Source organism: Thiothrix lacustris DSM 21227, assembly GCF_000621325.1.
In the GTDB taxonomy this organism is placed as follows: domain Bacteria; phylum Pseudomonadota; class Gammaproteobacteria; order Thiotrichales; family Thiotrichaceae; genus Thiothrix; species Thiothrix lacustris.
The window spans coordinates 1-55,850 of record NZ_JHYQ01000002.1 but is presented as its reverse complement, the minus strand read 5'-3'; the positions used below and the strand labels follow the sequence as shown (position 1 = coordinate 55,850).

At 51.1% G+C, this 55,850-nt stretch carries 65 protein-coding genes (1 of these 65 running past the window's edge); 26 read left to right on the top strand and 39 right to left on the bottom strand.

The window, feature by feature from the left end; all coding sequences use genetic code 11:
- The 3 genes in view from Q394_RS0101705 to gph are tightly spaced (at most 54 nt apart) and all read right to left on the bottom strand, a layout consistent with a single transcriptional unit that may run on beyond the window.
- Window positions 1-413, bottom strand: partial view of a hypothetical protein gene (locus tag Q394_RS0101705; RefSeq protein WP_028487758.1) — the 5' portion only. It extends 493 nt beyond the left edge of the window; only the first 413 of its 906 coding nucleotides appear in the window; it begins with the start codon at window positions 411-413; the stop codon falls past the left edge of the window.
- Between the two features lie 3 nt (window positions 414-416).
- Window positions 417-1,346: a hypothetical protein gene (locus Q394_RS0101700; protein WP_028487757.1), complete on the bottom strand. Its 930-nt coding sequence runs from the start codon at window positions 1,344-1,346 to the stop codon at window positions 417-419.
- Window positions 1,347-1,400: 54 nt separating this feature from the next.
- Window positions 1,401-2,072 carry a phosphoglycolate phosphatase gene (gene gph / locus Q394_RS0101695; RefSeq protein WP_038140144.1) on the bottom strand — a complete coding sequence of 224 codons (672 nt, stop codon included), beginning with the start codon at window positions 2,070-2,072 and terminating at the stop codon, window positions 1,401-1,403.
- A 73-nt stretch (window positions 2,073-2,145) separates the two neighbouring features.
- On the opposite strand from gph, the gene Q394_RS0101690 reads away from it, so the two are divergent.
- Complete coding sequence (locus Q394_RS0101690; RefSeq protein WP_028487755.1) at window positions 2,146-2,649, top strand: TlpA family protein disulfide reductase; 504 nt, start codon at window positions 2,146-2,148, stop codon at window positions 2,647-2,649.
- Window positions 2,650-2,705: 56 nt separating this feature from the next.
- Here the strand turns inward: Q394_RS0101690 and minE are convergent, their stop codons facing one another.
- The 3 genes from minE to minC all read right to left on the bottom strand — a co-directional run bounded on the left by minE (window position 2,706) and on the right by minC (window position 4,574).
- Entirely contained in the window at window positions 2,706-2,963 is a 258-nt protein-coding gene (gene minE, locus Q394_RS0101685; RefSeq protein WP_028487754.1) for a cell division topological specificity factor MinE, read from the bottom strand.
- A gap of 3 nt (window positions 2,964-2,966) precedes the next feature.
- Window positions 2,967-3,773 carry a septum site-determining protein MinD gene (minD, locus tag Q394_RS0101680; protein ID WP_028487753.1) on the bottom strand — a complete coding sequence of 269 codons (807 nt, stop codon included), beginning with the start codon at window positions 3,771-3,773 and terminating at the stop codon, window positions 2,967-2,969.
- A gap of 78 nt (window positions 3,774-3,851) precedes the next feature.
- On the bottom strand, window positions 3,852-4,574 hold the full coding sequence (gene minC, locus Q394_RS0101675; RefSeq protein ID WP_038140143.1) for a septum site-determining protein MinC: 723 nt from the start codon (window positions 4,572-4,574) through the stop codon (window positions 3,852-3,854).
- A 175-nt stretch (window positions 4,575-4,749) separates the two neighbouring features.
- On the opposite strand from minC, the gene Q394_RS18700 reads away from it, so the two are divergent.
- The 3 genes from Q394_RS18700 to Q394_RS0101660 all read left to right on the top strand — a co-directional run bounded on the left by Q394_RS18700 (window position 4,750) and on the right by Q394_RS0101660 (window position 10,490).
- Window positions 4,750-6,111, top strand: coding sequence for an SEL1-like repeat protein (locus Q394_RS18700; RefSeq protein WP_051542598.1), 1,362 nt, complete (start codon window positions 4,750-4,752; stop codon window positions 6,109-6,111).
- A gap of 33 nt (window positions 6,112-6,144) precedes the next feature.
- The gene (gene mfd, locus Q394_RS0101665; RefSeq protein ID WP_028487751.1) at window positions 6,145-9,576 is read left to right on the top strand and encodes a transcription-repair coupling factor; all 3,432 of its coding nucleotides are present in this window, start codon (window positions 6,145-6,147) and stop codon (window positions 9,574-9,576) included.
- A 65-nt stretch (window positions 9,577-9,641) separates the two neighbouring features.
- A complete protein-coding gene (locus tag Q394_RS0101660) occupies window positions 9,642-10,490 on the top strand; it encodes a hypothetical protein (RefSeq protein WP_028487750.1) in 849 nt (282 codons plus the stop codon).
- A gap of 37 nt (window positions 10,491-10,527) precedes the next feature.
- Here Q394_RS0101660 and Q394_RS18695 read toward each other — a convergent pair whose 3' ends face one another.
- Both Q394_RS18695 and Q394_RS0101650 read right to left on the bottom strand, forming a co-directional pair.
- Window positions 10,528-10,764, bottom strand: coding sequence for a hypothetical protein (locus Q394_RS18695; RefSeq protein WP_038140138.1), 237 nt, complete (start codon window positions 10,762-10,764; stop codon window positions 10,528-10,530).
- Between the two features lie 44 nt (window positions 10,765-10,808).
- Entirely contained in the window at window positions 10,809-11,093 is a 285-nt protein-coding gene (locus Q394_RS0101650; protein ID WP_245606713.1) for a UPF0175 family protein, read from the bottom strand.
- Window positions 11,094-11,197: 104 nt separating this feature from the next.
- Between Q394_RS0101650 and Q394_RS0101645 the strand changes: the two genes are divergently transcribed.
- Window positions 11,198-11,530 carry a type II toxin-antitoxin system RelE/ParE family toxin gene (locus Q394_RS0101645; protein ID WP_028487748.1) on the top strand — a complete coding sequence of 111 codons (333 nt, stop codon included), beginning with the start codon at window positions 11,198-11,200 and terminating at the stop codon, window positions 11,528-11,530.
- Window positions 11,517-11,831: a helix-turn-helix domain-containing protein gene (locus Q394_RS0101640; protein ID WP_028487747.1), complete on the top strand. Its 315-nt coding sequence runs from the start codon at window positions 11,517-11,519 to the stop codon at window positions 11,829-11,831. The genes Q394_RS0101645 and Q394_RS0101640 overlap by 14 nt, the downstream gene beginning before the upstream one ends.
- 22 nt (window positions 11,832-11,853) lie before the next feature.
- On the opposite strand, the gene Q394_RS22225 is transcribed toward Q394_RS0101640, so the two are convergent.
- A complete protein-coding gene (locus tag Q394_RS22225) occupies window positions 11,854-12,021 on the bottom strand; it encodes a hypothetical protein (protein ID WP_156946714.1) in 168 nt (55 codons plus the stop codon).
- A 135-nt stretch (window positions 12,022-12,156) separates the two neighbouring features.
- Between Q394_RS22225 and Q394_RS18690 the strand changes: the two genes are divergently transcribed.
- Window positions 12,157-12,435 carry a type II toxin-antitoxin system Phd/YefM family antitoxin gene (locus tag Q394_RS18690; RefSeq protein ID WP_038140137.1) on the top strand — a complete coding sequence of 93 codons (279 nt, stop codon included), beginning with the start codon at window positions 12,157-12,159 and terminating at the stop codon, window positions 12,433-12,435.
- Window positions 12,432-12,875: a type II toxin-antitoxin system VapC family toxin gene (locus Q394_RS0101630; RefSeq protein WP_028487746.1), complete on the top strand. Its 444-nt coding sequence runs from the start codon at window positions 12,432-12,434 to the stop codon at window positions 12,873-12,875. The genes Q394_RS18690 and Q394_RS0101630 overlap by 4 nt, the downstream gene beginning before the upstream one ends.
- A gap of 48 nt (window positions 12,876-12,923) precedes the next feature.
- On the opposite strand, the gene Q394_RS18685 is transcribed toward Q394_RS0101630, so the two are convergent.
- Genes Q394_RS18685 through Q394_RS0101615 form a run of 3 tightly spaced genes read right to left on the bottom strand, consistent with a single transcriptional unit; the run spans window position 12,924 to window position 17,388 of the window.
- The gene (locus Q394_RS18685) at window positions 12,924-14,180 is read right to left on the bottom strand and encodes a replication-associated recombination protein A (protein WP_038140134.1); all 1,257 of its coding nucleotides are present in this window, start codon (window positions 14,178-14,180) and stop codon (window positions 12,924-12,926) included.
- 17 nt (window positions 14,181-14,197) lie between these two features.
- Window positions 14,198-14,833 (bottom strand): outer membrane lipoprotein periplasmic chaperone LolA, encoded by a 636-nt coding sequence (gene lolA / locus Q394_RS0101620; RefSeq protein WP_028487745.1) that lies wholly within the window; start codon window positions 14,831-14,833, stop codon window positions 14,198-14,200.
- 17 nt (window positions 14,834-14,850) lie between these two features.
- Window positions 14,851-17,388: an FtsK/SpoIIIE family DNA translocase gene (locus Q394_RS0101615; protein WP_028487744.1), complete on the bottom strand. Its 2,538-nt coding sequence runs from the start codon at window positions 17,386-17,388 to the stop codon at window positions 14,851-14,853.
- A gap of 142 nt (window positions 17,389-17,530) precedes the next feature.
- On the opposite strand from Q394_RS0101615, the gene trxB reads away from it, so the two are divergent.
- The 3 genes from trxB to Q394_RS0101600 are packed head-to-tail and all read left to right on the top strand — an operon-like array spanning window position 17,531 to window position 19,929.
- Entirely contained in the window at window positions 17,531-18,493 is a 963-nt protein-coding gene (gene trxB, locus Q394_RS0101610; RefSeq protein ID WP_028487743.1) for a thioredoxin-disulfide reductase, read from the top strand.
- A 30-nt stretch (window positions 18,494-18,523) separates the two neighbouring features.
- Window positions 18,524-19,252, top strand: a complete 729-nt coding sequence (aat, locus tag Q394_RS0101605; RefSeq protein ID WP_245606712.1) for a leucyl/phenylalanyl-tRNA--protein transferase — start codon at window positions 18,524-18,526, stop codon at window positions 19,250-19,252.
- Window positions 19,253-19,275: 23 nt separating this feature from the next.
- Window positions 19,276-19,929, top strand: a complete 654-nt coding sequence (locus Q394_RS0101600) for a YceH family protein (RefSeq protein ID WP_028487741.1) — start codon at window positions 19,276-19,278, stop codon at window positions 19,927-19,929.
- Between the two features lie 134 nt (window positions 19,930-20,063).
- Here Q394_RS0101600 and Q394_RS22960 read toward each other — a convergent pair whose 3' ends face one another.
- Entirely contained in the window at window positions 20,064-20,189 is a 126-nt protein-coding gene (locus Q394_RS22960; protein ID WP_281169625.1) for a hypothetical protein, read from the bottom strand.
- Window positions 20,190-20,585: 396 nt separating this feature from the next.
- Here Q394_RS22960 and Q394_RS0101590 point away from each other — a divergent pair, with 396 nt between their 5' ends.
- The 3 genes from Q394_RS0101590 to Q394_RS0101580 are packed head-to-tail and all read left to right on the top strand — an operon-like array spanning window position 20,586 to window position 24,088.
- Window positions 20,586-22,214 carry a hypothetical protein gene (locus Q394_RS0101590; RefSeq protein WP_028487740.1) on the top strand — a complete coding sequence of 543 codons (1,629 nt, stop codon included), beginning with the start codon at window positions 20,586-20,588 and terminating at the stop codon, window positions 22,212-22,214.
- A 12-nt stretch (window positions 22,215-22,226) separates the two neighbouring features.
- Complete coding sequence (locus Q394_RS0101585) at window positions 22,227-23,033, top strand: OmpA/MotB family protein (RefSeq protein WP_038140132.1); 807 nt, start codon at window positions 22,227-22,229, stop codon at window positions 23,031-23,033.
- Window positions 23,033-24,088 (top strand): HNH endonuclease signature motif containing protein, encoded by a 1,056-nt coding sequence (locus Q394_RS0101580; RefSeq protein ID WP_028487738.1) that lies wholly within the window; start codon window positions 23,033-23,035, stop codon window positions 24,086-24,088. The genes Q394_RS0101585 and Q394_RS0101580 overlap by 1 nt, the downstream gene beginning before the upstream one ends.
- 106 nt (window positions 24,089-24,194) lie before the next feature.
- On the opposite strand, the gene Q394_RS0101575 is transcribed toward Q394_RS0101580, so the two are convergent.
- From Q394_RS0101575 to queF, 5 genes are all read right to left on the bottom strand, one after another.
- Window positions 24,195-27,554 carry a transglutaminase family protein gene (locus tag Q394_RS0101575; protein WP_028487737.1) on the bottom strand — a complete coding sequence of 1,120 codons (3,360 nt, stop codon included), beginning with the start codon at window positions 27,552-27,554 and terminating at the stop codon, window positions 24,195-24,197.
- Window positions 27,555-27,563: 9 nt separating this feature from the next.
- Entirely contained in the window at window positions 27,564-28,535 is a 972-nt protein-coding gene (locus Q394_RS0101570; RefSeq protein WP_028487736.1) for an alpha-E domain-containing protein, read from the bottom strand.
- Window positions 28,532-30,013 carry a circularly permuted type 2 ATP-grasp protein gene (locus Q394_RS0101565; protein WP_028487735.1) on the bottom strand — a complete coding sequence of 494 codons (1,482 nt, stop codon included), beginning with the start codon at window positions 30,011-30,013 and terminating at the stop codon, window positions 28,532-28,534. Before Q394_RS0101565 ends, Q394_RS0101570 begins: the two co-directional genes overlap by 4 nt.
- A 198-nt stretch (window positions 30,014-30,211) precedes the next feature.
- Complete coding sequence (locus Q394_RS0101560) at window positions 30,212-30,715, bottom strand: peptidylprolyl isomerase (RefSeq protein WP_028487734.1); 504 nt, start codon at window positions 30,713-30,715, stop codon at window positions 30,212-30,214.
- A gap of 195 nt (window positions 30,716-30,910) precedes the next feature.
- Complete coding sequence (gene queF / locus Q394_RS0101555; RefSeq protein ID WP_028487733.1) at window positions 30,911-31,300, bottom strand: preQ(1) synthase; 390 nt, start codon at window positions 31,298-31,300, stop codon at window positions 30,911-30,913.
- 179 nt (window positions 31,301-31,479) lie between these two features.
- Here queF and corA point away from each other — a divergent pair, with 179 nt between their 5' ends.
- On the top strand, window positions 31,480-32,433 hold the full coding sequence (gene corA, locus Q394_RS0101550) for a magnesium/cobalt transporter CorA (protein ID WP_028487732.1): 954 nt from the start codon (window positions 31,480-31,482) through the stop codon (window positions 32,431-32,433).
- Window positions 32,434-32,474: 41 nt separating this feature from the next.
- Here corA and mltB read toward each other — a convergent pair whose 3' ends face one another.
- Both mltB and Q394_RS0101540 read right to left on the bottom strand, forming a co-directional pair.
- Window positions 32,475-33,620, bottom strand: coding sequence for a lytic murein transglycosylase B (gene mltB, locus Q394_RS0101545; protein ID WP_028487731.1), 1,146 nt, complete (start codon window positions 33,618-33,620; stop codon window positions 32,475-32,477).
- Between the two features lie 72 nt (window positions 33,621-33,692).
- Window positions 33,693-34,340: a hypothetical protein gene (locus Q394_RS0101540; RefSeq protein WP_156946713.1), complete on the bottom strand. Its 648-nt coding sequence runs from the start codon at window positions 34,338-34,340 to the stop codon at window positions 33,693-33,695.
- A 106-nt stretch (window positions 34,341-34,446) separates the two neighbouring features.
- Here Q394_RS0101540 and Q394_RS0101535 point away from each other — a divergent pair, with 106 nt between their 5' ends.
- On the top strand, window positions 34,447-35,628 hold the full coding sequence (locus tag Q394_RS0101535; RefSeq protein ID WP_051542594.1) for a M20 aminoacylase family protein: 1,182 nt from the start codon (window positions 34,447-34,449) through the stop codon (window positions 35,626-35,628).
- Between the two features lie 2 nt (window positions 35,629-35,630).
- On the opposite strand, the gene Q394_RS0101530 is transcribed toward Q394_RS0101535, so the two are convergent.
- Window positions 35,631-36,935 carry a glycoside hydrolase family 18 protein gene (locus Q394_RS0101530; RefSeq protein ID WP_028487728.1) on the bottom strand — a complete coding sequence of 435 codons (1,305 nt, stop codon included), beginning with the start codon at window positions 36,933-36,935 and terminating at the stop codon, window positions 35,631-35,633.
- Between the two features lie 244 nt (window positions 36,936-37,179).
- On the opposite strand from Q394_RS0101530, the gene Q394_RS0101525 reads away from it, so the two are divergent.
- The 4 genes from Q394_RS0101525 (at window position 37,180) to folK (ending at window position 38,909) form a co-directional block, all read left to right on the top strand.
- Window positions 37,180-37,455, top strand: coding sequence for a glycine zipper 2TM domain-containing protein (locus tag Q394_RS0101525; RefSeq protein ID WP_028487727.1), 276 nt, complete (start codon window positions 37,180-37,182; stop codon window positions 37,453-37,455).
- Between the two features lie 78 nt (window positions 37,456-37,533).
- Window positions 37,534-38,010, top strand: a complete 477-nt coding sequence (locus Q394_RS0101520) for a glycine zipper 2TM domain-containing protein (protein ID WP_028487726.1) — start codon at window positions 37,534-37,536, stop codon at window positions 38,008-38,010.
- Window positions 38,011-38,052: 42 nt separating this feature from the next.
- Window positions 38,053-38,424 carry a dihydroneopterin aldolase gene (gene folB / locus Q394_RS0101515; protein ID WP_028487725.1) on the top strand — a complete coding sequence of 124 codons (372 nt, stop codon included), beginning with the start codon at window positions 38,053-38,055 and terminating at the stop codon, window positions 38,422-38,424.
- A complete protein-coding gene (gene folK, locus Q394_RS0101510; RefSeq protein WP_028487724.1) occupies window positions 38,406-38,909 on the top strand; it encodes a 2-amino-4-hydroxy-6-hydroxymethyldihydropteridine diphosphokinase in 504 nt (167 codons plus the stop codon). Before folB ends, folK begins: the two co-directional genes overlap by 19 nt.
- A 2-nt stretch (window positions 38,910-38,911) precedes the next feature.
- On the opposite strand, the gene Q394_RS0101505 is transcribed toward folK, so the two are convergent.
- The 5 genes from Q394_RS0101505 to cls all read right to left on the bottom strand — a co-directional run bounded on the left by Q394_RS0101505 (window position 38,912) and on the right by cls (window position 42,327).
- On the bottom strand, window positions 38,912-39,397 hold the full coding sequence (locus tag Q394_RS0101505; RefSeq protein ID WP_051542592.1) for an SRPBCC family protein: 486 nt from the start codon (window positions 39,395-39,397) through the stop codon (window positions 38,912-38,914).
- 83 nt (window positions 39,398-39,480) lie between these two features.
- The gene (gene rpmG, locus Q394_RS0101500) at window positions 39,481-39,651 is read right to left on the bottom strand and encodes a 50S ribosomal protein L33 (RefSeq protein ID WP_028487722.1); all 171 of its coding nucleotides are present in this window, start codon (window positions 39,649-39,651) and stop codon (window positions 39,481-39,483) included.
- Between the two features lie 20 nt (window positions 39,652-39,671).
- Window positions 39,672-39,908 carry a 50S ribosomal protein L28 gene (gene rpmB, locus Q394_RS0101495; RefSeq protein ID WP_028487721.1) on the bottom strand — a complete coding sequence of 79 codons (237 nt, stop codon included), beginning with the start codon at window positions 39,906-39,908 and terminating at the stop codon, window positions 39,672-39,674.
- A gap of 90 nt (window positions 39,909-39,998) precedes the next feature.
- Complete coding sequence (locus Q394_RS0101490) at window positions 39,999-40,862, bottom strand: DUF72 domain-containing protein (protein WP_028487720.1); 864 nt, start codon at window positions 40,860-40,862, stop codon at window positions 39,999-40,001.
- A 31-nt stretch (window positions 40,863-40,893) separates the two neighbouring features.
- A complete protein-coding gene (cls, locus tag Q394_RS0101485; protein WP_028487719.1) occupies window positions 40,894-42,327 on the bottom strand; it encodes a cardiolipin synthase in 1,434 nt (477 codons plus the stop codon).
- A 238-nt stretch (window positions 42,328-42,565) separates the two neighbouring features.
- Between cls and chrA the strand changes: the two genes are divergently transcribed.
- Window positions 42,566-43,876 carry a chromate efflux transporter gene (chrA, locus tag Q394_RS0101480; protein ID WP_156946712.1) on the top strand — a complete coding sequence of 437 codons (1,311 nt, stop codon included), beginning with the start codon at window positions 42,566-42,568 and terminating at the stop codon, window positions 43,874-43,876.
- Window positions 43,877-43,924: 48 nt separating this feature from the next.
- On the opposite strand, the gene Q394_RS0101475 is transcribed toward chrA, so the two are convergent.
- A complete protein-coding gene (locus Q394_RS0101475; RefSeq protein WP_028487717.1) occupies window positions 43,925-44,464 on the bottom strand; it encodes a gamma carbonic anhydrase family protein in 540 nt (179 codons plus the stop codon).
- 124 nt (window positions 44,465-44,588) lie between these two features.
- On the opposite strand from Q394_RS0101475, the gene Q394_RS0101470 reads away from it, so the two are divergent.
- From Q394_RS0101470 to Q394_RS0101460, 3 genes are all read left to right on the top strand, one after another.
- Window positions 44,589-44,837, top strand: a complete 249-nt coding sequence (locus Q394_RS0101470) for a hypothetical protein (protein ID WP_028487716.1) — start codon at window positions 44,589-44,591, stop codon at window positions 44,835-44,837.
- Window positions 44,838-44,850: 13 nt separating this feature from the next.
- Complete coding sequence (locus Q394_RS0101465; RefSeq protein ID WP_028487715.1) at window positions 44,851-45,951, top strand: agmatine deiminase family protein; 1,101 nt, start codon at window positions 44,851-44,853, stop codon at window positions 45,949-45,951.
- A gap of 169 nt (window positions 45,952-46,120) precedes the next feature.
- Complete coding sequence (locus Q394_RS0101460; RefSeq protein ID WP_028487714.1) at window positions 46,121-46,366, top strand: hypothetical protein; 246 nt, start codon at window positions 46,121-46,123, stop codon at window positions 46,364-46,366.
- Window positions 46,367-46,430: 64 nt separating this feature from the next.
- Here the strand turns inward: Q394_RS0101460 and Q394_RS0101455 are convergent, their stop codons facing one another.
- Genes Q394_RS0101455 through Q394_RS0101430 form a run of 6 tightly spaced genes read right to left on the bottom strand, consistent with a single transcriptional unit; the run spans window position 46,431 to window position 51,398 of the window.
- Complete coding sequence (locus Q394_RS0101455; RefSeq protein WP_038140127.1) at window positions 46,431-47,684, bottom strand: MFS transporter; 1,254 nt, start codon at window positions 47,682-47,684, stop codon at window positions 46,431-46,433.
- Between the two features lie 34 nt (window positions 47,685-47,718).
- On the bottom strand, window positions 47,719-48,063 hold the full coding sequence (locus tag Q394_RS18680) for a hypothetical protein (RefSeq protein WP_038140126.1): 345 nt from the start codon (window positions 48,061-48,063) through the stop codon (window positions 47,719-47,721).
- Window positions 48,064-48,065: 2 nt separating this feature from the next.
- Window positions 48,066-48,788 (bottom strand): LrgB family protein, encoded by a 723-nt coding sequence (locus Q394_RS0101445; protein ID WP_028487712.1) that lies wholly within the window; start codon window positions 48,786-48,788, stop codon window positions 48,066-48,068.
- Window positions 48,781-49,155: a CidA/LrgA family protein gene (locus tag Q394_RS0101440; protein WP_028487711.1), complete on the bottom strand. Its 375-nt coding sequence runs from the start codon at window positions 49,153-49,155 to the stop codon at window positions 48,781-48,783. The genes Q394_RS0101445 and Q394_RS0101440 overlap by 8 nt, the downstream gene beginning before the upstream one ends.
- A 54-nt stretch (window positions 49,156-49,209) precedes the next feature.
- Window positions 49,210-50,400 (bottom strand): organoarsenical effux MFS transporter ArsJ, encoded by a 1,191-nt coding sequence (gene arsJ, locus Q394_RS0101435; protein ID WP_028487710.1) that lies wholly within the window; start codon window positions 50,398-50,400, stop codon window positions 49,210-49,212.
- Window positions 50,397-51,398, bottom strand: coding sequence for an ArsJ-associated glyceraldehyde-3-phosphate dehydrogenase (locus Q394_RS0101430; RefSeq protein ID WP_028487709.1), 1,002 nt, complete (start codon window positions 51,396-51,398; stop codon window positions 50,397-50,399). The genes arsJ and Q394_RS0101430 overlap by 4 nt, the downstream gene beginning before the upstream one ends.
- A 118-nt stretch (window positions 51,399-51,516) precedes the next feature.
- Between Q394_RS0101430 and Q394_RS18675 the strand changes: the two genes are divergently transcribed.
- Entirely contained in the window at window positions 51,517-52,446 is a 930-nt protein-coding gene (locus Q394_RS18675) for an MBL fold metallo-hydrolase (protein ID WP_051542590.1), read from the top strand.
- A 59-nt stretch (window positions 52,447-52,505) separates the two neighbouring features.
- The gene (locus tag Q394_RS0101420) at window positions 52,506-53,024 is read left to right on the top strand and encodes a GlcG/HbpS family heme-binding protein (RefSeq protein WP_028487708.1); all 519 of its coding nucleotides are present in this window, start codon (window positions 52,506-52,508) and stop codon (window positions 53,022-53,024) included.
- Window positions 53,025-53,067: 43 nt separating this feature from the next.
- Here Q394_RS0101420 and Q394_RS18670 read toward each other — a convergent pair whose 3' ends face one another.
- From Q394_RS18670 to Q394_RS18660, 6 genes are all read right to left on the bottom strand, one after another.
- Window positions 53,068-53,343 (bottom strand): thioredoxin family protein, encoded by a 276-nt coding sequence (locus Q394_RS18670; RefSeq protein WP_038140125.1) that lies wholly within the window; start codon window positions 53,341-53,343, stop codon window positions 53,068-53,070.
- Between the two features lie 17 nt (window positions 53,344-53,360).
- Window positions 53,361-54,383 carry a permease gene (locus tag Q394_RS0101410; protein WP_028487707.1) on the bottom strand — a complete coding sequence of 341 codons (1,023 nt, stop codon included), beginning with the start codon at window positions 54,381-54,383 and terminating at the stop codon, window positions 53,361-53,363.
- Window positions 54,383-54,673 (bottom strand): hypothetical protein, encoded by a 291-nt coding sequence (locus Q394_RS0101405; RefSeq protein ID WP_038140124.1) that lies wholly within the window; start codon window positions 54,671-54,673, stop codon window positions 54,383-54,385. Before Q394_RS0101405 ends, Q394_RS0101410 begins: the two co-directional genes overlap by 1 nt.
- A gap of 78 nt (window positions 54,674-54,751) precedes the next feature.
- Window positions 54,752-55,102, bottom strand: coding sequence for a metalloregulator ArsR/SmtB family transcription factor (locus Q394_RS18665; protein WP_038140193.1), 351 nt, complete (start codon window positions 55,100-55,102; stop codon window positions 54,752-54,754).
- A gap of 50 nt (window positions 55,103-55,152) precedes the next feature.
- On the bottom strand, window positions 55,153-55,533 hold the full coding sequence (locus tag Q394_RS0101395) for an AAA-type ATPase lid domain-containing protein (RefSeq protein ID WP_028487705.1): 381 nt from the start codon (window positions 55,531-55,533) through the stop codon (window positions 55,153-55,155).
- A gap of 11 nt (window positions 55,534-55,544) precedes the next feature.
- Window positions 55,545-55,850 (bottom strand): zinc ribbon domain-containing protein (locus tag Q394_RS18660; protein WP_038140123.1); only part of this gene is annotated, 306 nt, incomplete at its 5' end.

The window sequence follows — 55,850 nt, the reverse complement described above, 5'->3', positions numbered from 1 at the left end:
GTGGCGCGGGCTTCTTCAGTCGTGGCACGGCTGCGCAGTAATTCCATTTCCAGCGAAGCGGTGCGCTGTTGCAGGTAGTCGAGTTGTTCTTCCAGCGTGGCATTGGCTTTGAGCTGAAATTCGGCTTGTTGGTTGGCTTTCTGGGCTTCTTGCGCGGCACGCTGTGCTTCCTGAGCGGCACGTTGCGCATCGACCGCCGACTGCTGGGCTTCCTGCTGTGCCACTTGTTCCGCCAACACGCTGTGGCGCAAATTATCCAGCAAGCGCGTATTGGTCAGCACGACCGCTACCGTCACGATCAGGAAAATCATGGTGATGACCATCATGATGTCGGTAAACGAAGGCCAGAAACTCTCCTCGTATTCATCCCGCGAACTGATCAGAGAGGCGAAAGAAAAATGCCCGTCACTCATGCCCTACCCCTTCGGTTGTTCGTCAAGACGGAAACCTTCGCGGATCGAGTCACGAATCACCTTGATATTATCGCCACTTTGACTCACCGCAACTTGTAGATCATCCGCCGCCAATTGCAAACGTTCGCCCGCGTGCAAAAAACGATCCTGAATCAGGTGAATGGCTTCTGCCGAACGGCGCAATTCCGCCGCCAATACAGCCACGTCATGCATCAGGCTGTTTTCAGCGTGCTGGAAGCGCGGCATGATGTAAAGCGTGGTGACATTTTCAATATTGACCAGCAACTGAGTGCGGGCATCCTGCAAACGCAGGTGGAAGTACGCAAAAAACACGTAGCAGACAATAGCAGTAATCGTCGTACTGAGCGCATTGGACATACCCCCGATAATCGTCCCCATCTGTTGCATGTTCTCGGGCGAATCCAGTAACCCGGCAGCCCCCATCAGCGCAATCGACAATGAGACTACCGTTCCAAAGACACCCGACAAAATCAGAATGTTATGCACAAAGCGGACAAGGGTAAACTGAGTCGACATGCCCGCTGCCAAGGTCGACGCCAAAGCTGCCTGATTCACGTCCGCGTGCTGACGGGCAATGGTTTGCACGGCGTGGTAGCGGTCTACAATCATGGCGGCATTGGCTAACCCATAGACGGGATTGGGAGCACTCTCTGCTACCCGCTTTATAAAACGCTGCAACATGTCTTGCTCGCGCGTAAAGCTGAGGAACATCAAGATCATGCGGACTAACCCAATCAGAAAAATCAGCAGAATGATCCCATTGAGCACTAACCCCAACTGCCCTGCTTGGGTTGCATAGAAAAATTGCGCGACATGCTCTTTATTCATGAGCACCACAAAGCCGAGCAAAAACAGCACCACCAACATTTGCAGCAGCGTCAGATAGTAGCGAGTTTTAATTGGTTTCAGCATCAGTTTTAGTATCCTTCCCGGACGAATGGCGAGGCATAACGTCCGAATTATCCATCAATTTAGCCAAAGAAGCATATCAGCAGGATTGGATATCATGCCATCCGCAGGCCAATGATGGTGTTCATTGTTAGGATTTAAATAGCCCCATTCGGCAATCAGCGTTTTCATGCCTGCATCACGCCCAGCAACGATGTCACGTTCAGCATCACCGACATACAAACACTGTTCTGGCGCAATGCCACATTGTGCAGCAGCCAACAATAAGGGCTCAGGGTGCGGCTTGGCAACGGCAAGGGTATCACCCCCAATAATACTACGGGGACGCGAATGTAAATTCAGGGCTTGCAGCAAAGGGAATGTTAGGTATTCTGGCTTATTCGTCACAATTCCCCAAGGAATATTGGCAGCCTCCAAAGTAGCCAACACATCCGGTATAGCATCAAACAGGCGAGAATAGCGGCTGATATTAGCTTGGTAATAGGCCAAGAAGACCTCACGCCGCGCTGCCATTTCCGCTTCGGTTTGATGGGAGCCAAAAGCCAACTCCAACATGCCGATACTCCCGTGTGAAACGGTATGGCGAGCTTGTTCCAACGTATAAGGCGCACGCCCTTCATGTAACAACACCGCATTCAAAGCAGCCAATAGATCGGGGGCTGTATCCAGCAACGTTCCATCCAGATCAAAAAGAAAACACTTTATCGGTAAAAAAGAACTTGTCGACATCAGAAGCATCCATACAATCAGCGATTATGTAAATCCAAACCTAGTAATGGTCTATTTTCGAGGAATTATATTCATGTTATCCAGTAAACGAATGCTGATTATCGCACTTTTCATACAAGGGGTGCTATTGACCGCACCTGCAAATGCCCTAAGTGATATGCAAGACACACCCGTTACCTTCGATAATTTAGTCGGTAAAGGTAAGTGGACGGTGATGGAGGTCTGGGCATCTGATTGCCGTATGTGTCGCGCTAGCATCCACCACACGGTCGATTTTGAGATGAGTAATCCTGATGTGGATGTGATTGGCATCTCGCTAGATGGTAAAGAAGGCAAGGCTAATGCTAAGAAATTCATTGATGAACAAGGGTTAACATTCAACAATCTAATCAGCGATCCATCAGAAATTGACAAATACCTCTACAGTACCGCGAAAGAAAGTTTCATCGGTACACCCACGTTCATGGTTTATAACCCAGAAGGTAAATTACTAGCAGTGCAGCCGGGTGCCATTACGGCAGAAGAACTGAGTGATTTTATCAAAAAACAAGACACGCAGAACAAACCGGCAAGCTAAGCCAATACAAGCTACTAAGAAAGCAAGGGGTGATTATTCACCCTTTTGCTCACGGCTTAGTGCTCACGCTCAGGTAAAGCAATATTCAATTCCAGCACATCATAGTCGGAACCTTTTTCAAACTGAACATTGACCTGATCTTCCGTAATCGCGACGTACTTACGGATAACCTCCATAATATCGCGGCGTAACTGTGGCAAATATTCTGGCCCATTACGATCAATACGTTCATGCGCAATAACAATCTGCAAGCGTTCCTTGGCAACCTTGGCGCTGGTGGGGTTGCTCTGCTTAAAATAATTAAACCATCCCATAAATCACCCAAACAGCTTTTTGAAGAAACCCTTCTTTTCCACTTCTAAGAAGCGATGAGGGACTGTCTCACCAAGAAAACGGCGCACAAAGTCATCGTATGCCTGCCCAGCATCACTCACCTTGTCAAGAATCACAGGTGCACCACTGTTGGATGCTTGTAACACGCTTTGGGATTCAGGGATCACCCCGATCAATGGCACAGCAAGAATTTCCAGAATGTCTTCCATGCCCAGCATTTCGCCAGCGGCCACTCGAGCAGGTGAATAGCGCGTAATCAGCAAGTGTTCACGCACACTTTCACCCTGCTTGGCACGGTAAGTTTTACTTTGCAGCAAGCCAAGAATGCGATCAGAGTCACGTACTGAGGATACTTCTGGGTTGGTCACAACAATGGCATCATCCGCGTAATACATCGCCATATGCGCACCACGCTCGATACCTGCTGGGGAGTCACAAACGACAAAGTCAAAGCCGAGCTCATGTAATTCATCCATTACCCTACCCACACCTTCCGGCGTTAGTGCATCTTTATCACGGGTTTGGGAAGCGGGTAAAACATGTAAATTTTCCACATGCTTATCACGAATCAAGGCTTGGCTCAACGAGGCTTCATTATTGATGACATTAACGAAATCATAAACCACACGGCGTTCGCACCCCATAATCAGGTCCAAATTGCGCAAGCCAACATCAAAATCAATAACGGCTGTCTTATAACCGCGCATGGCAAGCCCGGTAGCAAAGGCTGCACTAGTGGTTGTTTTGCCAACACCGCCCTTCCCGGAGGTAACGACAACTATTCTGCTCAAAAAAATACTCCTTAATTATTGACGCGGCATATTTAACCGATACCAAAGACCTTATTTAGCATAGAAATACAGAAACGTTCAGAACATTGGAGCAATTCTCAATTTTTCTCCTTCCAGCCAAACCATAGCAGGCGAGCCTTTCAAGTCAGTATCAATATCATCCAACAAACGATAATGACCAGCAATCGCCACCAACTCAGCTTCTAATTTCTGGCAGAAAATACGGGCACTGGTATCCCCGCCAATGCCTGCAAGCACCCTACCACGCAACGAACCATAGACATGCACAGAACCACCCGCCAGAATTTCAGATCCGGCACTAGTATGTTGCAGAATAACTAAACTACCCTCAGGAAAATAAACCTGTTGGCCAGAACGCAAGGGACGGTCGACCACTTTAACACTATTAAGCAAGGGTTCGGCCTGCTTGGATTCACCCTCCACTAGCGGTTCGATGATACGTGTTGGCGCACCGGTTGCACGCCCAGCACGCAATACAGCCCAACCAGCTTGTATCGCTTGTTCGACACAAGTATCCGTAATATTCCGTATACCAATGGGAATAAAACCCAGCGCCAGAATAACTTCACGCAACACTGTCATATCTAACGCAGCACAAGTATCACCCAACTGACTACAATCCACGACTAAGGGACTATTCGCAAATAATTGCGGCATACTATCCCGCTTGTGTTGCACACCTTCTCGGATGACTTCCATATCAGCAGACGCTAGCCGCAGTACGCTGAGCAAGGTCATTTCACCCTTTATTTCAATCAGTTCTCCTGACAAAATTTGCACTCCCGACTAAAACTGTAACGAATTTTACTGTAACGTTGCCCGACAAAAGGTAGAACATAGTGCGTATATCTTGCTTTAGATTACTTCATACATTCCCGTATTTGACATATAATCTGAATCTATACAAAACAAAATAAATGCTTTTCCTGATTTTTATACTAGGGGCTTCACTATTATGCATATCCGCACGGCTTCAAAACCGTTACGCCTTGGTATGGCTGTTGCGCAACTCATACTGGCAATGCCAGCATTCGCCACTCCCATTCCTCAAGCAGAACCTAGCACAATACCTTCCTCAGCCGCGACTATTTTAACAAAAAATAATGAATTCGATGCAACCGTTCAATTTGCGAATGCCAAGAAGCTACTCGTCAATAATGGCACAGCAGATGATCTTCAAGCAGGTTTAAGCTGGCTACAACGTGCTGCAGCACAAGGTTACGCTCCCGCTTTATTTGAACTTGCTAATCTTTATGAAAATGGGACTTATGTAAAGCAAGATAACGCTAAAGCAGTCAGTTTTTATGAACAAGCGGCAAAACAAGACCATTTAGACTCTCAATACAACCTCGGCTTACTTTACTTACGCATAATCAAAGACACCGACAAGGGTCGTTACTGGCTCGAGCAAGCGGCCAAGCAGCAAGATGCCGAAGCGCAGTATAACCTCGCACTACTGCATAGTTTCGCCAAAGATAAACAAGCAGATCCAGTAAAAGCCATTTATTGGTATACCCAATCCGCCCAAAATGGGCACAGGAATGCTCAATTTGACCTAGGTGTCACTTACTTACAAGGCATTCAAATACCTCAAAATCTGCAACAAGCCGCTTACTGGTTTCAAAAAGCAGCAGAACAGGGCGATCCAGCAGCAGCATTCAATCTAGGATTAATGTACGAACAAGGCCGAGGCTCACCCAAAAACCTCGTCGAAGCCATCCGCTGGTATCGAGTAGCCGCTGAACAAGGCGAAGCCGGTGCACAATATAATCTCGGCGTTAAATACCTACTGGGTGCAGGTCTTGAACGGAATGATGAGACAGGCATTAGCTGGATCCGCAAAGCTGCTGAAGGTGGCAATCCCGCCGCACAATACACGGTAGGTTTTATGTATGAGCAGGGTGCTGACCTACCCAAAGATGATGCAATGGCACTGTACTGGTACCGCCAAGCAGCAGAACAAGATTACACTGACGCACAACTTGGCCTAGCCATTATGTATACCAACGGACAAGGCGTAAAAGCTGATAATAACGAAGCTAATCAATGGTTCAAACGTGCCGCCGAAGCCGGAAATGCCATCGCCCAATTCAACCTTGGCACCTACATGGCGCATGGTGTTGGCATGGCGAAAGACCTGCCATCAGCCGCTTACTGGCTTTCACTGGCCGCTAACCAAGGACATGAAGGGGCGATTGCCAACCGTGATTACGTTTTGGAACGACTGAACGATAGTGAACGTGCTGAGTTGGAACGCCGTCTGAAAACCGCCCCTAACGGCACACAGGCTCAGGACAAACAAGTCGCCATCCAGTAGAATGCGGGCTTTCCAGAACACAAGCTCGGATTCATGCCTGCATTGCTCAAGCCTCATCTTCCTCCCGCCCCCAATGGACACATCCGCTGGGGGCAGTTGTACGGTTGCTCCCACGAATGGCTGATTGCCCAGTCTGCCCAAGGGTTTGATGGCCTGTTACTACTGATCGTCCCGGATGTACATGCCGCTTATCAAGCCGAATCCGCGCTGCAATTCTTCGCTCCAGACATACCCAGTCACATTTTCCCTGACTGGGAAACTCTACCCTACGACGTATTTTCACCGCACGAAGACATTATTTCCGAGCGCCTGAAAACGCTGGCGACGCTGCAAAATCTCAAACGCGGCATCCTCATCGTGCCTGCCAGCACCTTGCTGCACCGGCTGGCGCCACCCGGTTACGTGCATGGCCACACCTTTGTAGTGCGCAAAGGTTCACCGCTCGACATCGACAAATTGCGCAAGCAACTCGAAGAAGCAGGCTACCGCAACGTCAGCCAGGTGATGGAACACGGCGAATACGCCACCCGTGGCTCGTTGGTGGATTTGTTCCCAATGGGTAGCAACACACCTTACCGCCTTGACTTGTTTGACGACGAAATCGACTCGATCCGCACCTTCAACCCGGAAACCCAGCTCACCGAAGAGAAGGTAGACAGCATTGAACTGCTACCTGCCCGCGAATTCCCGCTGGATGAAGCCGGAATCCGCACCTTCCGCCAGAGCTACCGAGCGCAGATTGAGGGCGATTTGACCCGCAGCCGCATTTATGAAGGCGTGAGTCAGGGCAAGCCTTCCGCCGGGATCGAGTATTACCTGCCGCTGTTCTTTGAGCATACCGCCACGCTGTTCGATTACCTGCCGAAGAAAACCCTGTTGGTGCTAACCGAAGGGGTTGATACTGCCATCAGCCGCTTCTGGAAATCGCTCGAAGACCGCTATGAACAACGGCGGCATGATATTGAACGCCCCTTGCTGGCGCCGGAAAAGCTGTTTTTGACGGCGGCGATGCTGGGGAATTATTTGATGGATTACCCTCGAGTTGAAGCGCAGCGCTTCAAGCACGAAGCCGAAGGACTGAACTACCCCATTGCCGCCCTGCCCTCGCTGCTGATCCACGCCCGTCAGGAACAACCGCTGTTCCTGCTGCTCAATTTCATCAAAGACCTGAAAGGCCGGGTGCTATTCACCGCCGAATCCGCTGGGCGGCGCGAAGCCTTCCTCACGCTGCTGAAAGACAACGGTATCGTGGTCAAAACGCTGGAAACCTGGCAGGATTTCCTCGGTAGCAAAGCCGAAATGGCAGTTACAGTCGCGCCGCTGGAAAACGGTTTCTGGCTACCCGATGCGAAGATTGCTGTCATCCCCGAAAACCTGCTGCACGGGGTGCAAATCCAGCAGCAACGCCGTCGCCGCAAAGCCACCCGCGATGCCGATGCGATTATTCGTAACCTGACCGACCTCAACGAAGGCGCACCTGTCGTTCATGAGGAACACGGGGTTGGGCGTTATCTGGGGCTGGAAACAGTCACGGCAGGCGGAGTGACGGCGGAATATTTGCTGATCGAATACGCCAACCACGACAAATTGTACGTGCCCGTTGCCGCGCTGCATCTGGTCAGCCGTTACACCGGGGCTGACCCGGAACACGCGCCGCTGCACCGCCTCGGCAATGAGCAGTGGGACAAAGCACGCCAAAAAGCAGCGGAAAAGGCGCGGGATGTGGCGGCGGAATTGCTCGACATCCACGCCCGCCGTGCCGCGCAGCAGGGGCATAGCTTCCCGTTTGACGACAACGATTACCGCCTGTTTGCGGGCGCGTTCCCGTTTGAAGAAACGCCGGATCAGGCGCTAGCGATTGAAAACGTGATCAAGGACATGCGAGCGCCGCAGCCGATGGATCGCGTGGTGTGCGGCGACGTGGGTTTCGGCAAGACCGAAGTAGCGATGCGGGCAGCCTTCGTGGCGGCGAATGCGGGCAAGCAGGTGGCGATGATTGCGCCGACGACCTTGCTGACCCAGCAGCATTTGAACAATTTCCGCGACCGTTTTGCGGATTGGCCGTTCAATATCGAATCGTTGTCGCGCTTCAAGACGGGCAAGGAAACCAATACGGCACTGGCGGCGCTCGCGTCCGGCAAGATCGACATTGTGATCGGCACGCACAAGCTGTTGCAGGACGACGTGCATTTCAAGCAACTGGGGCTGGTGATCATCGACGAAGAACACCGCTTCGGGGTGCGCGACAAAGAGCAGATGAAAAAGCTGCGTGCCAATGTCGATATGCTGACCATGACTGCCACGCCGATTCCGCGCACGCTGAATATGTCGCTGTCGGGCTTGCGCGATTTGTCGATCATTGCCACCCCGCCGACGCAACGCCACGCCATCAAAACCTTTGTGTGCGAGTGGAACAAGACCATCATTCAGGAGGCGTGTGCGCGGGAATTGTCACGCGGCGGGCAGGTGTACGTGCTGCACAATGAGGTCAAAACCATTGCCAACGTGGAGGCGGAACTGAGCGCGATGTTACCCGGTGTGACGGTGCGCCATGCTCACGGGCAGATGCGGGCGAATGAGTTGGAAAGCATCATGAGCGATTTTTACCACCAGCGCTTCCAGATTCTGATTGCCACCACCATCATTGAAAGCGGCATCGACGTGCCGACTGCCAACACGATTCTGATCAACCGTGCCGACAAGCTGGGGCTGGCGCAATTGCACCAGTTGCGCGGGCGGGTCGGGCGTTCGCACCACCGCGCTTATGCCTACCTGATTGCGCCGCCGAAATCCGCGCTCACGCCGGATGCGGTCAAGCGGCTGGAGGCGATTGAATCGCTGGAAGAACTGGGGGTTGGTTTCACGCTGGCGACGCACGATCTGGAGATTCGCGGCGCGGGCGAATTGCTCGGCGAAGGGCAAAGCGGGCAGATTCAGGAAATCGGTTTCAACCTCTACAACGACTTGCTGGAACGGGCGGTGAAGGCGTTGAAATCGGGCAAAGTGCCGGAATTGAGCGCCACCAGCCGCCGCACCACGGTGGAATTGGGTGCGCCTGCGCTGATCCCGGACGCTTATTTGCCGGATGTCCATGCGCGGCTGATCCTCTACAAACGCATTGCCAGCGCGGAATCGCAGGCGGCACTGGACGAATTGCGGGTGGAAATGATCGACCGCTTCGGGCTGCTGCCAGAGCCGACCAAGACGCTGTTCAGCGTCACGCGGGTCAAGCTGCTGGCGCAGGAACTGGGCATCCGCAAGCTGGATATGCACGTCAAGGGCGGGCGGATTATCTTCGACGACAAGCCGAATATTGACCCGATGAAGGTGATTACGCTGATTCAGAAACGCCCTTGGGTGTTTAAGCTGGATGGGCAGGATAAGTTAAGGTTTGAGATCGAACTCCCGACCGTGGAGGAACGGGAGGAGTGGGTGGTTAAGTTGATGGGAGAGATTGGGGCTTAACTAGGCGAAATTGCCGCCAATAACAGTAATGCTGTTCAATTTACAATTTTTCATTAGGATGCCAAATGAAACAAATTGGTTTTGACAAAAAGTTTTCTTTACTTGCTCAAGAAGCACATCTTGCCAAAAACACACTTTTATCTGGTTTTGATTTGCTATTAAAAGCAAACTTTTTTCAGGACAAAGACGGTTATTTTTACTCAGCTTTTTTCCATATATCCATTGGCATGGAACGAATTCTGAAACTAGCAGTTGTTACCCACTATATGCTAACGAATAACTATCAGACACCAACCATCAAACAGTTAAAGAAAGACTTCGGACACGACATCAGAACACTTTACACTGAGTCATTGAAACTATTACCTATCTATCTTCATCCAAATGCTGCAACACCGTCTAGGACACAAAACGATGAAGCATTGATTGATTTCTTCACAGAATACGGTGTTGGTAGTCGGTACTTCAACTTGAATGAAGTGTGTGAAGCAAAACAGGAAAGAAGCCCACTAGACAAGTGGTTAGAGGTAGAAAATGACATCTACGAAGAGTACACATCACACCAAATACGGGAACGATCCGCCCTGAACTTAATTTATCGGATAGATAGAAAAGGAATTCGTAACGACTTCACTCCTCATCTCGATGAACATGATCATCCAATGACGGTGTTTGATTGTTTATATCGTCAGTATGTCGTCCAGAAAAGTACTCCTTTAATCATCTGGCGACTGATTGAAATATTGCAACCAATCCACTTCTTACTTGAATCAATGGCACATAAAACCCATGACGAGGAAACACAGCACAAGGAGATGGTAATTCCACACTACGAAGATTTCTTCTATTTTTTGCGTGCTGATAAACAAAGCATCAAAAGAAGGAAAAAATGGTTAGATATATTCAACTCATAAAAATCCCAAATGAATGGGGTCAGACTACATTCATTCGTTAGATGCAAGTGGTGAATGTGTGTCCAGACAAGAGTAATGAACGGGCTTTGGCGGATACGTCAGAACGTCCACTGCGATACACCCTACCCACGGGAATGGGGGAGGCGGTAGCGGCGGGATCGTGCAAAACAACCCCCTCTTCTTTCGCCAATTGCTCCAGCAACAACTGTACCAAACGAAATTTATCCGCGTGGGGCAGTAAGGCTACAGATGGTAATAATTCAGCTATCGACATGATGGCATCTCCTGTAAATCAATACTGGGTGCGTCTGTTTTTTGTTAACCATGCTCCAGTTCCCGCTTGAGGCTATCCATATCCACGGCGAACACTTCCACCTGTTCTGCCGCCAATGCCGCCAGAAAATCCACCCGGTCAAGCCCTGCGATCAAGGCGGCTTTTTCCTGCGACACCTTACCTGCCGCATACCAATGAATAGCCGCAGCAAGGCGCATTTGTTTGAGAAATTCCGGTGGCGAACGCTTCAGCGCGGAAAAAACTTCTGCTGGCAAATCAACTGCAAGAGTGGTCATGGCTTGTTGTCCGTCAATCGTTAGATATTTCACAGATTACCCCACCGCCCACACAAAAACAAAATGATGGTATGCACCCGATGACCGCAAACGAAAAATAGATTGCCAGATATACGTGACTTACGTACACTTTTCGCATGAAAGCTGTCTTCGTCGAGTCAACCATTTTTGAAAAGCATCGTTCGGCGTACTTGCCAGACGATGAGTTTCAGCAATTCCAGAACGATTTGCTGGAAAATCCGCTGGTGGGTGATGTCATTCAAGGCACTGGTGGCTTGAGAAAAGTACGGGTCGGTATCCAAGGTCGGGGAAAACGCGGCGGGGCGCGGGTCATTTATTACTACTACGACCGTTTCCAGCGTTTCTATCTGCTGACCATCTATGCCAAAAATGAAATGTCTGACCTGACGGCTGACCAGAAACATCAACTCAAAACATTCGTGGAGGTATGGCGTAATGAGCAAGCGTAACTTGTTTGAAGAATTAAGCACCGCTTTGGTCGAAGCCAAGCAACATTCAGAAGGTAAACTCACCTTGCGCACTCATGTTATGCAACGTGTAGCTGTGCCTGAAATTAAACCACAGGAAATTTTGACGATTCGGGAAATGTTCAATATGTCACGAGGCGTATTCGCTCGTCACTTACACACCTCTGCCCGAACGCTTGAGAGCTGGGAGCAAGGACGCACTGCCCCGAATGGTCAGGCAGTGACACTATTGCGTTTGGTGCAACGGCATCCCGAAACTTTGTCCTATATTGCCGAGCTTTGAGGGAATCAATGGGGGAATGGGTTCATACTTTGCGCCGTTTCAATAATGCCTCAGCACTACTTTCAAACAATAGCGAATCGGCTTCAGTGGATACATCTGAACGTCCGCTGTGATAAACCCTACCAACGGGAACAGGGAAAGCGGCTATGCCCGTATCCTTGGCAAACACCGGAGGCAGTAAATTCGCCACAAACTGCAACTTGCTCCCATAATCGTCGAACGACCTTACCGCAAATCAGTCTGAATTACAGCGATTCTCCGCACTTGTAAACACCCCTACTTGTGGCTACAATTTTAAAATGTAGCCACAAATGAGATAACCGTTATGCACGTTGCTGTCCGCGAACTCAAAAACCGCTTTTCTGAATACCTGAAATACGCCCAAGCAGGTGAAGAAATCATCGTCACCACCCACGGCAATCCGGTAGCACGTTTGACGCGCCTAGCACCCAATTTGCAACTTCGCGCTTCACAACCGCTGGATAAATTAGCGTGGGTACGGCGCGGGCAAGCTGGCAAAAAACTGGGGTTGCCTGCCGCACAGCGTATCCGCTTAACCGCAGGCGTGTCGTTGAGTGATTTGTTGTTGGAAGACCGTGCATGAACATTCCCCTACTCTATCTCGACACTTCCGCATGGCTGAAACTGTATGTGGAAGAAGACGGTTCAGAAGCCGTCCATGCAGCAGTTGAACAAGCGGAACAGACTTGCACCCACCTGATTACCTACGCCGAATTACGCGCAGCCTTGGCAAAAGCACAGCGTATGCAACGTCTGGATGCCGCCCAAAAAGCCCAACTGTTGCCCATTATCGACAACGATTGGCAAACGCTGAATGTGATTTTGCCGACTGAAATGCTGGTCAAACGGGCGGGCAATCTGGCGGATCAGTTTGGCTTGCGTGGTTACGACAGCATCCATTTGGCGGCAGCGGAGGCGATTAGCCTGCAAATTATGCCGCAACCGTTGGTGTTTGCCTGCTTTGACAAGCATTTGAATGAAGCCGCCAAAATCTTGGGGATGACTACTTTAACAACAACATGATGTTCCAGTATCCAGACAACTCAAATGATCTAGCTCATCAAGGGTGGATTATCTTTGACGAAACGCCCGCAGCTTCTCCCGAATCTTAATCTCCAACCCGCGCTCGACCGGCTCGTAATAGCGTCGCCCCTTCAGCGCATCCGGGAAATAATTTTCCCCCACGGCAACCGCATCTTTCTCATCATGTGCGTAGCGATAACCCTTGCCGTAATCCAGCGCCTTCATCAGCTTGGTTGGGGCATTACGCAAGTGCATCGGCACATCCAGCGAACCCGACTGCTGCGCATCCGCCCGCGCCAGCTTGTACGCCGTATACACCGCATTGCTCTTGGGCGCACACGCCAGATACACCACCGCCTGCGCAATCATCAGCTCGCCTTCCGGGCTACCCAACCGTTCAAACGCATCCCACGCATTCAGCGCCAGTTGCAAGCCACGTGGATCAGCATTGCCAATATCCTCACTCGCCATACGCACCACGCGCCGCGCAATGTACAGCGGGTCACAACCACCATCCAGCATCCGACACAGCCAATACAAAGCCGCATCCGGGTCAGTGCCGCGCACCGACTTGTGCAAGGCTGAAATCTGCTCGTAAAACAGGTCGCCACCCTTATCGAAACGCCGCAACGATTCCGCCACCACTTCCTTCACCGTGGCATCGGTAATCTGCAAACCTGCCGAAGTGTCTTCCGCCAAATCCGCCGCAATTTCCAGCCAGTTCAGCGCCCGCCGTGCATCACCATCGGCCGCCGCCGCCAGCGCTTCCAACACACCCTCACTGGCTTGTACGTGCAAATCCCCCAGCCCCTTCACCGTGTCCTGCAAAGCACGTTGCAACACTGCCGTAATGTCATCCACCGCCAGCGCCCGCAGCACGTAGGTACGCACCCGCGACAACAGCGCGTTATTCAGTTCAAAGGAAGGATTTTCGGTGGTCGCACCAATAAACAGCAGCGTGCCGTCTTCGATATGCGGCAAGAAAGCATCCTGCTGCGCCTTGTTGAAGCGGTGGACTTCATCCACGAACAGCACGGTTTTACTGCCAAACTGATCGCGATTTTGACGCGCCACCTCCACCGCCGCACGGATTTCCTTTACCCCCGCCAATACTGCCGACAAGGTAAGGAATTCAGCTTCCCAGTAATGGGTAATCAAACGCGCCAAAGTGGTTTTGCCGGTTCCGGGTGGCCCCCAGAAGAGCATCGAGTGTGGGCGGGATTCTTCGATGGCTCGCCGCAGCGGTTTGCCGACAGCGAGCAGGTGAAGCTGCCCGGCGTACTCATCGAGCAACGCCGGGCGCATACGTTCTGCGAGTGGGATCAAGAAGCCTTGCCGATCACGTCTGCCCCTTTCGGTGGCGTGAAATTGAAGCGGCTAGCGTCGATATTAATGTCCGTGCGCAACCCTTGGAACTTGATGTAAGTCTGCTGACCGAACTTGTCACCGAGGATCATTTCCTCAACACCTGTGGCGCTGATGCCCAGATCCATACTGGTGAAATCAGAGTCTTTTTTCTTAGGTGTCAGGCGGAACCACTCCAGCGCACTGCCGTCAGCTTCCATTTCCTGCACGTTGAATTGCTTATCGACGGGCTGTTTCTGAGTCAACATCCCAACAGGCGCGGCGGAAAGCGCTTGAGTCATCGGTTTGACCGTGACCTGATCCAGCTCCACATCGTAAACCCAAACATTTTTACCATCGGCCACGATCTCGTGTTTATCGGGTGCGGCATATTCCCAGCGGAACTTGCCGGGGCGCGACAGGAACACATTACCGCTGGACGATTGGCGCAAGGCACCTTTGTCATCCACCACTTGCTGGGTAAAGGCTGACTGCATAGTCGTTACTTTGGTGAAAAACTCATCCAGCTTTTCACGTCCCCCTGCCCATGCGCTCGTGCTCATCAAGCCCATTGCCACGACGGCTGCCAGTGTTTTGGTAAAACTTATTTTCATCGTTAACCTCATGTATTTCAATCCTTTGCAGGTGAAGAAACCAGCACGTCGCGGGAGCCATTGCTCAACACCGGGCTGACCACACCTGCGCCTTCCATGTCCTCTATCATCCGCGCCGCACGGTTGTAGCCCACTTTGAGGCGGCGTTGCAGATAAGAGATCGACGCACGTCGGGATTCGATAACCACTGCCACTGCTTCGTCATACAGCGGGTCTGATTCGCCTTCCCGTTCCGCCAGCGGCTCCAAGCCGGGTATGGCATCGGACGCAGACGTTGTATCAGCTAAGACATCAAGGATGTAGTCCGGTTCCCCTTGCAGCTTGAGGTAATTGGCAACATCTTCCACTTCGCGGTCGGTCACCAGTGCACCGTGTACCCGTTGCGGCAACGACGTACCCGGCGGCATGTACAACATATCACCGTAACCCAGCAATTGATCCGCCCCGCCCTGATCCAGAATGGTGCGCGAGTCTATCTTGGTGGAAACCTGGAAGGCAATTCGCGTCGGGATATTGGCCTTGATCAAACCCGTGATGACATCCACCGAAGGCCGCTGTGTCGCCAAAATCAAGTGAATGCCAGAAGCCCGCGCCTTTTGTGCAAGACGCGCAATCAGCTCTTCCACCTTTTTGCCGACCACCATCATCATGTCGGCGAATTCATCCACGATCACCACGATGTAAGGTAATGGCTTCAATGGCTGCGGATGGCCATCCACACTGGTCAGCGGGTCAAACAAGGGGTCGAGGATTACTTCACCTCGTTCTTGCGCTTCACGGATTTTTTCATTGAAACCGGCGATGTTGCGCACCTTGAGCTTGGACATCAACAGATAGCGCCGCTCCATTTCAGCCACGCACCAGCGCAACGCATTGGCTGCGTGCTTCATGTCAGTCACAACCGGCGCTAGCAGATGCGGAATATCTTCGTAGCTGCTTAATTCCAGCATTTTCGGGTCGATCATGATCATGCGCACGTCTTCCGGCGTGGCTTTGTACAGCAAGCTCATCAGCACTGCGTTGATGAACACCGATTTTCCCGAACCTGTCGTACCGGCGACCAGCAAATGCGGCATACGCCCAAGATCTGCCACAATCGGCTGTCCAGCGATGTCCTTACCCAGTGCCAGTGTCAACGGTGAATGGTTTTTCTTGTAAACCTGTGATGCCAGCATTTCGCTCATAAACACCACATCACGGTTATCATTCGGCACTTCAACGCCAATCGTTGGCCGCCCCGGAATCACTTCCACCACACGCACACTGGAAACGCACATGTTCCGCGCCAGATCAGAGGCCAGACCAGAAATCTTGGAAGCCTTCGTACCGTCCGGCAATTCCAGCTCAAAACGGGTAATGACTGGGCCAGGGTCACGTGCCACGACTTTGACATCACGCACGCCGTAATGCCCTAACGCTTCGACTAATTTATCCGCCAACTCATCCAAGCGTTCCTTCGACTGCGTAACGCGCTCTCGTGGTGGTAAATTGAGTAAGCTCATCGGTGGCAAACTAGATATGCCTTTGGTTTTGCCTTTCCGCATCGGTGGAACCTGAAGATCAGCCGGAAGGGGTTCAACCTTACGTTGGACATTATCGACTTCAGCGGCCTTGGGATGCGTATCACTCTGCTCAGCTACAGCAGGCTCAGGCTCAGGAGCAACCTGCTTGCCTCGCAGTAATGCTTCAAAGTCTGGTGTTCCTAAGGGTGACTCAGGGGGTCTGGATGCACGTAACTCAGTGACATCAACGCCCTCGAACTCTGGTTCGCCACGTTTACCACCGAACACATCGCCCACACCACCAACGGTACGATTCATCCAATTACTGGCTTTATCCAACGCCCCAGCACTGCCTTGCAAATAGCCTTTGCTACGCCCCATCGCGTCAGAGAAACGCCCAAATATACCACCGCTAACACTGCCTGTAGGCACTTCAGGCATTTCAATGCCTTGCAGCTTATTGAATGCTTGCAGCATCCAATCACCGACTTTCTCCGTTACTTGCGCCCAAGAAATATCCGCTACCACCGTAATACTGCCCAAAAACAATGACAGCAAAAACAAAATTGACCCAAAAAAGCCCAAGAATGTGCCCGTAAACAATCGTGCGACGACTTGTCCGAGCATTCCGCCGCCAATACCCTCTGGGAATGGCACAAATAACAAGTGAGCCAAACCTGCCCCCGATAACAGGGTAAATAAAGCACCGACACTGGTGATGATGTCATTGATACCACCGACCGGATTGTTCGGGTTTTTCATATGGGGGCCGATACGGAATGCCGTTAATCCCATAACGACCAATACCACCGGCAAGGCATACGCCAGATAACCCAGCAATCCCAGTAAGAAATCTGCTAACCAAGCACCCTTACACCCTGCCAGATTTTTACAAGCACCCAAGTGTGTACCATTATCACGAAATGGCCCTGGATCGGTTGAATGATAGGAAAGCAGCGCCAGTAGGATGACCGCAGCAATACCCATAAAAATGATGACACTTGCCTGTTGCAAGCCTAAACGTTTTTTCTGATTGAGAATAACCTTAGCCAAACCAATATCCCTGTCTGTTTGATCCCATTATTATAGGGATTGTTTTTCCGATTACTACTTTACCCGGCACGACATGTCACATAGCATTACCCGATTCGGAATAAACGGGAAAGTATCCGCCCCGTAAAATGGAGAATTATACATGAACACGACCAAACATTGCCGTTTACTCATTCTCGGTTCAGGCCCTGCGGGCTATACCGCTGCTGTTTACGCTGCTCGTGCAAACCTAAACCCTGTTCTTGTCACAGGTATGCAACAAGGTGGACAGTTGATGACGACCACCGAAGTAGACAACTGGCCAGGTGATGATACCGGCGTCATGGGACCACAACTCATGGAACGGATGCAAAAACATGCCGAACGTTTCGACACCGAAATCATTTTTGATCACATAAATAGTGTAGACCTGAAAAACCGCCCATTTACGCTAAATGGTGACAGTGGTCAATATACCTGCGATGCGCTCATTATAGCCACAGGTGCATCAGCTATGTACTTGGGTTTAGAGTCTGAAGAAAAGTTCAAAGGCAAAGGTGTATCAGCCTGCGCCACTTGTGATGGATTCTTCTATAGAAATCAAAAAGTTGCCGTCATTGGTGGTGGTAATACGGCAGTAGAAGAAGCGCTTTACCTCGCCAATATCGCCTCCGAAGTGATTCTGGTGCATCGCCGTGATGAATTGCGTTCCGAAAAAATCCTGCAAAAGCATTTGTTTGAAAAAGCCGAGGAAGGCAAGGTCAAACTGATGTGGAACAATACGCTGGAAGAAGTCTTGGGTGACAAAACCGGTGTCACCGGGATGCGCATCAAGAACACCCAAACGGGCGAAACACAAGATATGAATGTCCACGGTATTTTCGTTGCCATTGGTCATAAGCCGAACACAGGTATCTTTGATGGACAACTGGACATGAAAGGTGGCTATATAAAAGTCAACAGCGGCACAGAAGGCAATGCCACTCAAACCAGTATTGAAGGGGTATTTGCAGCAGGTGACGTAATGGATCATGTTTACCGTCAAGCGATTACCTCTGCCGGAACAGGTTGCATGGCGGCTCTGGACGCTGAAAAATACCTAGATCAACTGGCCAAAACTCAATAAAGGAACGGTGTGTTACCACGATCCCTTAGTTTGACACTACTCAACCCCACGTGGTCGGAAGAACCCTTCCCTCCCGTGGAAATTGCGTGGGAAGAACCCAATGGCTTGCTAGCGGTAGGCGGCGATTTAAGCATCGCCCGCCTGAAGAATGCCTACCGTTCTGGCATTTTCCCATGGTTTGGCCCCCGCGAACCCATTTACTGGTGGTCGCCTGACCCACGTACCGTCCTATTTCCCGAGCGCATCCGCATCACCCGCAGTTTACGAAAATCGTTACGTAATAAAGGCTACCGCATCACCTTTGACACCCGCTTCGCTGAAGTGGTGGATGCCTGTGCTGCGCCACGCGCTTACACAGCGGAAACGTGGATTACCCATGAAATGCACACAGCCTATTGTATGTTGCACGCACATGACATTGCACACTCTGTAGAAGTGTGGAACCCAGCAGGCGAACTGGTCGGCGGTTTATACGGTGTGGCAACCGGCGGCGTTTTCAGTGGCGAATCCATGTTCAGCCGTGAACCGGATACCTCTAAAATCGCGATGGTAGCGCTAGCATGGCACCTACAGCATTGGGGATTTGCTGTCATTGACTGTCAAATCGAAAACCCGCATTTGATCAGCATGGGTTCGGAAAATATTTCCCGCCATGCCTACTACACCCTGTTACAAGACAATCTGCATGTTCCACCACCAGCACGTTGGGAAACAGATCCTCATGCCGACCTCTCACGCTGGGAACCACAACCGACTTAAACACAACCATAAAAGGCTTCACCATGTTTGACGATGAACAACCCAGACCACCCTTCAGTACCGAAGAACTCCGCATCCTTGGTTGCCTAATGGAAAAGCAACTCACCACTCCCGCCAGCTACCCCCTCACCTTTAACGCCTTAGCCAATGCCTGTAACCAGAAAAGTAGCCGTGAACCTGTCATGAGCTTGACCGAAGGCGTCGTTGGGCATACCGCCAAAGTGCTCGTCGAAGGTGGCTGGACTGCCATCCAGTACAGCGAACGCGCCCAGCGGGTCGCGCACCAAGTGGAACGTCGCCTGAAGCTCAATCGCAAACAGCAAGCCATTCTTTGCGTACTATTACTACGCCGCCCACAAACCTTGAACGAAATCAAAACACGTACCGAGCGCATGGCAGACTTTGCGAGTATTGACGAAATTCGTGAGATTCTGGATACATGGCTAGCAGCTGACAAACCACTCGTGATGCGTTTACCGGCGAGTGCTGGCCGACGTGAAGATCGTTATTTCCACACACTCAGCACCGAAAAGCTGGAAGCATTACAGGAAGAATCCCCCGGCAGTAATGCAAGCAGTAACACCTCCGCGCCCCGGCACGATGCTTATGCCGCATTGGAAGCACGCGTAGCCGAGTTGGAGCAGCGACTCGCCTCACTGGAAAGTCAGTTGAACTGAAAGTATCTAGTAGGACTTGACGCTTACACAGGTTGTATCCTGACGATTTCCACCTGTTCACCATCGGTGACCAATAGCCATGCGGCAAGGTTTTGCAGCGCGGCAATCTCCGGCAGTTGCAGATTTTTCCACCGCTAGCCCGTTTTGCGGTACAGGGTAGTAAACCCCATATACGCCAACAGGCTGATAAAATCGTCACGGTCAAAACCTTTGCCCATGATGCGCAGAAACAGCTTCGTCTCTTCCAACGGCGGGCTCATGGGCTGCGGCTTTGCACCGTGCTCATAGAACGCACGCGTCGCTTACGACAGAACCTTTGGCTCCAGCACATCCGGCGTATGCTGCTACGAGACAAAGACAACAGCACCTTTGTCAAACCTATTCAATTTTTATTGGGGAATAATGTGAGCATGATCACAGCAGTAAACTCAAGTATTGAGTTAAAATTTGCGCAATTTACGGGCATATTAGAAGAAAATAAATCCACCTTTTTAGCTATGCGTAAGACTATACGACATTAATAGACATTTTCTTATTTTAAGATTAATAAAAATTTTTCTGGTCTATTACAGGCTTTTCAGTAAGACGGCTAGATACCACAATACTCGATTTGCTCCCTATCAACCCAATATAACCCAATTGATTCGATTAAACTCATGATTATTGAAAAATTAAAAGAAATAATTGACCCAACTCCTGAATTTGCATCAACAACTACGGATATTTTCTTTTGGGTAATTTTGTCTGTTTTCATTGTTGCACTGATATTGAGATTGCGCGGAAGAAAACCAGTTTTTACTGATTACGTCCCAACCTTATTATCGTCACTAGGTATCTTAGGAACCTTTGCTGGCATTGTCATTGGCCTATTGGCATTTGATCCAACACCCGAAAAAATGAATAACTCCATTACGAATCTGCTATGGGGTCTACAAACAGCTTTCTTTACCAGTATTATTGGTGTTTTTTTGTCGATTACCTTTAAAGCATTTGAGAGTTTCTTACTCAACCAAGAGCAAGCATCAGAAAACAGTGATGGCTTAGCTCAAAGCGACAACTCGATCGAAGGCATTTTAACGGTGCAAAATCAACATTTGGCGCAGATCGTCAAATCCATCGGTGATGAAAATACTGACTCAAGCCTAGTCAACATCTTAAAATTACACCGAAGTGATGCTGCTGATCAACGTAAACAAATCATCAATGCCTTACAAATACTAAACGACACAGTGAATCAACAGAACCAAGTTCATCTTAAAATTCACATTAAAATGAAAGAATTAATACAAGAACTGATGCAACAACAAAGTGCCTTTGCAGCACAGTTATGGCTTGAAATGGCTAAAGTATCGGAAGCTCTGTCTAAGTCGGCAACAGAACAGGTAATAACAGCACTTAAGCAAGTCATTGTTGATTTCAATCACAACCTAACAGAGCAGTTTGGTGAAAACTTCAAACAGCTCAATGCTGCTGTTGGTGCTTTAGTACAGTGGCAAGAGAATTATCGTCATCAATTAGAACACATGACTGAACAATACGCACAAGGTGTTCAGGCAATCACCCAAACAGAAACGTCTGTGGCAAACATCAGTCATCAAACGGCACAGATACCTGTTGTCATGGAAAAACTCAAATCAGTCTTGGACATTAACCAGCATCAAATCGACGGTTTAAACAATCATTTGCAAGTCTTTACTGATATGCGTGACAAAGCAGTGCAAGCGGTGCCACAAATACAACAACGTATTGATGAAACCATCACAGCCGTCCAACAGGCTTCATCGCAATTGGTCGAAGGCATTAATGAAAGCGCCGCTAACCTCTCGAATGCCATTATCAAAACAGCAACGGAATTTGATGACAGCTCATCCCGTGTTAATGGTGCGTTGCAAACAACATCAGATCACCTCACTAGAGAGTCAGAAGCCATCAAAACAACCTTGATTGATTCGGTTACGCAAATTCGTGAGGATTTCTATGGCTTTATTCATCAATTGCAAGGCAGTCAGCAAGCGCAATTACAAACGTTTGAAACAGCCATTGCCCAGATGATGAGTGGCTATAAAGAATCAGAAGCTCAGATCAAAAACTTTGCTCAAACAACCATCAATAGCACTGAGGAGTCTGTCTTAAAACAAACAAGGGCAATAGATCAAGCACTAGAACAGGAGCTTAACCGAACGATGACGGAGCTGGGTTCAGCGCTCACGACGATCACACGTAAGTTTACTGAAGACTACCAAATATTGGTTAACGAGATGAACAAAGTTGTTAGTGCACGATAAGGATAATGGGTGATGCAGCGGAAGAAAAAATCACATACAGATGAGTCACAATGGCTATCCGTCTCTGACCTCATGTCGGGTTTGATGATGGTGTTTCTGTTTATCTCGATTGCAATGATGCAAATTGTCAATAAGGATAAAGACGCAGCCGTTGATGAAAAGAAGCGCATTGAGCAAATTGTCAAAGCCTACCAAGAAAATAAAACGGCCATTTACGATGCATTACAGCAAGAGTTCGCCCAAGACTTGAAAAAATGGGATGCTGAAATTGATCGAAATAGTCTTACCTTTACGTTTAAATCACCCGATATATTATTTGCGATAGGCAAAGACCAGCTAACACCAAAATTTAAAGAAGTTTTAGATGATTTCTTCCCACGCTATCTCACGGTGCTTACGGGTGCGGGTGGAACAATAGAACAGGATGGGGTGAAAAGCTTTAAAAGCTCAATCACTGAAATTCGTATTGAGGGTCATACCGACTCGACATGGGCTACAACGGGATCGACGCTGACCGACAAAGACATCTACTACAACAATATGGACTTATCTCAAGGAAGAACGCGATCTGTACTGACTTATATCTACGATATGTCGGGCATTGCCAAACAACGCCCGTGGATGAGGGCACATATTGCAGCTGTTGGCTTGTCATCATCGCACCCCGTATTCAAAGAATCGGCGTGCAATAGTCCAGAGGGAAATAAACCACAAACACAAGCCTTCTGCACCGAGGATCTTGAAAAATCGCGACGTGTGTCATTTCGCATTTTGACCAACGCGGAACAGCAAGTTCAGAAAATATTGGCGACCTTCTGATGAAAATTGACACGGCATTTATCGTAGATCTCCAAGCATGTGTGACCCGAATGGGTGCAGCACTTCAGAAGTTAGATTTAACTTCGCAGTCGGGTATCAAGGTCAAGCTGAGTGATATTAAGAGCAAGGGAGGATTGCTGAGTTATGATGATCATCAGGTCGTCGTGTTTATTCCCGATCATAGCTATAAGGGTGTACCAGCCGTTGAAAAGAATCACGCGCAGGGCAACAAATACCATTTTGCAGAGTGTATAACTTTGGATGATATGCGGGCTTCAGGTAAATATGAGCATCGCTATAGCGCTAACAATAACCCAGACGGTCATTTTAGAATCTTCGACAACCAAGGTAATAACGCCAAAAATATTGCTTTAATGCCTTGTCAGAACTGCCTCAAGCATATTAACTATCAAGGCTTTGCTGATGCGTCATCTACTGAAAGGCATCGAATATTGAGTCAGTTCTCAGTCATTGATCTACTTTCAACCTATAGCACTTGGTTTAAAAACATGCCGGGTATTCGACCAAAAACAGCAGGTTATACTGCCGACTGGCAAGATATTTCTCTAGCTTTTCGTCGAAAAAAGAAATTCACCTGCGAATGCTGTGACGTGAACCTCAATGACCAGCGTCATTTATTACACACGCATCATATCAATAGCGATAAACAGAATAATTATGAGCATAACCTCAAAGCACTTTGTATTGATTGTCACCGAAAAGAACATCGACACGATCATATGTTGATTACACCTGAGCAAATGCACACAATTAATCAACTCAGGATGCAACAAGGCTTACTTAAAATTGATTCTTGGCAAAGCGCCTATCGACTGGCGGATGAAGCGTTACATGGGGTACTCAAACGCTATGAGCGCAGGCAACCGCAATCACTACCCCACGTTTACCATCCAGTTACATCAGGTGTTATTTTGGATGTAGCATGGCCTAGTCAGAAAGTCGGCATTTATGTGGATATTTCGGAGCGACAGCGTAAAACGTTACAACAAGCTGGTTGGTCTTTGATGACGATTGGACAGGTGCTTGAAATTTAAATAGCGGCGACAAGGCGCGTTCCCTTAATGATTGGGTAGCCCTGACATAAGCGCAAGCGGGGCAGGCATCAAGCCCACCCCGCAACGGTATCTTAGGAGAGGTTTCTTACGACCGACGCAAATCCAACGTATACGGATAATCCGCATTCGTCTCTTCCAACGGTGGGCTCATGGGCTGCGGCTTTGCACCGTGCTCATAGAACGCCCGCGTCGCTTCCGACAGAACCTTTGGCTCCAGCACATCCGGCGTATGCTGCTCACGGAAGCGCGAGAAACGCCGTCCTTCAGCTTCATACGCATTCACCGGGAATGATTCGGAGTTACGCCCGCCCGGATGCGACACATGGTAAGTGCAACCACCCACCGAACGCCCATTCCAGGTATCAATGATGTCGAACACCAGCGGCGCATGAATCCCAATAGTCGGATGCAGTGCGGAAGGCGGCTGCCACGCACGGAAACGCACCCCAGCCACATACTCGCCATGCACGCCGGTCGACTTCATCGGCACACGTCGCCCATTGCAGGACACCACGTAGCGCGAATCGGTCAAACCATTGATCTTCACCTGCACCCGTTCCAGCGACGAATCCACAAACCGCGCGGTTCCCGCACTGCTCATTTCCTCGCCCAGCACATTCCACGGTTCCAGCGCGGCACGCAATTCCAGCCCAATGCCGCAATGTTGCACACGCCCATACACCGGGAAACGGAACTCGTGGAACGGCGCGAGCCATTCCAACTGGAACGGATACCCGGCGGCCTTCAGGTCTTCGCACACATCCTTCATGTCTTCCCACACGTAATGCGGCAACATGAAACGGTCGTGCAACTCAGTGCCCCAACGCACCAAACGATGCGCATACGGCTTGTTCCAGAAACGCACCATCAAGGTACGGATCAGCAACATCTGCACCAGCGACATCCGCGCATGAGGCGGCATTTCAAAGCCACGGAATTCCAACAAACCTTGTCGACCGGTGTAAGAATCCGGCGAATACAGCTTATCAATACAGAATTCAGCGCGGTGCGTATTGCCGGTAATGTCGATCAGCAAATTGCGCAACAAGCGGTCAACCAACCACGGCTGGTCATTATGCCCTTGCGGCATTTGCTGGAAAGCGATTTCCAGCTCATACAAGCTTTCATCCCGCGCCTCATCCACCCGTGGCGCTTGGCTAGTCGCGCCAATGAACATGCCGGAGAACAGGTAGGACAAGCCCGGATGGTGCTGCCAGAACGTCAAGATACTGCGCAATACATCCGGCTGACGCAGGAACGGGCTGTCGCTCGGCGTAGCCGCACCCAGCGTGACGTGATTGCCGCCGCCCGTGCCCGTATGCCGTCCATCCAGCATGAACTTTTCCGCCCCCAAGCGTGACAAGCGGGCTTCTTCATACAGCAATTCGGTGTTCGCCACCAACTCATTCCAGCTACCTGCCGGATGAATATTCACCTCGATAACACCCGGATCAGGCGTAACCTTGAACGATTTCAAACGCGGATCAGACGGCGGCTCGTAGCCTTCCAGCAGGATTGGCATTTTCAGTTCCGCAGCGGTCTTTTCCAGCACCGACAGCAAATCCAGATAATGCTCAAGGTAGTGCAACGGCGGCAGGAACACATACAAGCGCCCTTCCCGTGCTTCGATACACAAGGTAGTACGCGGTACTTCGCGCCATTCCTTGACCATTTGCTTGCTGGCATCGGCGTGCTGCAACGTCGGCTCAGGCGGCGCAATCAGGGAGCTATAACGCCACTCGACTTCCCCGTGGTAATCCTGTAGCGGCGGGCGATCTTCAAACGGGCAAGGTTGCGATTCGACTTCGCGCTCGTCTTCGGCTGTCCACGGCAAGCTGTCCAGCGGCAGGCGGAAGCCCATCGGTGAATTGCCGGGAATCAGGTACATTTCCTCGCGGCGGAATTCCCACTTAGCGCTCGCCCAGTTCTTGTCAGCATAATCCCAACGCAGTGGCAGCGCGAAACCCGATGGTGTATCCAAACCTTGCTGCAAGGCCATGACCAAATCATTACGGTGCTTGCTATCCCGCAGGTTCAGGGTCAACCAATCCACATTGGCAGGCTGGCTGGCTTCTTTCCACAGGTAATACAAACGGTCTTCGTAACCCGGTACCAGATACTTATTGTCCAGCCCCAGATTGCTGCAAACAACATCCGCAAAGCGCTTGGCAGCTTTGTCGTCAAAACCATAATCCTTCTGATCATCAGCAATCAGGCTTTGGTCGTTCCACACCGGCAAACCATCGGGGCGCCAGTAGCAACCCAGCGCCCAACGCGGGAACGGTTCGCCCGGATACCACTTGCCCTGCCCGAATTGCAGCGCACTGCCTGGCGCAAATGCCTTTTGCATCCGCCGCAACAATACGCCAGCACGTTCGCGCTTGTGTTCGCCCAGCGCTGCTGTGTTCCATTCAGCGCCATCCATATCGTCGATGGACACGAACGTCGGCTCGCCGCCCATGGTCAGGCGCACATCATTCTGCACCAAATCCGCTTCGACCTGATTACCCAGCGCCAACACATCCGCCCATTGCTCATCGGAATACGGCTTGGTGACACGCGGATCTTCGAGGATACGGCGCACGGTATTGCTGTAATCGAATTCAACTTCACATTTGTCAGTAGCACCGTCAATCGGTGCAGCACTGCCCGGCGACGGCGTACACGCCAACGGGATATGCCCTTCGCCTGCAAACAAACCGGAAGTCGGATCAAGCCCTACCCAGCCAGCGCCCGGCAGATAAACTTCTGTCCACGCGTGCAAGTCGGTGAAATCGGCTTCAGGGCCACTCGGACCATCCAGCGCTTTCTGGTCAGCCGTCAATTGCACCAAATAACCGGACACAAACCGCGCTGCCAGACCTAAATGCCGCAGGATTTGCACCAGCAACCACGCCGTATCACGGCAAGAACCGCGCTTGATTTCCAGCGTTTCCTCACAACTCTGGACACCCGGCTCCATGCGGATATTGTAGCCAATGTGCTGCTGCAAACGGCTGTTGAGCGCGACGAGGAACAGCACGGTGTTCGGCTGCTTCAGGTCAACGCCTTTCAGCCATTCCTTCAGCAACGCACCGTCTTCGGTCACTTCCAGATACGGAACCAGCTCTTTTTGCAAGGCCTTGTCGTACTTGAACGGGTACTTCATGGCGTAATCTTCCACGAAGAAGTCGAAGGGGTCGATCGTGACCATATCGGCCACCACATCAACTTCCACGCTGAACTCCATGGTTTTTTCCGGGAACACCAAGCGTGCCAGCCAGTTGCCGAACGGGTCTTGCTGCCAGTTAATGTAATGATTTTCCGGCGTGATCTTCAGAGAATACGCCAGAATCGGGGTGCGCGAATGGGCTGCCGGGCGCAAACGCACCACATGTGGCGACAGCTTTACTGGACGATCAAATTTATAGCCAGTGTAATGGTTTAAAGCGACGTGAATACTCATGTAAAGCCCTTATCCTTGTGCTTGTGATTGCTGTTGCTCATCCCGATCAGGATAGAACCATGTGGTGGCAATGTCGGCATGTAACATACCCAGCTCACCTTGTAAGTGATCCATCAAGGTATGCACCTGTCCTTCTGGCAGCAGACTGGGAATATCCTGCTCTTGCAAGTACTCAATCAGGCGTTGCTGCATAACCAGCGGCATTTCAGGCTCAGGCAATTGGTTGAGATAATGCCCGGTCGCCTTGATGGCGTAATACAGCGAACGCGGAAAATCCCCGTCCATCATCAGGAAAGGCAACACATCGCTACCCTTGACCCGTGAACGCACCCGTTGCTGATACATCTGCCGCGCACTCAGGGCTTGCAGCAGGTTCGTCCAGAGGATTCCTTCGTATTTGCGCAAGCTGTTGCTGCGGCTTTTCGACAGCAGCAAAGAACCCATTTCTAGAATACGGCTGGTCATATCCGCCCGTTCCAGATACTTGCCCACCTGCATAAAGCGGTAAGTATTGTCGCGGCTCATGTGACCGTCAATGATCCCCCGGATAGTCTGGCACTGCTTGAGCAAGGTACGTAGCAGGCTTTGCCGGGAATGGCGGCTGCTAATGGAAGACAGCGAATTATTCATAATAATGTGGGTCTGGTTAACCTGTTCCCACGTTGCATCCGGCAATAAATCCAGTGAAGTACGCACATTTTCACGCACACTCAGGAACAAACTGGCCAAAGAGCCGGGGTTCCTCTTATCAGCGATCAGGAAGCGCATGATATTTTCTTCGCTAGCCTCCTTGCCATAGTGCTCATGGAACAACTCATCCGCGTTGAACAGCTTGATCAACGTATACCAGTTGATTTCCATATCACCCGGCAAATCCATCAAGAGCGAGGTGTGAACATTCAACAAGCGGGCGACATTTTCAGTCCGTTCCAGATAGCGGGACATCCAGTAAACCCTTTCCGCAACACGTGATAGCATCATACCTCATCCTCCTGCCCGTCAGTCTCTGGGGTCTTTTCATCATCCACAATCCACGTATCCTTGCTCCCCCCACCTTGTGAAGAGTTCACCACCAGCGAGCCTTTCACTAGGGCTACACGGGTAAGGCCACCGGGTGTCACGTAAATATCCGAACCGCTCAGAATAAACGGACGCAAATCCAGATGACGTGGCTCAATCGCCCCATCCTCCGTACACGTCGGCGTCACCGACAGATTCAAGGTCGGCTGGGCAATGTAGTTATTGGGGTTTTCCTGAATCAGTTTACGGAATTCTTCCACTTGTGCAGCCGTAGAATGCGGGCCAACCAGCATCCCGTAACCACCAGACTCATTCGCTGGCTTCACTACTAATTCCGCCAGATGTTCCAGCACGTATTCGCGCTCTTCCGGGCGACGGCACACCCAAGTCGGCACATTCGGCAAGGAAGGTTCTTCATTGAGGTAATAACGGATCAAGTCAGGCACATAAGCGTAAATGACTTTATCATCCGCCACCCCACAGCCGGGGGCATTGGCAATGGCGACTTTGCCCGCTTTCCAGGAGCGCATAATGCCGGGAACACCGAGGATGGAATCTTCGCGGAATACTTCAGGGTCAATGAACTCGTCGTCGATACGGCGGTAGATCACATCCACCCGCTCCAAGCCCTGAATGGTTTTCATGTAGACGTAATCGTCTTTGCCTACCATCAAGTCGGCACCTTCAAGCAATACCAACCCGGCTTGTTGCGCTAAGAATGCGTGCTCAAAGTAAGCTGAGTTGTAAATACCCGGCGTCATCAGCGCGATGGTTGGGCGCTCCAATTCAGGGCGCAACGAGGCCAGCATTTCATACAAGTGGGAAGGGTAATCGCGCACCGGGCGAATCGGTAATTTGTTGAATATTTCCGGCAGCACCCTTTTGGTGATATTCCGGTTTTCCAGCATGTAAGCCACACCAGAAGGCACGCGCAGATTGTCTTCCAGCACATACATCACGCCATCGCTGTGGCGCACCAGATCGGAACCACAAATATTCGCCCAAACACCATGAGGGGGCGTAATACCGACACACGCTTCACGATAACCTTTCGACTGCATCACAACGTCTGCGGGAATTACGCCATCCTTAATGGCCTTACCGCCGTTATACACGTCTTGAATGAACATATTCAGTGCACGGATACGCTGTTTAAGCCCCATTTCAGTGCGATCCCATTCATTGCCGGGAATCACACGCGGAATCACATCAAACGGCCAAGCGCGGTCAATATTGCCCGCGTCGCTATAAACCGTGAAGCTAATACCCATTTCGCGAATAACAGCTTCGGACTCATCCACACAGCGTTTAAATCCATCAGGGGAAAAATTACGCAGGTAATCAACAAGCTTGTAACTGGATTGGCGAGGCTGGTGCTTGGCGGCAATCAGCTCATCGTAGAAGGGTTTGGGATCGTAGGCATTCCATTTTTCTTTCATATATTTTCCATGCGGTAATGACTTAGAATAAATTCACCCATTCAACAGGTTACTTACTAATTTGAGCCTGCAAGATATATGCCTATTGCATGAGAAAATGTTCGATTATTTTTATTAAGTGAGTTGATTATAACAGAAAAAACCGAATAGCGGGGGAAAGCCCTCTCCATAATGCGGAGAGAGCCTTGTCAAAACTGATTATTCGACAACAGAAACCTTGTTCATCATGATTGGCTGAACAGGCACATCGCCGTGTGGGCCAACGTTCCCTGTTTTGACTTTAACAATTTCGTCAACGACATCCATACCTTCAACTACTTTACCGAAAACGGCATAGCCCCAGCCTTGTGGTGTCTCAGAACGGAAGTTCAAAAAGTCGTTATTGCTAACGTTGATAAAGAACTGTGAAGAGGCAGAATGCGGGTCATTAGTACGCGCCATTGCCAGTGTACCACGGTCGTTTTTCAAACCATTGTTGGCTTCGTTTTTCACAGGTGGGCGCTTGTCGGCTTTTTCTTTCATGGTTTCATTCATACCACCGCCTTGCACCATGAAGCCAGGAATGACACGGTGAAAAATAGTACCCGTGTAAAAATCTTCCTTCACATAAGCCAGAATGTTTTCAACCGTTTTAGGTGCGGCTTTCGCATCCAATTCGATTTTGATATTGCCTTTGGTGGTCTCGATCAGAATAGTGGACATTTTATCTCCAGATGTAGCTTGATCAGCGGGCTTCTCGGCAGCTTTCTCATCGGCTGCAAAACCGACAGAAGCTGTAAGCGCCAGCATCATTGCAAAAAGAATGGTAAAAAGATGTTTCATCGTATGGTTGCCCCGTATTTTGTTAGTGTTCAGACGGTGCGCATAATACCGCGCACCATCTGTTTTTCCAAACATTTACGGCAGTTCAACCTTAGGGGCAGGCTGCCAGCCAGCTTTGCGGTGCTCGACGATAACGGTAGTGTACACCCCACCACGCACATTCCACACCCCGGTCAGGCGCATAAAACGTGGGTCGGTTGCTGACACCAGATCTTCCAGAATCTTGTTGGTGACAGCTTCGTGGAAAGCCCCCTCTTCGCGGTAACTCCACATATAAAGCTTGAGGGATTTCAACTCCACACACTTCTCATCCGCCACGTATTCAATTTTGAATTGCGCGAAATCCGGCTGCCCAGTTTTTGGGCAAATGCAGGTAAATTCCGGTAAGTCGATACGGATAGTGTAATCACGTTGCGGATTAGGGTTCGGGAAGGTTTCAAGTTCTTTGCTGGGGCGTGTGGACATGGTTGCTCCTGTATTACCCAATAAACAGTTGGGCGGATGTTAAAAAAGCGTAGGTTTATACTACGGCATACCGTTTGTCCAGAATCCTTTTTGTCGCCTCGCACTGGCATCCTATCAAGAGGCTGTTACAATACCCGCGCCTTGCAGGTAGCAGCAACTTCACCAACCGGAGACAGGCAATGTTACGATTTTTCGGCTTTGCAGATGGCAGGCTGCTCGAACACAAACTGAGTGCTGACCTGCTGGATTACGCCACTTCCCATACCGGCTGGATCGACGCTCAGGATACGTCTGACGAAGAGCGCGACCGCCTCGAAATATTATTGCATACTGAGTTGCCAGAGTCGGATGATGTCGAGGAAATCGAATCTTCTGCTCGCTATTTCATTGATAGCAGCGGCATCCACGTGCATTCCCTGTTTGTGACCCAAAGCGAAGGGCGCATGGATACCACTACGGTAGCCTTCATTCTCCAACCAGATCGGCTCATTACCGTGCGCGAACAGGAACTGGCAGATTTCCGCTTATTGAGAATGCGGGCACGGCGTGGGCAAGTCGAAGTACGCAGCCCCCGGCATTTGCTGCTGACCATGTTTGAGCAAAAAGTCGAAAACCTTGCGGATACCATCGAAGACTTACACCATGAGCTAGAAATCACCAGTCACAAAGTTCTCGAAGAAACCGATACCGATCTGGAAAGCGCCATCGACGACCTTGCCGCACTGGAAGACAGCAACGGTAAAGTGCGTCTGTGCTTGATGGATACCCAGCGTTCCATCTCCTTCCTGCAACGTCACCTGCGCGATACTCAGGCAGCTCAGGAAATTATCCCGGAAATCATCCGCGACATTGAAACCCTGATGTCACACACCACTTTCCTGTTCGACAAGATCAACTTCTTGATGGGCACTACCCAAGGCTTCATCAATATCGAGCAAAACAAAATTATCAAAATGTTTTCGATTGCTGCCGTGGTATTCCTGCCGCCGACATTGGTGGCCAGTTTGTACGGGATGAACTTCCGGGTGATGCCGGAGCTGGATTGGGTATTTGGCTACCCGATGGCGATTGGTTTGATGATTCTGGCGGGGATTACGCCTTACTGGTATTTCAAGCGTAAGGGTTGGATGTAGGAGACGAAGAGGGCGCACACGGAGGTGCGCCCCTACGGTTCTTATTTACCGACGCGTTCGCGCACGGCTTGCGCCAGCAGATGCACGGTCATCGCATAATAGTTACTGTGATTGTAACGGGTAATCACGTAGAAGTTTTTGTAACCCACCCACGGTTCCTTATAACCATTCGGCACCGTGCTTAACGCCAGCAAATGCACTGGGCCTGACGAGCCTTTGCCATACTTTGGCGCAACGCCCATACGGCTCAGGTCAGACATGGAATACTTGACCTTGAAACCATCCGGCACATTGGCGTAGGTATTGGAACTGACCTGCGCAGGCACTGCCACTTCCCCACCCTGTTGCCAGCCGTGTTTGGCAAAGTAATTGGCAATGCTGCCAATCGCGTCGTGTGGATTCCACAAATCCCGCACGCCATCACCATCAAAATCAACCGCGAAATCGTGGAAACTGCTAGGCATAAACTGGCCATAACCCATTGCGCCCGCGAAAGAACCTTTGGGCGACAGTGGATCCATACGCTCACTACGGGTCATCAACATGTAGTTTTTCAGCTCATCAAAAAAGAACTTGCTACGACGCTGGTTAACAATCGCAGACGTGGTAAGCGCATCAATAACCTTGTGCTTGCCGAGAATACGCCCCCAGCGGGTTTCTACACCCATAATCCCCACGATGTATTCTGCCGGAACGCCGTATTGCTGTTGCGCACGCTGCAAATAAGGTGCATTTTGCTGCCAGAATTCTGCGCCACGCTGCACATTAGCAGCTGTCACAAAACGGTCACGATAAGCATTCCAGCCTTTCGGGCTGCCGGGGTCAGAGCTGGTGCTCGCCCACAACCGCGCTACGTCATCACGGTTGCGTACTTGAGAAAATACCCCGTACAAATAATTGCGATCAAAGCCCTGAGTACGCACTAAATTCTCAATAAAATTCAGCAAACGCGCATCACCAGCAAAATCACCACTCAACGCCCCCGCTGAATAATTACCAACACCTTTGCCGCCATAGCTGACACTCTGCGCCTGATCTGTCTGAGGCTGCACCACAGGCGGCTTAACCACTTGCTGGGAGCTGTTGTCCGCTGTTTCTGGTTTTTCAGGTGTCGAGCTACACGCCCCCAAACTCAATACCAATAATGCCACCGCGCCCCGGGCAAAAGAATTCCTTGGCAAATACATGAAAGCCTCCAACATAGACTAGAATTATTTTAACTAATAAACAGACTAATAGTCTAACACGCTAATAAGCGCTTAAAAAGGTCTCATATTACCTATATCATCCAAGGGAATCATGTTGCCAGACTCCTCCGCAAAGGGTGGAACCTGATTAGCAATAGCATCACCAACCGTTACTGGGTCTGGCATACTGATGGAGGGGAACTGCCAACCGCCCGGCATTCTCCCCATATCGTAAGGCGCATTGATCATTTTATCAAAAGCATCACCGGTAAAATCGGTATAAAAATCAGGCCAGATATAACGGGTATCACCCCACGGTTTGACTTCTTTTTTCTGTGAAACAGGCGGGCGCATCGGGTAAGCAGGCATCATCCGTTGCTGCTGCATCATGTAAGGGTTATAGGCTTGTTGCTGTGCGTAAGGGTAATAAGCCTGCTGCTGGACATACCCCGGATAAGCGTAGTTCTGGTAAGGGCTATACGTGTTCTGGTAAGTATTGTAATTGTAAGGGTAATAAGCAGTAGCAGGCGCTTGCTGCATATAGGCCTGATTCGGGAATTGTGGCCCCGGTTGCATTACCCCCGGATACTGAACCTGATTACTGTTCATCGCCTGGGGTGGAAAAGTCAAAGTTTGCGGTGCTGCTGTTGGCTCTTGCGCTTGCACATGGCCTACTGCCAAGAGTGTAGCGGCCAGCATTATACGTTGTGGTGTTTTCATGAGATCACGACCTGACAGTGTTAATATTGGAAAGGTATCAGAGTAAGAAGAATACCAGACATGCCTTATAAAATCGCGACTACCTATGAAAAGAAAGGATTACCGCATGACCGCTAAACTCGACCCTATTGCCGCCAGCCACGCCCTGCACGCCGATATGCAGCAATGGCGGCGTGATATTCACCAACACCCGGAAACGGCTTACGAAGAATTCCGCACCAGCGAACAGGTGGCGCAACGTTTACGTGCTTTAGGTTTGGACGTGCATACCGGCATTGGCGAAACTGGCGTGGTGGCCGTGCTGCACGGCAAGCACCCCGGCGACAAGCACATTGGGCTACGTGCGGATATGGATGCCCTGCCCCTGACTGAACTGAATACCTTTGCCCATGCTTCGTGCCACCACGGCAAAATGCACGGCTGCGGGCATGATGGGCACACCACCATGCTGCTGGGCGCTGCCACCATTTTGGCGCAAAACCCCGATTTTGCAGGCACGGCTTATTTCATTTTCCAACCTGCCGAAGAGAGCAATGCTGGGGCGAAGCGTATGATTGACCAAGGGCTATTCACACGCTTCCCGATTGCTGAAATCTACGGAATGCATAACTGGCCGGGGATTCCTTCGGGGCAATTTGCAGTACATGCCGGGGCAGTGATGGCTTCCACCGACAGTTTCGATATTGAGATCAAGGGAAATGGTGGTCACGCGGCGATGCCGGATACCTTTACCGACCCGATACTGGTCGCGGGTCACATTATTACTGCCGCGCAAAGCATCGTGGCTCGTAACCTGAAGCCCAGCAATGCGGGTGTTGTCAGCATTACCCGCATGGTTGGCGGCAGTGGTGCTTACAACGTGGTCCCGGAAACGGCCAGCTTACATGGCACGATCCGCAGTCTTGACCCGCAAGACCGCAAGCTGCTCAAGCAACGCCTGCAAACCGTGGTGGAACATATTGCGCAAGCCTTTGATGCTAGCGCCAGCGTGCGTTTTCTGGAAGGCTACCCGGCCACCATCAACCATCATGCCAATGCCGAAGCTTGCTATCAGGTCGCTACTGAACTAGCGGGTGAAGCTGGGGTGCAATGGAATCCGCCTCCCAGCATGGGCGCAGAAGATTTCGCCTACATGCTGGAAGAACGCCCCGGTGCTTACATCTGGATCGGCAATGGTGACGCCACCGAAAGCCGCGCCCTGCACAACCCGCACTACGATTTCAACGACAGTATCTTGCCACTAGGGGCAAGTTACTGGGTGCGGTTAGTGCAGCACTTGTGCCGTTAGGCTTATTTGCCTGTTTCGGTGTGCAAGGCTTTACGCAACGCCTTCATAATGGGGCGTTGCTTACCGGCGGGTTTGCTTGCCATGTAATCTAGGCGCATGTGCCAGATCATCAGCCCACCGAGCTTGTTTTCCTTGGTGAATTCCACCTTTTCATAAACCGCGCGTTCGTCAGTGTAGGAAATGAAGGCATCATAATCAGACCCCGGGTTGTTAATGCTCAAGTACGGAACCTTCGCCTTATCATCCCAACGGTACTTGTCTGGTGAATAACCACATTTGTAGGGAGCGACTGCACCCTCGGGGGTTGTCATGCAGGCATAATCGGGATTCATCAATTCAGCAACACTGGCTCGAGGCGTCCCTGTATTCCAGTTTTTAGGTGCAACCGTCCATTCCTGCATTGGTGCTGTTGCACCATCAGTAGAATTTTTTACCTTGCCACCGTACCAAATTCGTACTTCGAGACTCATCCCCAACCCTAATTTACTCGGTAGAACACCTCCATCAATAAATTGCTGGATAGCACGCCCTACCGATACCACTGACCTTGCTGAGTATGTTGGGTATTTTTGTCCACCATCAGACAAAGCACCATCATGCCAAACCACTTCATCACTGAGGGAAGACAAGTCGTAACCCATCACATTGATTTGATCGACTTTATCTTGGATCTTCGCCAACAAGGTGCGTAATTGCCCTGCATTATTATCCGCGACGTTCTCCACACCGGTAGCAACGGTTAACAATGGACGCTCAAGCAACATGTTAGGATTATTGGTTTTATTTACTGCTTTCAAGGCAACTTGAAGTTCAGTCACAAAGGTTTCGTAAGCCGCACCCTCTTGGTCTGCTCGAATAGGTTCCAGATCTAGATCCACCCCATCGTAACCTTCCTTCACTGTCGCCACTAACTGATTGATCATAGTGGCGCGGGTACTGGCATTCTTAATCACCGGCTCATACACATCGTACCAAGCCAACACACTCAACAATAAAGGAATATTGTGCTGATGAGCAACACTAATTGCAGCTGTACGCTTAGCGACACCCATACTTTCTGTACTGAAATCCAACGAACCGTCGGCATTCACCCGGCTGGCAAAATGCACCGCATGCGTCAACATATTCCAGTCATCATCATCCATAAAACCAAAGCTACCCGAAGTACTTTGTTCATAACCCGGTAAATAACCTGTTACCCAAGGCTTCGTGATTTTCTCACCCGCGATACCGCTGTATGGCAAAGCCAATACCACAACACTAAATAACAACACAGTGAAGTGCTTAATCATTCTATTCATCATCATGGGCTTCTCCCCAATTCTAAATCACTGAAAACCTGTATATTAGCTTAATAATTCACTTCATAAAACAAATGAATCAATATTGCTGATACGAACAAAATGCTCTCTAAAATTTAATGTGCGAAATTGTAAAAATCATGGCAATCTTAGTGAACTACTCCAAGAGTAGGCCACTCTAAGAAAACACCAGACATTGGAAAAACGTGGCAACAGCCCAAAAAACATAATTTTTACTAAGGAGCTATACATGAAAACCATTACTTATTCACTGAGTGCCATCGCATTAGTCGCCACCTTGGCTGCTTGCGCTGCCCCCATGAATAATTCACAACTAGGCTCAGCCACAGGTGCAGTTCTCGGTGGTGTTGCTGGTAACCAAATGGGGCAAGGCCAAGGCAAAACCGCTGCTACTATTGTTGGCACCATGGTCGGTAGTGTCGTTGGTGGCCAGGTCGGTGCACAGCAAGACCGTTACTATCAACAGCCTCAAGTAGCAGCACCGTATTACAACCGAGGCTACTAAGCCTCGTTTCGACTGGCAACCTAGTAACGGGTTGCCAGCTTTTCCCAGATCAGATTCATCTGATAAGGAGTGTCCTCGATGAAAATGTTAATTAAATCCCCTCTCACAGTAGCCGCCCTATCCTCTGTTTTACTGCTTACAGGATGTGTCGGCACTGCCCCCATTACGAATACGCAAACTGGCTCAATGATTGGCGCCGTGTTAGGTGGCGTTGCCGGTAATCAACTCGGCGATGGCCAAGGCAACACGGCCATGACTATCCTTGGCACTGCACTAGGTAGTTACATCGGCAGCCAGTGGGGAGCGCAACTGGATAATCGCGACCAGCAATACCTTGGTCAATCGGTTTATAGCGGGCGTCCCGCGACGTGGCAAAACCCAACAACTGGCAACCAGTACAATGTCACCCCCGGTCAGGTTTACCGTGCTAACGTCAACAATCAAAGCACCGTCTGCCGCCCAGTCACTATCGTCGGCACGATTGATGGTAGAAACCAGAATATCCAGACACAAGCCTGTCAAGATAGCAGTGGTCAGTGGCAGCTAAGCCGCTAACCCTTTACAATCCATGTTCTACCCTGATAACAAGAGTAAAACATGGATATAGTTTATGTGCGTGACCTGCGCCTCGATGCCCGTATCGGTATTTACGAATGGGAAAAGCGCATCCTGCAAAAAATCCGCGTTGACCTAGAAATGGGCTGGGATAATCGTGTCCCAGCCGCTAGCGATGCCATCAAAGATACACTCAACTACAAAACCGCCGCCAAGCGTGTCATGGAATTGGTGGAAAGCGACCATTACGAACTAGTCGAACGACTAGCAGAAACCATTGCTGACACCCTGATGCACGAACTGCATATCCCGTGGATTCAAGTCACCGTAGGTAAACCCGGTGCAGTACGCGGTTCCAGTGAAGTCGGTGTTAGAATTGAACGGGGAAATCGTCAATGGCAAGCGTCTACCTGAGCATTGGCAGCAATATCGACCGTGAAGCCAACCTTTGCACTTGTATGCAACAACTTAGACACGATTTCGTCGATATACTCTTTTCGCAAGTGTATGAAACACCCGCCGTCGGCTTTGAAGGTGAACCCTTTCTCAATCTCGCGGCAGGTTTCACCACCGAACTAACACCCAACGCGCTCAAGCAGTATTTACGGCAAATGGAAGCGGCACAGGGGCGAATTCATGGAGAAAAAAAATTCAGCGCACGCACGCTGGATTTAGATTTACTCCTCTACGATACGCTAGATTTACATCCCGAACACAATCTGCCCCACAGCGATATTTTAACGTACCCCTTCGTGCTCTTTCCATTAGCAGAAATTGCACCGACAGTGCTACACCCAAGCCTGCAACAAACCATCGCGGAAATTGCAGATAATGCCACATTACCCCGTGACACTTTGAGCATCATTCAACTACCTTGTAATCACGCTATACAAACCTAATGTCACACGGCAAAGCGAGCTTTCAACTGCTGAATAAAATGATCTAGCCGCTTGTCGGGGTCACCATTCATACGCGCCTTGATGCGTCCAATCGACGTATGCGTTTCTAAGGTTTCAGTAAATGTCACCCGTGTTCCGCCTGGTACAGCACTTAGCCGTGCTTGACGTGTCCCTTTACTGCCCCGCTGCCGTAAGTCTAATAACAGCTCCTTCAGCGGTATTTCCTTGATCTTGCGCAATACAACAGGCTGACCACCAGCGGCTTGTTCAACCCAACGCAAGCCATCATCATCATCCAGCATTTGCATTCTGGCCAAATCAGTACGCCAGAGTGCCTGTTGAGATAAATCACTCAACGCTTCCCACACAGCATCAGCGGATGCCTTGATCAGCTCCACTCGCGTGACCTGCTGATAGGGGGACATCAAAAATCCCACAAATAGGGGCGTTAATGCCAACAAAATACCAATGCTTATTACAATCCACATGATAGTGTGTTCCATCGCAGTTTTCGTAAACGCAAAAACCCGGCAGTGCCGGGCTTTTGAAAGAATCGCAGGAAGCCAATCAATTACTTGATTTTGGCTTCCTTAAACATGACATGTTTACGCACAACCGGATCGTACTTGCTGAACTCTAATTTGTCCGGCGTAGTACGCTTGTTCTTGGTTGTAGTATAGAAAAATCCAGTTCCTGCGGAAGAAACCAGCTTGATTTTATCACGACCGCCTTTCTTAGCCATTCGCTGTTACCTCCGGTTGATTAAACTTTTTCGCCACGGGCGCGGATGTCGGCAAGGATGGTATCAATACCCAGCTTGTCGATAATACGCATACCTTTGGTAGAAACGCGCAGACGCACCCAGCGTCCTTCACTTTCCACCCAGAAACGTTTCGCGTGCAGGTTAGGCAGGAAACGGCGTTTGGTTCTGTTGTTAGCGTGGGACACATTATTACCTGTGACCGGACGCTTACCTGTTACTTGGCATACACGAGACATCGGGATACTCCAGATCTGCGATTCTTAAACTCTAAAGGCGCGTGAGGATACCAGAAGCCCCCTTTGCAAGCAACCCGGTGGCGCTTTTTTTTATAAGAGCAGCACCTGTTCTGGTGCCGTTATCAAAGCCGGTAAATCAGGTAGTTCCGGCACTCGCTGCTGCAAATGGGTGTGGAACAACCGCGCCAGTGCTGGAGCCAAATGATTATTCGGGGTATGCAGGAAAATGCGCGGGCGCTTGCCCTCTGCCAACCACCTCGCCGTTTGCGCCACCCAACGATCCAACCAGTCATGGTTGGCTTCCAGCACCGGGTGTCCAATGTAACGCAACACAGGCTGACCTGCTGTCACATCCAGTTGTACCGGCAAACGCGGTTTGCGGCTTTGCGCTTCACGGGTTGCCGCATCCAGCGGTGCAGCCGCATGTAAGGGACGGCTGTCAAAAATCACCCGATCCACCCCAAGGTCTTCCAGCAAGGCATTATAAGCAGCCCGCGAAGCCGCGTGGGTAAAAAAGGCCGGGTGACGCACTTCCACCGCATACTGGTAATCCCGAGGCAAGCTACGCAGGAAACTTTCCAGCATCGACAACTCGCTGGGCGAAAACGTCGCAGGCAATTGCACCATCAGCCCATCCATCCGCTGCCCCAGTGGTGACAGACGATGCAAGAATTCCTGCGTCTCTTTCGCCGCGTGAATCAAATAATGCTGGTGGGTAATCGTGCGCGGGAACTTGAAACTGAAACGAAAGCTCTCCGGTGTCACCGCCAACCAGCGGCTCACCATCTCGGCGGATGGCACGGCATAGAACGTTGTATTGCCCTCCACCGCATTAAACACCTGCGCGTATTGCGCCAGAAAGTCGGCGGGTTTGGCATCAGCACCGAATAAAGAACCTTTCCAGTGCGCGTTTGACCATAACGGTAAACCCAGATAATACGGTAGTGGCTGCATAGCTCGCCTCTAATATTTAATTATCAATACATTACAGCAGAGGAGACAACAAGCGGGCAACACTCTCCGCCAAGCGTTGACGTTTACCCAAGCGGCGGCGCTGCGATTCCGTGACTTCTTTCGCGTTGGCACACACTGTCAGGAAATCCTGCTCCAGTTTGCCCGCAATCTCCGTTCCGTAAAAGAACATATTGCCTTCAAAATTGAGGCGGAAACTGCGTTGATCCATATTCGCCGACCCTAGCGTGGCAAAATTACCGTCGATCATCATCGCCTTCGCGTGAGGCATCGCATGGTACATTTCAAACACCCTGACCCCCGCTGCCAGCAAATCGTCAATAAAGGAACGCCCCGCATACAGCACCAGCGGATGGTCAGAACGCCCCGGCAACAACAAGCGCACATCCACCCCACGTAATGCTGCTGTTTGCAACGTCATCAGAATCGGCCGATCAGGCACGAAATACGGGGTTTCAATCCAGATACGCTGGCACGCCAAATTCATTGCCGCAAACAAGACGGTATGGATAGCCTGCCAACGCTCATCCGCAGGCCCGCTGGCAAGGAACTGGGCGCAAATATTACCCGCCTCAGGAATCACCGGGAAATAGGTGTCGCTCACCAAATCTTCGCCGGTCGCGTGATACCAATCCTGACAGAACACTTCCTGCAAGGTATACGCTACCGGCCCCTGAATACGGGCGTGCAAATCCTGCCACGGCTCGCCCCTACCCGCGTAGACATCACCCACGTTCATCCCGCCGGTAAAGGTCAGATTGCCATCAATAATGACGATCTTGCGGTGGTTACGGTTGTTCAGGTTCAATTGACGGCTGAGGACATTCACCTTCAGGAAACGCTCTACCTCGCCCCCCGCCGCCAGCAAGGGCGCAAAGAAACCCGCCTTGGCTTGCCGCGAACCCACGTCATCCACCAACAGCCTGACATTGACGCCACGTTGTGCTGCCCGGCTCAAAGCATCGCGCAAACGGGTTCCTGTATAATCGGCTTCCCAGATATAATAGACAAGGTGGATGTGTTGGGTTGCCGCATCGAAAGCGTTTTCCAAGGCATCGAATAAGGCGTCACCCTCGCGCATAATCTCGACTGCATTACCCGCCAACGGGCCAATATCATCGAGCTTGTTAACCAGCGTCAGCAAGGAGGGAGAAATACCCGCGATGAACTGCTCACCATTGAGGCTGACCTGTACCTGTTCCAGCGCACGGGCTAGTTTTTCCTCCACCTTACGGCGTTTGCGGCGACGTAAGTGCAGACGAGTCGTGCCAAATAGCCAGAAGCTCAACAAACCGACGAACGGCAGCAACACAATCACCAGCACCCACGCCAAGGTCGCACCCGTTTCACGGCGCTGCTGAACAACGGTCGGCAACAGGATGGCAATGATGAACACATCCAGCAACAATAACCCCGTGTTCAGCCAGCTTGTCAGGTAAGCAATCAAATCTATCCCTTTAATCAGTAAACGTCCCGCTATTACTGTAGGCGGATTCAAACATGAAATGTAGTTGTTTTTGACCGTCGGTGGCACGCCGCTATGGCGTTAATAGTCGTGGATTATAATCCCGAACAAGCCTACGCTTACGACATACTAAATGCTGCCCGACACCGAGGCTATCATGCTGTGCTGATCGGGCTTTGAATACATAGCCGTATCACGGCTCCGCCACAAGGAATTGAGCTTGAGCAAAATACCACAGACACCGCCCGCCACACCAACCTTGGGGCAAGCCTTCAAATACTGGCTGAAGCTGGGCTTCATCAGCTTTGGTGGCCCGATGGGGCAGATTGCGATGATGCACACCGATTTGGTGGAACGTAAACGCTGGATCTCGGAACACCGTTTTTTACACGCGCTGAATTTCTGCATGATCTTGCCGGGGCCGGAAGCGATCCAGCTAGCCATCTACATTAGCTGGCTGATGCATGGCGTGACAGGTGCGGTAATGGCCGGAATCTTGTTTTTCATGCCTGCCTTTATCTTGCTATCCTCATTAGCCGCTATCTACCTCGCGTGGGGAGATGTACCGCTGGTTCAAGGCTTATTCTATGGGATAAAACCGGCGGTAGTGGCGATAGTACTATTTGCGGCATGGCGCATTGGCTCAAAAGCCTTGAAGAACAACATTCTGTGGGGCATGGCAATCTTGGCTTTCGTCGCCATTTTTGTGTTTGATATTGGCTTCCCGTGGATTGTGTTGACAGCAGCGCTGTTGGGCATGATTGGCGGTAAAGTCATGCCAGATAAATTCAAAAGCGGCGGCGGACACGGTACATCCGACAAGCAATACGGTGCTGCGGTGATTGACGACCACACCCCTACGCCCTCTCACGCCCAATTTTCATGGGCTAAACTCGGCATGACGCTGGTGGTTTTCGTGAGTATCTGGGTGATTGCCATGTTCGCACTGTCTGGCAATCAAGGCTTGGCAGCGATGGCCAGCTTCTTCACCAAAGCCGCGTTTCTCACCATCGGCGGGGCGTATGCGGTGTTACCTTACGTCTATCAAGGCGGGGTGGAACACTACGGCTGGCTAACCGGGGCGCAAATGATGGATGGCTTGGCTTTGGGTGAAACGACACCGGGGCCGTTAATCATGATTGTCACCTGGGTTGGCTACATGGGTGCAGGTTTGGCTGGCGCGGCAGTCGCAACGTTTTTCACCTTCCTCCCCTCATTCCTGTTCATCATCGCCGCCGGGCCCGTGGTGGAAAGTACCCGTAATGACCTGAAATTTACCGCGCCACTCACTGGCGTGACTGCTGCGGTGGTTGGCGTCATCATGAATCTGGCGGTGTTTTTTGCATGGCACACTTTCTGGCCTAACGGCACGGGCACAACGCCGTTTGCGCAACCGTTCGAGTGGTTTACTGTCATCATAGCGGTAGCTGCTTTTATTGCCCTATGGAAATACAAAGCCGATATTATGAAAGTCATCTCGGCCAGCGCAGCGATTGGCCTGACTTACAGCATGTTATTACCGTTATTTTAAGGAAGTATCCGATGGTAAAGTCGTGGCCAAACCGTAAGGCAGCTAAGTTCAGGCTTCTGATGTCTGAGTGCGTATTGCCAGCTTGCGATAATATTCGGCGGAATACCGCAAATAAGCGCGTTCCTTCTCAGTCAGGGGACGTGCCTGTTTAACCGGGCTACCCACGTACAAATGACCACTTTCCAGTACCTTGCCGGGGGGCACGAGGCTGCCCGCACCGATAATTACGTCGTCTTCCACCACGGCCGCATCCAGCACGATTGCACCCATCCCCACTAAGCAACGATTGCCGATAGTACAGGCGTGTAACACGGCGCGATGCCCGATGGTCACTTCCTCGCCGATAATCAGCGGCAAACCGTCAGGGCGGGTGTATTCACCACCGTGGGTAACGTGCAGCACTGCGCCATCTTGCACATTGCTCAGCCGCCCGATTGTGATGCGGTTAATATCGCCGCGCACCACAGCGCTGGGCCATACCGAAACGCCTTCTGCCAAGGTGGTTTGCCCACTGACGTAAGCCATCTCATCCACAAAAGCGGTAGGATGAATATCGGGAACATGATTTTCAAAGCGTTTAATGGTCATGGTAAAAATTTCCGTAATTAATGATGCATTGCAGTATAAATTAATACAGCGGCTCTTGAAACAGAACGTTATAATCCTGAGGACATCTCAAGTGCGTTAAATCAATTCAGGTGGGAGGAGTTTCATGACGCAAAAAGATTCCAATTATTTTTCGCTAGTATCCCAATACAAAGAAATAAAAAAAGGGGCTGATAGCAAAGCGCAAGAACAGGTAAGGTGGGTCAGGAACCTGCAAGCCGCCAAAGGCAACGAGCAGATGCATCACTTACGCATGATGCGACAAATCGGGAATGAGGCGGATGCGCTGTACCGGCAACTGGAGAAAATCAGCCAGGAAATTCACGTCCGTTATGATGATATAGCACCGTATTGAAGAAGCCAAAACCATGATGACCCGCCGACACTTTATGACATCCACTTTACTCGCCTCCACCGCCAGCCTGCTGGGAATGCAAGGCAGCGCCTTGGCCGCCACCAGCACGCCCCGCGAGTGGTACATGCCCGACGAAGGCGAACGCCACACCCGCACCTGGATGGCATTCGGTGCCAGCGCGGCCATCTGGGGCAAGAAACTGCTGCCAGAAACCCGCCGCAACCTTGCCACCATTGCCAACACCATAGTCAAATACGAACCCGTCACCCTGCTGGTGCGTGAAAACGAGGTCGAGCTGGCGCGGAAACTGCTGGATAGTAAAGTGGAACTGGTCGTATCAGCGCTGGATGATTTATGGATGCGCGACACCGGCCCCGCCTTTGTCCTCACCGAACAGGGTGACAAGGCAGCGATCAATTTCAACTTCAACGGCTGGGGCAACAAGCAACAGCATGGGCAAGACAGCAAGGTCGCCGCCTTCATCGCCAAACAAGCAGGCGTGGAAGTCATTTCCACCAAGCTGGTGCTGGAAGGCGGCTGCTTTGAGTTGGATGGGCACGGCACCGCCATCATGACTGAAAGCTGCACGCTCAATAACAACCGCAACCCCGGCATGTCCAAAGCACAGTTTGAAGACACCCTCATGCCCTTGCTGGGGCTGGACAAAATCATCTGGCTACCGGGTATCAAGGGCAAGGACATCACCGATGGGCACACCGATTTCTACGCACGTTTTGCCCGCCCCGGTGTAGTCGTCGCCGGTTACGACCCTGACCCGGCCTCCTTCGATCACGCCGTCACCCAGCGGCATCTGGAAATCCTGCAAGCCGCCACGGATGCGCAAGGCAACAAGCTGCAAGTATTAACACTGGAAGGCCCTGAAACGGTACGCGAAACCTACGAAACCAAGGATTTCGCCGCCGGTTACATCGGTTATTACGTGTGCAATGGTGCCGTGATCATGCAGGAATTCGGCGACAAACAGGCCGATGACAAGGCAAAAGCCACCTTACAAAAAGCCTTTCCCGGCCGAAAAATTGAGCAAATCAACGTGGATGGCGTTGCCGCAGGTGGCGGTAGCATCCACTGCACCACGCAGCAAGAACCGGCCTGAATAACTCCCGAGAGCATTTCCCCGACACAGGGTTGCCTCTATACAACAGGGGCTAACCCTACGTTCATCCGATTCTCCTTCGAACGGCAGACTGGTATGATACCCTCTAAGGGATAGCCCCTTATATTCATAATAGTAAAAAATATCATCACCAGACGAGGAGAGAATCATGAGCATCGGACATGCTGTACAAAAAGGGTCATTAATTTATATTTATGACCAGCACGGGAAGCAAATCACTTCCGTTTCAGCACCGGGGCGTTGGCCTGAAGATGGCCTGAAACACCACACATCCACGACCATCAGCGTACAAAAAGGCAGCCTCATTTACCGTTACGACGAAAGCGGACGCGTGGTTGGCAGACCACTTCCAGCACAGCCAGCCATGCATGGCCAGCACTTGCTATCAGCCTGATATTGCAACGGAACTAGCCAACCCAAGGGCGTGCATATCACGCCCCTGCGGTTTTTCACCAGCCTTAATCGCGTGGTACTTTCCACAATAACCACGCCCCCAAACCAAACAGCAACAACACTGCCAGCAAGCCCAAGCGCGGCGAACCTGTTAACACACCGACCCAGCCGACCAACAACGGCCCCAATACCGCCGCAAACTTACCCAGCATATTGTAGAAACCGAAAAATTCCGCCGCCTGTTCCGCCGGAATCAAACTCGCATACAAGGAACGGCTCAACGCTTGCACACCACCCTGCACCAGCCCTACCGATGCCGCCAACAGGTAAAATTCCTGCGCATTCTCCATCCGCGAAGCCATGATAGTAATCAGCACATAGCCCGCCAGACCAGCCAGAATACCGCGTTTCGCCCCCCATTTATTGCCCACCCAGCCAAACACCAAGGCCGCCGGGAACGCAATGAACTGGGTAATCAACAAAGCCGTAATCAAACTATCATCGGCAAACCCCAGCGCCTTGCCATAATCCACCGACATCAGGATGACCGTATCCACCCCGTCGATATAGAACCAATACGCCAGCAAAAACAGCCATACCACCCGTAACTGGCGAATATGCCGAAAAGTATCCCGCAACTGCCCCACCGACTGGCGCAACAACACCGGCAACGACGGGCGCACCGCCTGTGCTGGCGCACGTTCCCGCACCCACAACCACAACGGAATCGAGAACAACGCCCACCAAGCCGCCGTAATCCCGAATGCCCAACGCACTGCCGCCGTTTTATCTACCAAGCCAAACCATTCCGGCTTCAAAGTCAACAACACACACACCGCAAACAGCAAACCACCGCCCAAATAACCCAGCCCATATCCCAAAGCGGATACCCGGTTAAAATCCTTTTCCTCCGCCACATCCACCAGCAGCGAATCGTAGAAAATGTTTGCCCCCAAAAAGCCCACCACCGCCAGTACAAAGGCAAACATTGCCCATTGCCACTGGCTTTCACCGACCAGCGTCAGCCCCAAAGTGGCACACACCCCCAAGGTAACAAAGGCCGCCATCATCGGCTTTTTAATACCGCCCTGATCCGCCACTGTCCCCAAAAAAGGCGCAAGCAACATGATCGAGACACTCGCCAAAGCATTCGCCGTACCCAGATGCAAGGTAATATCTTCCGACGGCAAACCATTCGCCCAATATTTACGGAAAAAAATCGGAAAAAACGCCACCATCACAGTGGTGATAAAGGCCGAATTCGCCCAGTCATAAAACGCCCACGCCCAGCGCTGGCGAGTCGTAGTGGTAAGATTCATCACTCCCTATTCCCCTCTTATCGTTATCAATTGGCTAAAATAATGGCAACACCACAGCCACCCCTGCACGCGCCCGGTCAATATCGAAACGCAGCTCGCAATACTCCTGCTGTTCGCACACCGGGCTGGGATCATCCGCACAACAACTTCCGGCAATCACCCCTGCGTAAAAAATACCAGTTCTAACCTGAAGTAAGTTAGGGGTTTCTGCAACCTCCAGTACGATAACAGTCATCTCATCGCCGCTCACATGGCTACTATGCGCCATGCCTGCCTGCAAAGGTAAGGCGGCTGTTCCCAACGCCTGCACTTCTTGCTTAAAAACCGCCTGGAAATCTTCCGAACCCCATGCAGCCAACGCCTTACTTAATACCATCATACCTACCTCATCCATCCCAACAACCACGGCAATAGCACCGACGCCACGAACGCCGACAACGCCATGGCCAACCCAGCAAACGCCCCCATTTCGGCACTCACTTGAAACGCCCGTGCCGTACCAATGCCATGCGCTGCTACACCCATCGCAATGCCGCGCACACTATCATCGCGGATACGCATCAAATCGAACAACTTCGTTCCGAACACTGCTCCGACAATCCCAGTCATCACCACCAGCACCGCCGTCAGCGAAGGGATACCGCCGACCCGTTCTGCAATCCCCATTGCTACTGGCGCTGTCACCGATTTAGGCGCAAGCGATAGCAAAGTTTGCGAATCCGCCCCCAGCACCCACGCAATACCCACAGCACTAGCGCCACCGACCGTCACCCCGACCAATAAGGCCACTAATACTGGCAACCACAACGTTTTCAACTTACCGAACTGCCGGTATAAAGGAATCGCCAGCGCCACCGTTGCAGGCCCCAACAAGAAATGCACAAATTGCCCCCCGGCAAAATAATCTCGATACGGCGTCTTCGTCAGCAACAATAACGCAATCAGCAAACCCACCGCCGTCACCACGGGATTCAGCAAAGGGTTAAACCTCGCCCACACATAGAGCCGATACGCCAGCCCATAGGCAATCAGCGTCATCGTCAACCCCAGCAATGGCGAAGTAGACAGGTACACCCAGATTTGCGCCAGATTATTATCATGCATTATCGGAACGCCCCTTACCCATGAGGCGTTGCACCCCCAACATCACCAAGGCCGTAACCGCCAAGGTAATCAGCGTACCGAACAGCAATGCCGCACTGATCGGCAGCCATTGATCACCAATGCGCCCAAAATGCACCATCACGCCCACGCCCGCAGGCACAAACAGCAACGACAAATGACTCAACAAAGCACTCGCCGCCGGTTCGACCACCTGCTCCAACCCATTGCGCAACAACAGCGTCAGGAACAGCAACACCATCCCAATCACAGGGCCGGGCACGGGAAGACTCATTAAACGAGCGATCACCTCACCCACTAGTTGATACACCAATAACAGCGTGATGCCATTCAAAAAATTAGGAGACATGAGAACAACCATCCCATTGTGAATAATGCGGACAGTATAACGTGGCTTAACGCCTCACGCCTGCACAGCGGGCAGACGCAACGACAACAACAACGCCGCCAACACAAACCCTGCCGACAACCACAAACAACCTTCCAACCCATACTGCTGGTATGACCAGCCCGACAGCACCGTACCTGCCAGCCGCCCACCGGCATTTGCCATGTAATAAAATCCGACTTTCAAAGCCACTTTATCATGATCGGCATAAGCAAGAATCAAATAAGAATGCAGCGCAGAATTAATCGCAAACACCACCCCAAACACCAACAAACCGACCACCAACACCGTACCCGCATCCCAACCCTGCCCCAATGCCAAGGCCATCGCAAGCGGTATCAACAACAGCATCAGCGCCCAAAATCGCGCCTCTTTTGCCCCCGGCGCATGGGTTTTCAACCCCAACAAAACCGGCGCAGACGCTTGCACCACACCATAGCCCACCACCCACAAGGCCATGAAGCCACCGACCTGCATAAAGCTCCAGCCTAACACCGCAAACATGAACACCGGCACCGCAACTACGAACCACACATCCCGCGCCCCGAACAGGAAAAATCGCGCCGCCGACAACCCGTTGATGGCCGCATTATTGGAAAATACCTGTGTGAATTTCGGCTTCGCTTTCGCCTTACCCAACTCATCCGGCAACAGCAACAAGGTCACGAGCGTGACCACAAACAACCCCCCAGCCAATACCAACAAGGCATACTGGAAACCAACCATCTGCAACAAAACCGCGCCAAGGAAAAACCCCAAGCCTTTCAGCGCATTCTTTGAACCCGTCAGCAGCGCCACCCACTTGAACAAACGCACATCTGCACCTTGCGGCACGAGCGTTTTTACACTCGCTTTCGCCGACATTTTATTCAAGTCCTTGGCGATACCAGACAGGGCTTGCGCAAACATCACATACGGCACAGACAGCCAGGCCGTAGGTAACAACATCCCTAAAGCGGCAATTTGCATCACCATCCCAATGTGCATGGTGACATTCAAACCCAACCTTGCGGCCAACCAACCACCCACCAAATTAGTGACAATGCCAAAGAATTCGTAGAACAAAAACAGCATCGCCACCTGAAACGGCGAATAGCCAAGTTGGTGAAAATACAGCACCACCAGCATCCGCAGTGCACCATCAGTCAGGGTAAACGCCCAGTAACCGCCGGTAACGGTAAGGTAATTGCGCAGATCAAGTGTCATGCTGACAAACTCGCGGCTACTTTTGCCGTCAATTCCATCATACGGTTCATGTAACCCCACTCATTGTCGTACCACGCATAGATTTTCACCTGCGTGCCATCAATCACCATCGTGGAAGGCGCGTCAATGATGGCAGAACGCGGGTCGTGCTTGTAATCGACCGACACCAGCGGGCGTTCTTCGTAGCCGAGGATGCCTTTCAGGTAAGTTTCGGACGCCTCCTTGAAATAGCCGTTCAGCTCTTCCGCCGTCACTTCACGCTCTGCCTCGAACACGAAGTCGGTTAGGGAAGCATTCAACATGGGAATCCGCACCGCATGACCGTTGAGCTTACCGACCAATGCTGGGAAGATCTTGGCAATGGCTTTGGCAGAACCCGTGGTGGTGGGAATCATGGATTCGCCACAAGCACGCGCCCGCCGCAAATCCTTATGCCCCTTGTCGATAATGGTCTGGGTATTGGTGATATTGTGCAGCGTGGTCATGCAACCGTGCTTGATACCAACCTTTTCGTGCATGACTTTAACCACTGGCGCAAGGCAGTTGGTGGTGCAAGAAGCCGCTGTCAGCAAATGATGCACTGCCTGGTCATAGTCCTGATCGTTGACGCCATAAACAATATTCAACGCGCCCTCCACCGGGGCAGCCACAATCACTTTCTTCACACCCTGATCGAAATACGCCTGCAACTGCTCGACTTTGCGGAACTTGCCGCTGCATTCCAGCACAATGTCACAGCCCGACCAGTCAGTATCACCAATTTCCTTGTTGGAGGTATAGGCAATTGCTACGCCATCAACGATCATATGGCTAGCGTCTGCGCTGCATTCCGGCGGCCAGATGCCGTGTACGGAATCGAATTTCAGCAAGTGAGCGGAAGTCGTCGCATCACCCGCAATTTCATTGACCTGTGTGAAAGTGAACGCCGGATTGCCCCAAGCGGCGCGAATACCCAGACGCCCCATGCGCCCAAAACCGTTGATACCGATAGTTGCCATGACCCTACTCCTTAAATCTGTAAAACATGGGTGAGGATTATATTCGCCAAAACGGATATAATGGAATTATTTCATACTTTGTCATATAAAATTCATGAACCACATCAGGAACATCATTATGTTTAGCAAACTGCTTCCCGCCGCTTTCTGCCTGCTGCTACTGACCCAAGCCGCCCATGCGTTTGAACCCACCACGCAAAAAGTCACGGACAATGTCTACGCCATCGTTGGCGATACCGGCGAGCGCACCCCGGAAAATCAGGGCATGAATAACACCAGTGGTTTCATTATCACCAATGACGGTGTAGTACTGGTTGGCTCCAGTGCCACCGAAGCCAGCGCCAAAATGCTGGAAGCTGCCGTCAAAACCGTCACCGACCAGCCTATCAAGCAAGTGATCAACATCGGCGTGCAAGACCACCACTGGATGGGCAACAGCTATTTCCTCGCCCAGAAAATCCCAGTCAGCGCCCTCGCCAAAACCGTGGCAAGCCAAAAAAATCAGGAATCCATGAACCGGATGCGCCTCTCCAGTGGCATTGGCGGTAAACCCGAAGACCTGAAAGTGAAATTCCCCAGCGAAACCTTCGACGGCGATGAAAAAACCCTGAGCATCGGCGGCACAGAAATGTCGCTGCGTTACCTCGGTGATGCGCACTTCCCCGGCGATGCGGTCTTGTGGTTGCCCAAGGAAAAAGTCGTGTTCACCGGAGACACTGTATTCAACGACCGGATGCTGGGCGTACTGCCGGACATTTCCAACGTGAAAGATTGGCAGGTCACCTTCAAGAAAGTTGCGGAACTCAAGCCAGAACACATCATTCCGGGGCATGGCAACCCCAACGACTTGGCAACCGCGCAGAAAAATACCGGCGATTACCTCGACTGGCTGGTAACGAACGTCGGCAAGTCGCTGGAGGAAATGGAAGATTTAGGCGATGCCGTCAAACGCCTGTCAGCGGATGAGGCATTCAGCTTCCTGAAAATGGCGAAAGAACTGCATGGGCGCAATGTGCATCAGACCTACTTGCAGCTTGAAGCCGAGTAAAAGCGGGCATTCAGTGCTAACATTCAAACGACCATCACCTTTTCCCCTAGGAGGATAGTATGAAAAAACGTATACCCATCATATTGCTCACCACCCTGCTGGCATCGCTGAATCTGGCACACGCCGAAGACGAGGCAAAAAAACCCTCGAACTTTATCAGCGTCAAGCAGATTTCAATGGAGCTGGCGATGGATATTGCCCATGAGTCCGTCCTCGCCTGCCGCGAAAAAGGCTACAACGTAGCTGCTGTCGTGGTTGACCGCAACGCATCGGTGCAAGCCCTGTTACGCGACACGATGGCAGCCCGTTTCACCATGCAGATCGCCGAAGAAAAAGCCAACGCGGTCATTATGTCAGGTGCCAGTTCCGCCGAATTTCGCGCCAACCGTGCTGACATCAAAGATGAAATGAACGAGGTCGACGGCATTCTGATGTTGGAAGGTGGCTTGAAAATCGAAAGCGGTGGCTCATTGCTTGGGGCTATCGGCGTCAGCGGCGCACCCGGCGGCGAAAAGGATGCAGAATGCGCCAAAGCTGCACTCGACAAGTTGATGGAACGGCTGGAAATGATGGATTAACCGCAGTGGGCAGGGGATGTAAACCTACACCCCTGCCCTTAACTTAGCAGCACTTACCACCACTGCAACAACCGCCCGCCGCTGGCATCCCCGCCAACCAGCCTTCTACACTGGCCTTAGAAGGAACCCCACCGGCATGAACAACCTTGCCATCCACGACCACACCCGGTGTAGACATGACCCCATAGCCCATGATGGTCGGCAGGTCTTCGACTTTCTCCAATGCCAGCGTCACGCCTTTTTCACGCGCGATGTCCTCGATCAGTTTGTAAGTCGTGTTGCAACTAGCGCAACCTGTGCCGAGTACCTTAATTTCCATAAAAACTCCCGAATCAACTATGATAAAACACTATTAAAGACATAACCCACCAGTAAAATGCCGAATGCCACAATGCCCGCAAATGTGGCAATCAGTTGTGGTTTCAGTACCTTACGCAGAATGATCATTTCCGGGGCAGACAAGGCAATCACACTCATCATGAATGCCAGCACCGTGCCCAGCGCCGCCCCTTTAGCTAGCAATGCCTGCACAATGGGAATCACACCAGCAGCATTGGTATACATCGGCACACCCAACACCACAGCGGCAGGGACTGCCCACCACACATCCTTACCCATGAATGAAGCCATGAAATCCTCTGGTACATAGCCGTGGATCAACGCCCCCACACCCACACCGATGACGATGTAAATCCACACCTTGCCGACGATTTCACGCACATGCTGGAAACCGTGGCCGATACGCTCAGCCCACGTCATACGAGCACCTGTCACATCGGCTGAACGTGTGTTTTGCATCGCCCGCACCCAGTCTTCCAGATAGCGCTCCATCCCCAGCTTGCCAATCAGCAACCCGGCAAGGATAGCCACCGCCAAACCCATCAACAGGTACAACGCCGCCACTTCCCAGCCAAATAAGCCGAAGAGCAGAATAAGCGCGACTTCATTCACCATCGGCGCAGCAATCAAAAATGAGAACGTTACCCCCAACGGCACACCTGCTTGCAGGAAACCAATAAACAGCGGTACGGCAGAACAAGAGCAAAACGGCGTGACAATGCCCAACGTTGCGGCCATCACATTACCGACACCTAAACGCTTACCAGACAACAACGCACGAGTACGCTCTGGTGAAACAAAGGTATGGATGATCCCCATCACAAACACAATGCCGGTGAGCAGCAGCAATACCTTGGGTGTATCGTATAAAAAGAACTGTAATGCACCACCAAGGTGGCTCTCACGCTCCAATGGCAATAAAGCCACCAGCGTTTCCGAAATAGGCAATAAAGCCTGATAAAGGGCAAACCAAACCAGCGCCGCTAACGGTAAAAACCACGACCTTCCTATAAGTAACATTAGCAACACGCCTGCCCTGAAGCCGTGGGTGTGCAGCACGCCTCTCCTGCCACGACAACGGCTTCCACGCCAAACTGCTCATCAAAAGCAGTATCCAGTTTTTGTGCCGCCTCATCACGAATATGGCGAGCAATCTCCACCACGGTATTGATGTGATCTTCCGATACGCCTAAAGAGCGCAAGCGCTGGACTTGGCACAAACCCATGCTGGGATGTTTCGCAGCAATGCCCGCCGCCAGTGACGCCAAAGCCACAATAGAACTGTGCAAGGGCGGGGATGATTCACGCATAGTTATCTCCAGATGTACAAAACATTACTTAATGATCCGCGTAACAGTATGTCATATCTGTTTTAGCGAATATACTGGTTAAGCACAAGATCCACACACGACACTCATACGCTCAGCCCCTGCCAAACGCTCACGGTCAACCTGAAAAGGCACTTCGCCTTCACTGCCTAAACGTAAATTTTCCAACACATCCAATGCCCAACAAAGCAATTCAGGATGCAGGCGATAATAGACCCATAACCCCGCCTTACGATCCAACAACAAACCGCTTTCACGCAGCACCGCAAGGTGGCGGGAAATCTTCGGTTGAGCCAATGCTAAGGCCTGAGTCAGCTCACAAACACATAACTCTTCCCTGCCGACTAATAGCAATAAAATACGCAAACGCGTTTGATCGGCAAGGGCTTTGGTAAAGATATCTAGTTGCATGGTATTCATAACAATAAAGTTTAAAAATTAAAATAGATCTCAAGAAGGCGTTACTCCTCCCCCTCTGCCAAGCCATACTTCTTCAGCTTGCGCCACAGCGACACGCGGTCGATACCCAGAATATTCGCCGCCTTGGTGCGGTTGCCGTCGCTGTGTTCCAACACGTAGCGGATGTATTCCTCTTCACGCTGCCCCAAGGTTGGCAAGTCGCCTTGCGCATCCGGCAGGGCGTGGACAACCTGTTCCGCCAAAGCCGCTGGCAGTTCCGCCACTGTCAATTCACTGCCCCGCGCCAAGGCCACCCCGCGCTCAATCAGGTTTTCCAGTTCGCGTACATTGCCGGGGTAGCTGTACCCCATCAACAGGGAAACCGCATCTGTAGCAATGCTATCCACCTCACGCCCCATCCGCAGCGCATGTTTGCTTGACATCCTCCCCATGGCTAAAGCCGGGGGATTCCTCCTGCGAGACGGCAATGTCCTGCCGTGAGAATGTTCCGGGCTGCATTGACATCTCTGTCGTGCAGCTCCCCACAGTCGGGGCATGTCCATTCTCTTATTCCAAGTCCTGCTCTACCTTTCGGACTGTTGACGGAAATGCTTCCGCAGCACGAACAGGCTTGGGTACTGTACGCTTCGTTGACGTCGAGAAACACGCCTTGCATCGCTTTCGATTTTGCATCAAGTTGTGTTTTCAGCATTGACCACCCTGCATCCAATACAGACTTAGCCATATTGGTTTTGACGAG

Coding starts and splice junctions, on each gene's coding strand:
- Q394_RS0101700 (WP_028487757.1), bottom strand. CDS start 1,346: ATGCTGAAACCAATTAAAACTCGCTACTATCTGACGCTGCTGCAAATG.
- gph (WP_038140144.1), bottom strand. CDS start 2,072: ATGTCGACAAGTTCTTTTTTACCGATAAAGTGTTTTCTTTTTGATCTG.
- Q394_RS0101690 (WP_028487755.1), top strand. CDS start 2,146: ATGTTATCCAGTAAACGAATGCTGATTATCGCACTTTTCATACAAGGG.
- minE (WP_028487754.1), bottom strand. CDS start 2,963: ATGGGATGGTTTAATTATTTTAAGCAGAGCAACCCCACCAGCGCCAAG.
- Q394_RS18700 (WP_051542598.1), top strand. CDS start 4,750: ATGCATATCCGCACGGCTTCAAAACCGTTACGCCTTGGTATGGCTGTT.
- mfd (WP_028487751.1), top strand. CDS start 6,145: ATGCCTGCATTGCTCAAGCCTCATCTTCCTCCCGCCCCCAATGGACAC.
- Q394_RS0101660 (WP_028487750.1), top strand. CDS start 9,642: ATGAAACAAATTGGTTTTGACAAAAAGTTTTCTTTACTTGCTCAAGAA.
- Q394_RS18695 (WP_038140138.1), bottom strand. CDS start 10,764: ATGTCGATAGCTGAATTATTACCATCTGTAGCCTTACTGCCCCACGCG.
- Q394_RS0101645 (WP_028487748.1), top strand. CDS start 11,198: ATGAAAGCTGTCTTCGTCGAGTCAACCATTTTTGAAAAGCATCGTTCG.
- Q394_RS0101640 (WP_028487747.1), top strand. CDS start 11,517: ATGAGCAAGCGTAACTTGTTTGAAGAATTAAGCACCGCTTTGGTCGAA.
- Q394_RS18690 (WP_038140137.1), top strand. CDS start 12,157: ATGCACGTTGCTGTCCGCGAACTCAAAAACCGCTTTTCTGAATACCTG.
- Q394_RS0101630 (WP_028487746.1), top strand. CDS start 12,432: ATGAACATTCCCCTACTCTATCTCGACACTTCCGCATGGCTGAAACTG.
- Q394_RS18685 (WP_038140134.1), bottom strand. CDS start 14,180: ATGCGCCCGGCGTTGCTCGATGAGTACGCCGGGCAGCTTCACCTGCTC.
- lolA (WP_028487745.1), bottom strand. CDS start 14,833: ATGAAAATAAGTTTTACCAAAACACTGGCAGCCGTCGTGGCAATGGGC.
- trxB (WP_028487743.1), top strand. CDS start 17,531: ATGAACACGACCAAACATTGCCGTTTACTCATTCTCGGTTCAGGCCCT.
- Q394_RS0101600 (WP_028487741.1), top strand. CDS start 19,276: ATGTTTGACGATGAACAACCCAGACCACCCTTCAGTACCGAAGAACTC.
- Q394_RS22960 (WP_281169625.1), bottom strand. CDS start 20,189: ATGAGCCCGCCGTTGGAAGAGACGAAGCTGTTTCTGCGCATCATGGGC.
- Q394_RS0101590 (WP_028487740.1), top strand. CDS start 20,586: ATGATTATTGAAAAATTAAAAGAAATAATTGACCCAACTCCTGAATTT.
- Q394_RS0101585 (WP_038140132.1), top strand. CDS start 22,227: ATGCAGCGGAAGAAAAAATCACATACAGATGAGTCACAATGGCTATCC.
- Q394_RS0101580 (WP_028487738.1), top strand. CDS start 23,033: ATGAAAATTGACACGGCATTTATCGTAGATCTCCAAGCATGTGTGACC.
- Q394_RS0101575 (WP_028487737.1), bottom strand. CDS start 27,554: ATGAGTATTCACGTCGCTTTAAACCATTACACTGGCTATAAATTTGAT.
- Q394_RS0101570 (WP_028487736.1), bottom strand. CDS start 28,535: ATGATGCTATCACGTGTTGCGGAAAGGGTTTACTGGATGTCCCGCTAT.
- Q394_RS0101565 (WP_028487735.1), bottom strand. CDS start 30,013: ATGAAAGAAAAATGGAATGCCTACGATCCCAAACCCTTCTACGATGAG.
- Q394_RS0101560 (WP_028487734.1), bottom strand. CDS start 30,715: ATGTCCACTATTCTGATCGAGACCACCAAAGGCAATATCAAAATCGAA.
- queF (WP_028487733.1), bottom strand. CDS start 31,300: ATGTCCACACGCCCCAGCAAAGAACTTGAAACCTTCCCGAACCCTAAT.
- corA (WP_028487732.1), top strand. CDS start 31,480: ATGTTACGATTTTTCGGCTTTGCAGATGGCAGGCTGCTCGAACACAAA.
- mltB (WP_028487731.1), bottom strand. CDS start 33,620: ATGTATTTGCCAAGGAATTCTTTTGCCCGGGGCGCGGTGGCATTATTG.
- Q394_RS0101540 (WP_156946713.1), bottom strand. CDS start 34,340: ATGAAAACACCACAACGTATAATGCTGGCCGCTACACTCTTGGCAGTA.
- Q394_RS0101535 (WP_051542594.1), top strand. CDS start 34,447: ATGACCGCTAAACTCGACCCTATTGCCGCCAGCCACGCCCTGCACGCC.
- Q394_RS0101530 (WP_028487728.1), bottom strand. CDS start 36,935: ATGATGATGAATAGAATGATTAAGCACTTCACTGTGTTGTTATTTAGT.
- Q394_RS0101525 (WP_028487727.1), top strand. CDS start 37,180: ATGAAAACCATTACTTATTCACTGAGTGCCATCGCATTAGTCGCCACC.
- Q394_RS0101520 (WP_028487726.1), top strand. CDS start 37,534: ATGAAAATGTTAATTAAATCCCCTCTCACAGTAGCCGCCCTATCCTCT.
- folB (WP_028487725.1), top strand. CDS start 38,053: ATGGATATAGTTTATGTGCGTGACCTGCGCCTCGATGCCCGTATCGGT.
- folK (WP_028487724.1), top strand. CDS start 38,406: ATGGCAAGCGTCTACCTGAGCATTGGCAGCAATATCGACCGTGAAGCC.
- Q394_RS0101505 (WP_051542592.1), bottom strand. CDS start 39,397: ATGTGGATTGTAATAAGCATTGGTATTTTGTTGGCATTAACGCCCCTA.
- rpmG (WP_028487722.1), bottom strand. CDS start 39,651: ATGGCTAAGAAAGGCGGTCGTGATAAAATCAAGCTGGTTTCTTCCGCA.
- rpmB (WP_028487721.1), bottom strand. CDS start 39,908: ATGTCTCGTGTATGCCAAGTAACAGGTAAGCGTCCGGTCACAGGTAAT.
- Q394_RS0101490 (WP_028487720.1), bottom strand. CDS start 40,862: ATGCAGCCACTACCGTATTATCTGGGTTTACCGTTATGGTCAAACGCG.
- Q394_RS0101475 (WP_028487717.1), bottom strand. CDS start 44,464: ATGACCATTAAACGCTTTGAAAATCATGTTCCCGATATTCATCCTACC.
- Q394_RS0101470 (WP_028487716.1), top strand. CDS start 44,589: ATGACGCAAAAAGATTCCAATTATTTTTCGCTAGTATCCCAATACAAA.
- Q394_RS0101465 (WP_028487715.1), top strand. CDS start 44,851: ATGATGACCCGCCGACACTTTATGACATCCACTTTACTCGCCTCCACC.
- Q394_RS0101460 (WP_028487714.1), top strand. CDS start 46,121: ATGAGCATCGGACATGCTGTACAAAAAGGGTCATTAATTTATATTTAT.
- Q394_RS0101455 (WP_038140127.1), bottom strand. CDS start 47,684: ATGAATCTTACCACTACGACTCGCCAGCGCTGGGCGTGGGCGTTTTAT.
- Q394_RS18680 (WP_038140126.1), bottom strand. CDS start 48,063: ATGATGGTATTAAGTAAGGCGTTGGCTGCATGGGGTTCGGAAGATTTC.
- Q394_RS0101445 (WP_028487712.1), bottom strand. CDS start 48,788: ATGCATGATAATAATCTGGCGCAAATCTGGGTGTACCTGTCTACTTCG.
- Q394_RS0101440 (WP_028487711.1), bottom strand. CDS start 49,155: ATGTCTCCTAATTTTTTGAATGGCATCACGCTGTTATTGGTGTATCAA.
- arsJ (WP_028487710.1), bottom strand. CDS start 50,400: ATGACACTTGATCTGCGCAATTACCTTACCGTTACCGGCGGTTACTGG.
- Q394_RS0101430 (WP_028487709.1), bottom strand. CDS start 51,398: ATGGCAACTATCGGTATCAACGGTTTTGGGCGCATGGGGCGTCTGGGT.
- Q394_RS18675 (WP_051542590.1), top strand. CDS start 51,517: ATGTTTAGCAAACTGCTTCCCGCCGCTTTCTGCCTGCTGCTACTGACC.
- Q394_RS0101420 (WP_028487708.1), top strand. CDS start 52,506: ATGAAAAAACGTATACCCATCATATTGCTCACCACCCTGCTGGCATCG.
- Q394_RS18670 (WP_038140125.1), bottom strand. CDS start 53,343: ATGGAAATTAAGGTACTCGGCACAGGTTGCGCTAGTTGCAACACGACT.
- Q394_RS0101410 (WP_028487707.1), bottom strand. CDS start 54,383: ATGTTACTTATAGGAAGGTCGTGGTTTTTACCGTTAGCGGCGCTGGTT.
- Q394_RS0101405 (WP_038140124.1), bottom strand. CDS start 54,673: ATGCGTGAATCATCCCCGCCCTTGCACAGTTCTATTGTGGCTTTGGCG.
- Q394_RS18665 (WP_038140193.1), bottom strand. CDS start 55,102: ATGCAACTAGATATCTTTACCAAAGCCCTTGCCGATCAAACGCGTTTG.
- Q394_RS0101395 (WP_028487705.1), bottom strand. CDS start 55,533: ATGTCAAGCAAACATGCGCTGCGGATGGGGCGTGAGGTGGATAGCATT.